The following is a 57,671-nucleotide window of genomic DNA, read 5'->3' on the forward strand; positions in this document are numbered from 1 at the left end:
ATTGCTTGATTCAATTGTTAAAGAGCGGTTGGTCAGCTTTCGCTGTACCGAGGCGCGCATTCTACAGCAGCCTCTGTATCTGTCAAGCGGTTATTTTAAGATGTTTTCAAAGTTTCCTCTGCAACATCAACCACTTGCGCTTTCGATCTCTCGTTAGCGGGATGCGAATTCTACAGCGTTACACGCTGCTGTCAACACCTCATTTCCTGCTTCGATGACTTGAAGCTGACACCGCCGAAAACCATCCAACTCATTGAAACTCAAGGAGTTTTCCGTTTCGACTGCGCCGGAAGTGGGGCGAATTATAGACAGTTACAATTCCGAGTCAAGGGTTAATTGAACAAACCTATCAATTAACCCTAAACCCCAGCATTACTCGGCTTTCAGGGTGATTCGCGCGAAAGCCTTCTTACCTGCCTGACACACATGGGTCGAACCCAATGCATATATATAGGTGCGATCAACCACTTCACCATCTATACGCACACCACCCGACCCCAGCAGGTCGCGCGCCACTGCAGAGTTCTTCACCAGGCCCGCTTTATTAAGGACAGCAGCAATAGGCATATCCTCAGTAGCAGTCAGTTCAACCTCCGGCAGATCATCAGGCAGCTCGCCATCCTTCATCCGGTTACCGGCGCCACGATGCGCATTGGCAGCAGCCTCCTCACCGTGGAAGCGGGCAACAATCTCTTCAGCCAGCTTGATCTTGATGTCTCGAGGATTGGCACCGGCTTCGACTTCAGCCTTGAATGCATTGATTTCGTCCATGGAACGAAAGCTCAGCAATTCAAAGTAACGCCACATCAGAGCATCAGGAATGGAAACCAGCTTGCTGTACATCACGCCTGGCGCTTCCTGGATACCGACATAGTTACCCAGGGACTTGGACATCTTCTTGACGCCATCCAGACCTTCGAGCAAAGGCATGGTCACAATACACTGAGCTTCCTGACCGTAGCCGCGCTGCAACTCACGACCCATCAGCAAGTTGAACTTCTGATCAGTACCGCCCAACTCAACGTCTGCCTTGAGCGCAACCGAGTCATAACCCTGCACAAGCGGATAAAGGAACTCGTGAATCGCGATAGGCTGATTGGTGGTGTAGCGCTTGTCGAAGTCATCGCGCTCAAGCATGCGAGCAACGGTGTATTGAGAGGTAAGCCGAATGAAGTCAGCAGGCCCCATTTGATCCATCCAGGTGGAGTTGAATGCCACCTCGGTTTTTGCCGGATCAAGGATCTTGAACACCTGAGTTTTGTAGGTCTCGGCGTTCTCGAGCACCTGCTCACGCGTCAGCGGTGGACGGGTTGCGCTTTTGCCACTTGGATCACCGATCATCCCGGTGAAATCACCAATCAGGAAGATCACCTGATGACCCAGTTCCTGGAACTGGCGCAGCTTATTAATAAGCACGGTATGACCCAAGTGCAGATCGGGCGCCGTAGGGTCGAAGCCGGCCTTGATTCGCAACGGCTGACCGCGCTTGAGTTTCTCGACCAATTCAGACTCGACCAGTACCTCTTCGGCACCCCGCTTGATTAGCGCTAGCTGCTCTTCTACCGACTTCATATCAGACCCGTAAGGCTCAAATTCAAAGGGAACCAACGATACAAGATCAGGGACTAATTACAAGTTCCGGCAGGCATACGGCCGACTATCCGCGCGCGAATGGTTCGCAGACTTGCTTCAAGGGCGATTTGGTTATATTTTATACAGTTATTTCATATTCATTGTGTCAGTCATCTTTTCCAATTCATCCTTATCTCAAAGTCAAAATCATCTATGACCAGTCAACCGCCTAAAGCGCCACCGCTTTATCCGAAGACCCACCTGCTTGCCGCAAGTGGTATCGCCGCCCTCTTAAGTCTGGCCTTGCTGGTCTTTCCCTCCAGCGAAGTAGAAGCCAAAAGAACGACCCTGAATCTGGAGCTGGAAAGCCCGGCAGAACAACTGACACAAGATCAAGACGCCGCAGATCTCGTTCAAGCCACAAATGAAGCGAATCCATCGCCATTTGCCCAGATTGAACAGCAGGACAGCGCCCCGGTAGCGACCGCCAAAGTCGAGCCAGAAGTTGCCCCTGCCCCAAGCCACCGCGAAGTGATCGTCAGCAAGGGCGATACGCTTTCAACCCTGTTCCAGAAGGTCGGCCTGCCTGCGACCTCCGTGCATGAAGTACTGGCAAGCGACAAGCAAGCCAAGCAGTTCAGCCAGCTCAAGCACGGCCAGAAACTCGAATTTGAAATGAGCCCCGACGGTCAGCAACTGAACAAGCTGCACAGCCAGGTCAGCGACCTGGAGACCATCACCCTCAACAAAACCGCCAAAGGCTATACCTTTCGCCGCGTGACCACCCAGCCGACCATGCGTTCGGCGTATGCACACGGCGTGATCAGCAGCTCCCTGTCTGTTTCGGGTCAGCGCGCAGGCTTGCCACACAGCACCACGATGGATATGGCCAAAGTATTCGGTTACGACATCGACTTCGCCCAGGACATTCGCCCTGGCGACCAGTTTGAAGTGATCTATGAGCAGAAAGTGATCAACGGCAAAACCGTTGGCACCGGCAATATCCTCTCTGCACGCTTTACCAACCGCGGCAAAACCTTCACCGCAGTGCGCTATACCAATAAACAGGGGATCAGCAATTACTACACCGCTGATGGCAGCAGCATGCGCAAGGCATTCATCCGCACACCGGTGGACTTTGCCCGTATCAGCTCGCGCTTTTCCTCAGGCCGCAAGCACCCGATCCTGAACAAGATCCGCGCCCACAAAGGTGTGGATTACGCAGCGCCACGCGGTACTCCAATCAAGGCTACCGGTGACGGCAAAGTGCTTCTGGCCGGCCGTCGGGGAGGCTATGGCAACACCGTGATCATTCAACACGGCAACACCTACCGTACCCTTTACGGGCACATGCAAGGCTTCGCCAAGGGCGTGAAAACCGGCGGTTCGGTCAAGCAGGGCCAGGTGATTGGCTATATCGGTACTACCGGCCTTTCGACCGGCCCGCACTTGCACTACGAATTCCAGGTTAACGGCGTACACGTTGACCCGCTGGGCCAGAAACTGCCGATGGCCGACCCGATCGCCAAGGCCGAACGCACCCGCTTCCTGCAGCAGAGCCAGCCGTTGATGGCGCGCATGAACCAGGAAAAGGCCACTCTTCTGGCCTCGAGCAAGCGCTAAGCCATGGCCCTCTATATAGGCGTGATGTCCGGAACCAGCCTGGACGGTATGGACATTGCCCTTATAGAGCTGGAGGCAGGCATCAGATTGCTCGCCACCCATTACACCCCCATGCCGAAGGCCTTGCGCAGCGAGTTGCTTGGCTTGTGCGCCAGCGGCGCAGATGAAGTGGCCCGCTGTGCAATTGCCGAAAACCACTGGGTCGAGCTGGCGGCTCAGGGCGTCAACACCCTTCTCGCACAGCAACAACTCTCCCCTGCTGATATCCGCGCAATCGGCAGTCATGGTCAGACCATTCGCCACGAGCCCGCCCGGGGCTTTACCGTGCAGATCGGCAATCCGGCACTGCTGGCCGAACTGACTGACATCTGCGTCGTCGGTGATTTCCGTCGTCGCGATGTGGCTGCCGGGGGCCAGGGCGCGCCCTTGGTTCCTGCGTTCCACGAGGCCTTGTTCACAGGTGAAGGCGGCAACCGCGCGGTACTGAACGTAGGCGGCTTCAGTAATCTGAGCCTGATAACCCCCGCCCTTCCCGTTGCAGGATTCGACTGCGGCCCCGGAAACGTCTTGCTGGATGCCTGGATACAGGAAAAACGTGGCGAACTCTATGACCGCAACGGCGACTGGGCAGCCAGCGGCAAGGTTGAACCGCTGCTGCTCAACGCCCTGCTCAGCGACCCGTTCTTCCAGACCCAGGGCCCAAAAAGCACAGGCCGTGAGGTATTCAACCTCGCATGGCTGAAGCAGCACCTGTTCAATCTGCCGACCTTTCCTGCCGAAGACGTTCAAGCAACCTTGCTGGAACTCACCGCACAGACCATCGTGCAGTCGCTGCAAACAGCCCAGCCACACACGGACGAGCTGCTGGTATGCGGTGGTGGCGCCCATAACGCAGCCTTGATGGCCCGCCTTGGCGATTTGCTTGCACCCGCTCGAGTGAGCAGCACCCAGGCCAAGGGGGTTGACCCTGACTGGGTTGAAGCCATGGCCTTTGCCTGGCTTGCCCACTGCTGCCTGGAAGGCATCCCCACCAACCGCCCCAGCGTTACCGGCGCACGCGGCCTTCGCGTGCTGGGCGCCATCTACCCCGCCTGACTCCTCCGCCAAACGCCAGACAGCAAAACGCCGCGAATCGACGCGGCGTTGAGTTTAAAGCCTGTTAATGCAATCAGATCGAGAACGACGAGCCGCAACCACAGGTGGTGGTGGCATTCGGGTTCTTGATTACAAAGCGCGAGCCTTCCAGACCTTCCTGATAATCCACCTCGGCACCCGCCAGGTACTGGAAGCTCATGGGATCGACCACCAGGCTAACGCCTTCGCGCTCAACCAGGGTGTCGTCATCGGCCACTTCTTCATCGAAGGTGAAGCCATACTGAAAACCGGAACAACCGCCGCCCGTAACGAATACGCGCAACTTCAAACGATCATTACCCTCTTCATCGACCAGGCTCTTCACCTTGTGCGCAGCACCTTCGGTGAATTGCAAAGCCATGGGGGTGAAGGATTCGACGCTCATGCTGACTATCTCCCGGCGTTATGCCGCCATAATGCGTGATGACGCGCATTATCCGCTTCTCCTAGAAAAGCGGTCAACTATTCATAAGTAGCAACGGCAAGCGAAGCACTGCCCGCTTGCCGTTTGAAGCCGCAAATCTACGCTGCAGTCAAGGCAACATCCCTGCATGGGACAAGCCCAGACGCTCATCCAGACCGAACATGATGTTCATGTTCTGCACGGCCTGGCCAGACGCGCCCTTGACCAGGTTGTCGATCACCGACAACACCACCACCAGGTCGCCATCCTGCGGACGATGCACCGCAATACGGCATACGTTGGCACCGCGAACGCTACGGGTTTCAGGGTGGCTGCCAGCCGGCATCACATCGACGAAAGGTTCGTTGGCATAGCGCTTCTCGTACAAGGCCTGCAGATCAACGGAGCGATCAACCACGGTTGCGTACAGCGTGGAATGGATACCACGGATCATCGGCGTCAAATGCGGAACGAAGGTCAGCCCCACATCCTTGCCCGCTGCGCGGCGCAGACCCTGACGAATTTCTGGCAAATGACGATGACCTTTAACGGCATACGCCTTCATGCTTTCTGACGTTTCGGCATACAGCGCGCCCACACTGGCACCCCGACCGGCACCGCTCACACCTGACTTGCAGTCAGCAATCAACTGCGACGTCTCTGCAAGACCGGCCTCCAATAGCGGCAGGAAACCCAACTGCGCCGAGGTCGGATAGCAACCTGGCACAGCGATCAAGCGGGCCTTTTTGATTTGCTCGCGGTTCACTTCCGGCAGGCCGTATACGGCTTCGTCCAGTAATTCTGGCGCACCGTGGGGCTGACCGTACCACTTGGCCCACTCTTCGGCATCCTGCAGACGGAAGTCAGCAGAGAGGTCGATAACTTTGGTGCCTGCGGCCAGCAGTTCACCCGCCAGGGCATGGGCTACGCCGTGAGGTGTAGCGAAGAACACCACATCGCACGCGCCCAGGGTTTGCGTGTCCGGCACGCTGAAGGCCAGGCCGTCATAGTGGCCGCGCAGGTTGGGATACATATCGGCAACCGGCAGGCCCGCCTCGGATCGAGAAGTGATGACTACCACTTCTGCCTGCGGATGCTGTGCCAGCAAACGCAGCAATTCGACCCCGGTGTAACCCGTGCCGCCGACAATACCGACCTTGACCATAACCTGCCCTCAACGAAACCACTGGAAAGCCTTTGATAATAGGGTCAGCGCGCCCCTGCGACAACCGCCAAGGTGACTCACAGACGCTCTACTACTACTATTTGATCTACCGTGAACCTGGGAATAACTAAAAATGCTTTATCTATGGCTAAAAGCCTTCCACATCATCAGCATTGTCTGCTGGTTTGCAGGCCTTTTTTACTTGCCCCGCCTCTTTGTTTACCACGCACAAAGCGAAGATTCCGTCAGCAAAGAACGCTTCAGCATCATGGAACGCAAGCTGTATCGCGGCATCATGGGGCCTGCAATGATTGCGACCCTGATCTTCGGCGGCTGGCTATTGTGGCTAAGCCCAGGCTTTCTCAGCCAAGGCTGGATGCACGCCAAGTTGACACTGGTGTTTCTGCTGATTGGTTATCACCATATGTGCGGCGCACAGGTAAAGCGTTTTGCCCGTGGTGAAAACAAACGCACTCACGTGTTCTACCGTTGGTTCAACGAAGTGCCGGTGGTGTTCTTGCTGGCTATCGTAATTCTGGTGGTGGTCAAACCGTTTTAAACTCACATCCTGACTAGCCGAGGTTATCCAATGTCGCTGCCCGCCCTGCTTGAACAACGCTTGCGCCTGCCGGTAGTTGCTGCGCCCATGTTTCTGATTTCCAACCCGCAACTGGTGCTGGCCTGCTGTCGCAACGGGGTAGTGGGCAGCTTCCCTGCACTCAACCAGCGTGAAAGCAGCGGGTTCAAGGCCTGGCTGGAAGAGATCGAAGCCGGGCTCGCCACATTGGATAACCCTGCGCCCTACGCCGTGAACCTGATCGTGCACAACAGCAACCCACGGCTACAGGCCGACCTGGCGATCTGCATCGAGCACAAGGTGCCCATCGTCATTACCAGCCTGGGCGCAGTCAAAGAGGTGGTGGATGCCGTCCACAGTTATGGCGGGCTGGTGTTCCACGATGTCACCACCCGTCGTCATGCCGAAAAAGCCGCAGAAGCCGGGGTCGACGGGCTGATTGCCGTCGCCGCCGGAGCCGGTGGCCATGCGGGCACCTGGAGCCCGTTTGCATTGCTGGCCGAAATTCGCCAGTTCTTCGACAAAACCGTATTGCTCTCGGGTTGCCTGAACCACGGCCACGAGATCCTGGCCGCGCAGATTATGGGCGCAGACCTTGCCTACCTCGGCACGCGCTTTATCGCTACACAAGAGAGCCAAGCGCCTGATGCCTACAAAGAGATGCTGCTGGCATCCCGCGCTGCCGATATCATCCACACCCCGGCAGTGTCAGGGGTACCCGCCAGCTTTATGCGCCAAAGCCTTGAAAATGCAGGTTTCGACCTTGCGGCACTCCAGGGCAAAAGCGAAGCCAGGCTCAAACCGCTGACCGATGAAGCCAAAGCATGGAAAACGGTCTGGTCTGCGGGCCAAGGCGTAGGAGAAATCCACGATCTACCCACCACCGATCAATTGATTGCACGCCTCGATGAGGAATACCGCAAGGCGCATAACCTCACTTCGACGCTGGCCCGACATTGGCCGCATCACTGACAGCACCAAGCCCGCCAATCCCGGCGGGCTTTTGTTAAACACATCCGGACAAGGAAGCCACCATGCCCGAGCTGAGCCTGGACAAAACCCCTCAAGAACACTACGCACCGCTTGACCCTTTGGGATTCAGCGGCCGGATCGGGCGTTTACGGCTACTGGCCTGGAGCATGATCATCAGCATCATCGCCATGATCACGTCACTGCTGGTGCTGCTTGCCGTCAAGGTTTCCCCCACGCTTGGCATTACCTGTGGTGCAACGCTCACATTGGCCTACTTCATCATCAGCCTGAGAATCAGCGCCCAGCGTTTACACGACATAAACTGGTCTGCCTGGATGCTGTTGCTGCATCTGGTGCCAGTGGCCAATCTGGTTCTGTCCCTCATGATGCTGCTGATGCCCGGCACGCCCGGCCCAAATAAATATGGCCCGCCGCCACCGCCCAACAGCCGGGCCGTCAACGTGCTGGCGGCAATCACGATCTTTTTGATTGGATTGGGCATTTGCGCAATGGTTGCCGTGCTGGCTTTGGGCCTGATGACTGCGGTGATCAACGCAGTGAACAGCAACAGCCTGTAGACTGCGTGCCTTAATGAACGCGTTAACGCCAGGGACATCATTGTCACCGGACTGTACCGTTGCAATGGAGAACAGCATGACCCGTTACGCTTTAATCACTGGCGCCACCAGCGGCATTGGCCTGGCCCTGGCTGAAGCCCTTGCCCGACGTGGGCGCAGCCTGATTTTGGTGGCCCGCCAACGGGATGCGCTGGAAACCATTGCCCTTGAGCTGACCCAGCGTTTCGGTATCGAGGTGTTGTTCCGCGCCTGTGATCTTGGCGAGCCCCTGCGCCTGTCCGGTTTTTTGCTCGAACTCGAAGAAGGCGATCGTCAGATCGACCTGCTGGTCAACTGCGCGGGCATAGGCACCTGCGGGCCGTTCCTGGCCCACGACTGGAGTGCCGAACAAGATCTGATCGAGCTCAATGTGCTGGCGCTCACCCGCTTGTGCCACGCCGTCGGCAATATGATGGCCGTCCAGGGCGGCGGGCAAATTCTCAATGTAGCTTCGATCGCCGCCTTCCAGCCCGGGCCCTGGCTCAGCACCTACTTTGCGAGCAAGGCCTATGTGCTGCATTTTTCCGAAGGTTTGCGCGAGGAAGTGAAAAAAACCGGCATCAAGGTTTCAGTCCTTTGCCCCGGCATCACCCGCACCCGTTTTTTTGATGCCGCCAACATTAATACCGACGCCATCAAGCAAAGTACCAGCGCCATGACCCCAGAAGAAGTTGCGCTCTACACTGTGCGCGCACTCGACAAAAACAGGGCGATCATCATTCCCGGGCGGCGCAATCGCTGGATAACTCGCTTGCCACGCCTGCTCTCACGCTGGATGACGCGAAAAATAGCCGCCTCAGTCAACAAATCCTACTGCCCTCGTTAACGAGGCTGGGCGTAACTGACTGCCCTGAGTACACTCAGACCGGACTTCACTCACGGAGACACAGCTTTGGATACTCTGTTCACCAAGATCATCAACCGCGAAATACCCGCCAAGATCATCTATGAAGACGATCAAGTGTTGGCTTTTCACGATATCGCCCCACAAGCACCGGTCCACTTTCTGGTTATCCCGAAAAAACCGATCCGCACGCTCAACGACCTGACCGAAGAAGACAAGCCGCTGGCAGGCCATATCCTGTTCACGGCACAGCGTCTGGCCAAAGAGCTGGGCTGCGAAGACGGCTTTCGCGTGGTGATGAACTGCAATGAAAAGGGCGGTCAGACCGTCTACCACATTCATATGCATGTTCTGGGTCAGCGCCAGATGAACTGGCCGCCGGGTTGATTGATCAATAACTAAGACGCGTGAGCCCGATGGCTCTCGCGTTCACCCGTGATCCAACGCAAACCCCGGCTGCGGGATTGGGGTAAACTGACCGCCGTGATTTTTTCCGGAGGTAAGCATGACTACCCAACGTCACTACTCGCCGATTGACCGTCTTCTGTTACAAGCCGATACCGCCTTGCGAACACTGCTGCCGTTCAGCGGTCAGCCGCATCGGCCGTCGCCTGCCATCGTCAAACCTGAACACCCTTTAGACCCACAGGCCAAGCGTCATGTTGCCGGTCTGATGCGTATCAACCATACCGGCGAAGTCTGTGCTCAAGCCTTGTATCAAGGCCAGGCGCTGACAGCCAAGCTTCCCCATGTGCGTGAGGCGATGGAACATGCCGCGGAAGAAGAAATCGATCATCTGGCCTGGTGTGAACAACGCATCCGTCAACTGGATAGCCACCCCAGCGTGCTGAACCCGTTATTTTACGGCATGTCCTTTGGGATAGGCGCCGCTGCCGGCTTGATTAGTGACAAGGTCAGCCTGGGGTTCGTGGCAGCGACTGAAGATCAGGTGTGCAAGCATCTGAACGAGCATCTTGAGCAACTGCCGCCTGAGGATGAAAAGTCCCGGGCAATTCTTGAGCAAATGCGTATCGACGAAGAACAGCACGCAGAGTCCGCGCTCAATGCCGGCGGTTTTCGCTTCCCTGCCCCGGTGAAGTTCGGCATGAGCCTGATGGCCAAGGTCATGACCAAAAGCACCTACCGGATCTGACAGCACAGTCTTTGTGCAAGCAGGCCAGTTTGCGATTCACGCGCCGCGGCCTTTCTGTCTAACCGTGGTCAGGCCATCGCGAGCAAGCCCGCTCCCACAGGGGTTCTGCGAAGCACAAAAAAAGGCGGCTACCGTGAGGTAGCCGCCTTTTTATGTGCCGAGAATTTACGCCATGTTGCGCGCGTAGAAAATCTCGAGCATTTCGTGTTTCACCCGTTCAGTGACCTGGGCGCGCTGTTCAACCGACAGATTGCTGGTGGCATCGCCGAACAGGTAGTTATCCAGTTCGAACTCCTTGAGCAGCATCTTGGTGTGGAACAGGTTTTCCTGGTACACATTTACGTCGGTCATCTGGTAACCGTCGCGGGTGTCTTCGGAGAGGTAGTTCTGGATCGAATTGATCTCGTGATCGATAAAGTGCTTTTTGCCTTCCACGTCACGGGTGAAACCCCGTACACGGTAATCGACAGTCACGATATCCGAATCAAACTGATGGATCAGATAGTTGAGAGCTTTAAGCGGTGAAATAACGCCGCACGTCGACACGTCAATATCCACACGGAATGTTGCAATCCCATCAACCGGATGAATTTCCGGGTAGGTATGCACCGTGATATGGCTTTTGTCGAGGTGAGCCAGGATGGTCTCGGGCAGCGGGCCTGGGGACTCTTCGATCTGGCTTTCGGTAGGTATTACCGGCTGCTCGGAGATCAGAATAGTCACGCTGGCGCCTTGGGGGTCGTAATCCTGACGGGCAATGTTCAGGATGTTGGCACCAATGATATCAACCACATCTGTAAGGATCTGCGTCAGGCGCTCTGCGTCGTACTCTTGATTGATGTACTCAACATATGCCTGCTGGTCTTGCGGGGTTTCCGCATAACAGATGTCATAGATGTTGAAGCTCAAGGTCTTTGTCAGGTTATTGAACCCGTGGAGCTTGAGTTTGCTTTTCACCGTTATAAAACTCTCTATGTCGATGCGGCTCGGCCGCGTGATCCAGCATGCCCGTCAAGTGCGTGGGACGCACCTGCGTAGGACGGTTAACACCTCTTCGCGATGGCGATTTTGGTTATCTGTTCGGACATGCGGCCGGGAATCAACCCCGCCACTACCCTGAAAAAAGTGGCGCATTATGCAGACGTCAGCGACTGATCGCCAGAGTCTGCATCGCTTTTATGAAAATTGAATGTCCGCTCAGGCCAGTTCAATAATTTCATAGTCATGGCTGATGGCAACACCCGCAGCGCCGAGCATGATCGAAGCCGAACAATACTTCTCGGCCGACAGCTCGATGGCGCGCTTGACCTGGGCTTCTTTCAAACCACGACCCTTGACCACAAAGTGCAGGTGTATTTTGGTGAACACCTTTGGATCTTCGGTGGCGCGCTCAGCCTCCAGAAACGCTTCACAGCTCTCAACCGCCTGACGCGACTTCTTGAGAATGCTGACCACGTCAAAGTTGCTGCAGCCGCCGAGGCCCAACAGCAGCATTTCCATCGGACGCACGCCCAGGTTGCGACCGCCACTCTCAGGCGGGCCATCCATTACAACAACGTGGCCACTACCGGATTCGCCCAAAAACATGGCTTCGCCAGCCCATTGAATGCGTGCCTTCATCGCCCAGACTCCACTGTTTTAAAAGGGGCGCCAGCTTAGCACAGGGCCAGAAACTCATAACTCGCCGCACTGAAGCGTTTCTCCGATAAGCCACTCTGAAAATTCTACTAACCACACAGAACCTGTCTGGTAAGCTGGCGCCAAATAGCCGGCGCCAGCCAGCTAGCACTCTATATAAAAATAGATCTGACCCTTACTGTGCCAGCTTTTCGGGAAACAACCATGGTTGCTCTTACTCCCATACCCAAGATCAAAAACCTCGACAAGTTTTTGACTTTTTGCCAGCGCAAACGCTACCCCGCCAAGAGCAATATCATCTGCGCTGGCGAATCTTCACACACCCTGTTTTTCATCATCAAAGGCTCGGTAACGGTTTTGATTGAAGACGAGGAAGGTCGTGAAATGATCATTGCCTACCTCAATAGCGGCGACTTTATCGGCGAGCTGGGTCTGTTTGAACAGGCAGGCCAGGAGCAGACGCGCAGTGCATGGGTTCGAGCCAAGACCGAGTGCGAAGTTGCTGAAATCAGCTACCCAAAATTCCGAGAGTACACCCAGCAAGAACCAGAAATTCTTTACGCGATGAGTGGCCAAATCGCACAGCGCCTGCGCAACACCACACGCAAGGTCGGTGATCTTGCGTTCTTTGATGTCACCGGAAGAGTGGCTCGCTGCCTGCTGGAACTGTGCAAGCAACCGGACGCCATGACCCATCCCGATGGCATGCAAATCAAGATCACTCGGCAGGAAATCGGCAGGATTGTCGGCTGTTCGCGAGAGATGGTAGGACGCGTACTCAAAAGCTTGGAAGAACAGAACCTGGTAAGCGTCAAAGGCAAGACCATGGTGGTGTTCGGTACGCGCTAAACCTTGAGCAAGGGCGCCAGGAGCTGTTGATAACTGGCACTCAGGCGCTCAAAGAAATCCGGAGCGGCAAAGGCCTCGTGCAGCGCAACATGGCTGTCGGCCATGCAATATTGCTCCAGATCGCATAACCGATTGAATCGATTGACTGCAGCCACCATCGACTCACGTTCGTTATCCACCAGCAAGGCACCGTGCACAAGACCGACAGGGCGCTGCCCGCCTTTGCTCTGGCGCCAGCGCTGGGCGGTGCCTACCAGTTTTCGGGCATTGAGATTGACGTTGAAGCGACCATCACAAAACGCGCCTTCAACCTCCCCCAAAGACGCCTCCCCACCCAATTGCGTCAACAAATCACAGATGGGCTCGCACAAACGGCGATAAGCCGTTTCGATACGCCCATGATCGCCTTCACTGGGTAAAGGTGCGTAAACCAGGGCAATATTGACGGTCGATGCCGATTGCGGAACGGGTTCGCCACCGGTTTCACGCAGCAGGATTGGCCAGCCACTGGCAGCCAGTTCGACACTGGCCTGCTCAAAACCGGGCAGGCGACTCAAGCGCCGTGGCATGACCAGCGCCCGGTCGGTGGGCTGCCAGAACAGCACACCCGCCTCGCACTCACCGGCACACACAGATGCCAGTAAATCCTGTTCGGCCTTGAGGCCGGCTTCGACGGTGAGTTGCTGAATGGGTGTCATGGGATTCCTTATCAGACACTGAGCCCTTGTGGGAGCGGGCTTGCCCGCGATTCAGGCGCCGTGGCCTGACAGGCAAATCGCACTGATGCTATCGCGAGCAAGCCCGCTCCCACAGGGGGGGATTGGGTCAATCCAGGGTCGAGCCCGTCACTGCAGTAGCACGCTCAGGGAAGAACAAGCGCTGCAGTTCATTGCCCGGGTTTTCGGCACGCATAAAGGCTTCGCCCACCAGGAACGAATACACTTCGCTGATTTCCATCAACTCCACATCCGCCCGGTTGAGAATGCCGCTTTCGGTAATCACCAAACGGTCACGGGGAACGCGCGGCAACAGGTCCAGCGTGGTTTCCAGGCTGACTTCAAAGGTGTGCAGGTTGCGGTTGTTGATACCCACCAGCGGTGTGTCGAGGGTTTTAAGCGCACGTTCAAGCTCATCGCCATCATGCACTTCAACCAGCACATCCAGCCCGACGCTTTTGGCAACAGCCGCCAGCTCGGCCATTTTTACGTCGTCCAGGGCAGAGACGATCAACAGCACACAGTCGGCGCCCAACGCCCGGGCTTCGACGACCTGGTAAGGGTCGATCATGAAGTCCTTGCGGATAACCGGCAAAGTACTCGCGGCACGTGCCTGCTGCAGGTACGCATCGGCACCCTGGAAGTAGTCGATATCGGTCAGCACTGACAGGCAGGTAGCGCCACCTGCCTGATAGCTTTTAGCAATCTCGGCAGGCACGAAGTGCTCGCGAATCACACCCTTGCTCGGCGATGCCTTTTTGATTTCAGCAATCACCGCGGGCTGTTTTTTCCTGGCCTGCGCCAGCAAGGCACTGGCAAAACCACGAACAGGATCAGCCTGAGCGGCCAAACGCTCAAGTTCAGCCAGGCTTACCCGCGCACTGCGCTCGGCAACCTCCTGAACTTTACGCGCCAGAATATTTTCCAGAACGGTTGGCACACTCATGCTTCATTCTCCTGCTTGAAAATCGCGGTAAAGGCGCCGAGCTCTTCGAGCTTTTCCCGGGCCAGCCCGGTATGCAGCGCGTCGTGGGCCAATTCCACACCTTCTTTGAGTGTGTAGGCAAGGTCCGCGGCGTACAGAGCAGCACCTGCATTGAGTACAATCATTTCAGCCGCTTTCTGGCCTGCTTCGGTTTTGCGCCGCCCCAAGGCATCACGGATCAGCTCCAGCGATTGCTCCGGGCTGTCGACCACCAGGCCAAACAGGCTTTGGCTCTTGATGCCAAGGTCTTCAGGCTGAACCCAATACTCCTTGATTTCACCTTTATGCAATTCCGCTACAAAGGTCGGTGCTGCCAGGCTGAACTCATCCAGGCCATCCTGCGAGTGCACCACCAGCACGTGCTTGCTGCCCAGACGCTGCAACACTTCAGCCAGGGGCCGGCACAGCGCCTGATTGAACACGCCGACCACTTGATGCAATACACCAGCCGGATTCGTAAGCGGGCCAAGCATATTGAACAGGGTACGCAGGCCAAGATCGCGACGAGGGATGGCCGCATGCTTCATGGCGCCATGATGGCATTGTGCGAACATAAAACCGATGCCCACGCTGTCAATGCAGCGGGCAACTTGAACCGGGGTCAGGTTCAGGTACACACCGGCCGCTTCCAGCAGGTCGGCACTGCCGCTTTTACCGGACACCGCGCGGTTGCCATGCTTGGCCACCGTGCAGCCAGCGGCCGAAATCACCAACGCCGAAGCGGTGGACACGTTGAAAATATTCGCGCCGTCGCCGCCGGTACCAACGATATCGACCACGCCGTCCAGGGTCTTGAGTTCAACCTTGTCTGCCAGCTCGCGCATCACGGTCACGGCACCGACGATTTCGTCGATGCTTTCGCTCTTCATGCGCATGCCCATCATGAACGCGCCAATCTGCGCCTCGGTGCATTGACCGGTCATGATGTCGCGCATCACATCACGCATTTCATCGGTGGTCAGGTCGAGGTGACCGACGATACGGTTCAGGGCTGTCTTGATATCCATTTGAAGTCCTTAGCGCGTGCCGCCGGTTTGTTTAAGAAAGTTGGCAAACAGTTCATGACCCTGTTCGGTCAGGATCGACTCAGGGTGAAACTGCACCCCTTCGATGTTCAGCGTCTTGTGGCGCAGGCCCATGATCTCGTCGACCGAGCCATCTTCAAGCTGGGTCCAGGCCGTCAGCTCCAGGCAATCCGGCAGGGTGTCGCGCTTGACCACCAACGAGTGGTAACGGGTTACGGTCAGCGGATTATTGAGGCCCTGGAACACTCCGGTATCGAGGTGATAAACCGGACTGGTCTTGCCGTGCATCACCTGGCGCGCGCGTACCACATCGCCGCCAAAGGCCTGGCCGATGGACTGATGGCCCAGGCACACGCCCAGGATCGGTAGTTTGCCCGCAAAGTGCTTGATGGCTTCAAGAGAGATGCCCGCCTCATTTGGCGTGCATGGACCGGGCGAGACCACAATGCGCTCGGGCTGGAGCGCTTCGATCTGGGCCACGGTCAACTCATCGTTGCGTACCACCTTGACCTCGGCACCCAACTCGCCGAGGTACTGCACAACGTTGTAAGTAAAAGAGTCGTAATTATCGATCATCAGCAACATGTTGCTAAACCTCTGAATTCACTGACATTCAAAACTGTTTTCAGAATGCATTACCCGCAGTTTCGATTGCTGGATTGAACACACCAACCGAGGGGTAGCCATTCAGGAAAACGCAGGGGGCAGGTCCGGCGAGGCCGGCAGAGAAATATTAGGCGCGCCAACGCCAACGGCCATGGGCCTTGAGAACTCGCATAAAGAGTTTGCTGATGATCAACACAGGAAGGGTCTCATTTCTACGTCATGGCACAGTAACGTAGCCTTGCAACAGGTGCAACACGGGGCAGCACATACGGGGAAAAACACCTGTTAAGTACTTTGTGACTTTGTTTTGCATGAAACATTTAATACAGATTGTCTTGCTAAGGTCTGTAACCCAAATAATAAAAACAGGTCGTCACATGCGCAGGTTTTCCCTACTTATCCCCCTGGCGGGATGTATCTTGTCCGTCGTCAGTGAACGAGCAGTTGCAGCACCCTCCCCGTACTCCACCATGATTGTGTTCGGCGACAGCCTGAGCGACTCGGGGCATTATCCAGGGGTAGGCAGTGGCATGCGTTTCACCAATCTCACCGGACCGACGTACAAGGAATACCGGGGTGAGGAATATGCTGGCGTTGCGCCCACTCGGCTGGGCATAAAACTGGGTATCGCACCCGCAGATCTGCGCCCGTCCACATCGCCGGGTAACTTTCTTACCGGGGAACCCGACGGCAACAACTGGGCGGTGGGCGGCTATCGCACAGACCAGATACTCAATTCCATCAAGACCGAGTCAAAGGTCGCCTTCCCGGATGACTGGGCCTTGGTAGGCGGCTACGTCCTGCGCAGCAAGCCTGGTTACCTTGTGCAGAACAGCTTCACGGCTGACCCCAAGGCGTTGTATTTCATTTCAGGTGGCGGCAATGACTTTCTCCAAGGCAAGGTCACCAACCCCGCCGAAGCAGGCCAAGCCGCACAAAGGCTGGCGGCAAGCGCCCACACCCTGCAACAGGCAGGGGCACGCTACATCATGGTCTGGCTGCTGCCCGATCTGGGCCTCACGCCAGCCGTTTACGGTACACCCACACAGGCTGGCACCAGCGCCCTGAGCGCTCTGTTCAATCATGAGCTAACCCAGCAACTGGCGCAGATTGACGCCGAGGTGATCCCCCTCAATATCCCGCTGCTGCTGCGTGAAGCCATCGCAGACCCCACCCGTTATGGCCTGGCACTGGGGCAGGACCTTGTCGCGACCTGTTTCAACGGCGAAGAGTGTACGGAAAACCCGCAGTACGGCCTCAACAGCGCAACCCCCAACCCGGCCAAACTGCTGTTCAACGACTCGGTACACCCCACCGAGACAGGACAACAGCTGATTGCCGACTATGCCTACTCATTGCTGGCCACCCCATGGGAGCTGACCTTGTTACCCGTCATGGCCCAAGGCTCGCTAAACGCCCATCAAGACCAACTGCGTCACCAATGGGCTGGCGATAACGGCCATTGGCAAGCCGTTGGCCAATGGAGACCCCTGCTCGCCGGTGGCGGGCAACGCCTGGAAATCGACAAGCAGGCCACGTCCGTGAGTGCCGATGGCAAAGGCTACAACCTGAACATCGGCACCAGCTACAGGCTGGATGAAACCTGGCGATTTGGCGTTGCAGGCGGGTTTTACCGGCAACGCCTGGAGACCGGAGCCAATGAATCGGACTACAAGCTCAACAGCTATATGGGCAGCGTGTTTGCCCAATACCAGCACAGTCACTGGTGGGGTGATGCCGCACTGACTTTGGGCAGGTTGGATTACGACAGCCTAAAGCGTAAATTCGCGCTTGGTGTGGGTGAAGGCATGGAGCAAGGCCAGGCCGACGGACATCTGCGGGCATTAAGTACACGCCTGGGGTATGAAATCGCACAGGCTGCAGACCTGTGGCAGCTGTCGCCTTTTATCAGCGCCGACTACTCGCGGGTGGAAGTTAACCGCTATGAAGAAAAGGGCCGACGTTCGACTGCATTGAACTACGAAGAGCAGACACTGGTTTCAAAGCGCCTGGGCGCGGGTTTGCTCGCCAGTTACCAGGCCACCCCACAGACTCTGCTGTTCGGCGAAGCCGCCCATGAGCATGAGTTCCAGAGCGATACCCAGCGCCTGAATACCGCGCTCAACAGCCTGCCCAACAATCGCTTCAAACTCGAAGGCTATACGCCGCCAAGCAACCTCGGGCGTATCAGCCTGGGGGCTAGCCACAGGCTGACCGCCGACCTCAGGCTGCAGGCGACTTATAACGTAAGGAAAAGTGATGGCGTGACGCAACAGGGCGCCAATATCGGGCTAAGTCTGAATTACTAAAGCCTGTGGAAGGGAGCGGGCACGCTCGCTCCCACAAGCCGGTTGCAGGTTTTTAATCCCGCGGGGTGTGCTCGGCCAGGGCCACGGCACGGAACATTGCTCGGCGCTTGTTCAGCGTTTCTTCCCATTCCAGGGCCGGGACCGAATCAGCAACAATGCCGCCACCGGCCTGCACATGCAGCTCTCCGTCCTTGATCACTGCAGTACGGATCGCAATCGCTGTATCCATATTGCCGTTCCAGGCGAAGTAACCCACAGCCCCGCCATACACACCGCGCTTGACCGGCTCCAGTTCGTCGATGATTTCCATCGCACGAATTTTCGGTGCGCCAGACAACGTACCCGCCGGCAGAATCGCCCGCAGTGCATCCATCGCTGTGAGCCCGCTTTTAAGCTGGCCGGTGACGTTGGACACAATGTGCATGACGTTGGAATAACGCTCGATCACCATTTTCTCGGTGAGCTTGACCGAACCGACTTCAGATACACGACCCGTGTCATTACGGCCCAGGTCGATCAGCATCAGGTGCTCGGCGATTTCCTTGTCATCACTGAGCAGGTCTTCTTCAAGCGCCAGATCAGCCTCTTCGGTTGCGCCACGCGGACGCGTGCCGGCAATCGGGCGTACGGTAATCAGATTGTCTTCAACCCGTACCAGCACTTCCGGCGAGCTGCCCACAACATGGAAGTCGCCAAAGTTGAAGAAGTACATATACGGCGTAGGGTTGAAGCAGCGCAGAGCGCGATACAGGTCGATGGGCGCAGCCTTGAAGTCGATGGACATTCGCTGCGAGGGCACTACCTGCATGCAATCGCCCGCAAGGATGTAGTCCTTGATGGTATCGACGGCTTTCTCGTAATCGCCCTGGGTGAAGCTGGAGCGAAACACCGGGTCAGCCGACTGCTGCGCTGTAAAGTCCAGGCCGCGACGCGGGGTAATCGGTTGACGCAGTTGTTCAAGCAGCGCCTCAAGCCGGGCCTGGCCTTCTTCATAAGCCTCAGGCTGAGCCGGGTCGACCAGCACAATCGCGTGCATCTTGCCCGCCAGGTTGTCGAACACCACCACGGCGTCCGATACCATCAGCAAAATATCCGGCACACCCAGAGGATCGGGGTTCGGGCACTTGCCCAGGCGTTTCTCCACATAACGTACGCAGTCATAGCCGAAATAGCCCACCAGGCCACCGTTGAAACGCGGTAAGCCGGCGATGGTCGGCACGTTGTAACGGGCCTTGAACTGCTCGACGAAGGTCAGTGGATCCTCAACCTCACAGGCTTCGATCTCGACACCGTCATGGGTCACGCTGACCTGATGATCATGCACACGCAACACAGTGCGGCATGGCAAGCCAATAATCGAATAACGCCCCCACTTCTCGCCGCCCTGCACCGACTCCAGCAAATAGGAGTTGGGCTGATCGGCCAGCTTCAGGTAGATCGACAACGGCGTGTCGAAGTCAGCCAGGGTTTCGCGTGCAAGGGGGATACGGTTATAGCCGGCAGCGGCCAAACGCAGGAATTCTTCGCGGATCATGAGGTGCCTCGTGGTCTGAGGGTAAAACGGTCAGGTATGCAAACGTGCCGACTGCGCGGCCAGATTCAAGTCAGGCGCGCCAACGCCAGCGGGCCAGGGCCTTGATGACTTTCATCCAGAGTTTGCGGGTGACCACCACGATGGAATCTCTTCGAGAGGGGGAAACAGAATTGCCCAACGTTATCTCAGGCGCAGATTCTAAGCAACCGGCTATCAGCTCTTGCAGGTTACCAATCACCATATCCGGTGACTCTTCTTCAATCGGGCGACCGTGGTTGTAGCCGTAACTCAGCGCTACGCAACGAACACCGGCAGCCTTGGCGGCCAGCACGTCATTTCGCGAATCGCCGACAAATATCGATTGCGCGGGAGTAGCGCCAGCCATTTTCATTACAAACAGTAAGGCAGCAGGGTCGGGTTTTGTCTGTGGCAGGGTGTCGCCACCGATAATCCAGCGGAAAAACCGCCCCAGTTTCAACTCATCCAGTAATGGCGCCACAAAGCGTTCGGGCTTGTTGGTGATCAGGGCCATTTCAACACCCTGCTTTTGCAGCCACTTGAGGCTTTCACGCACACCGGGGTAGACCTTGGTGTGTGCATGGCCACCGTCGTAGGCTTCCATGAAAATTTCCAGTGCCTGTTCGGCCTCTGTGTCATCAACACCACTGCCGTCCATATTCCCGGCCAGGGCACGGCGCACCAGCATGGGCGCGCCGTTACCGATCCACAGCCGTACGTTTTCAATCCCGGCGGGCGGACGACCGAGCTTGAGCAGCATGGCCTCCACGGCAACGGCCAAATCCGGTACCGAATCAATCAGGGTGCCATCCAGATCGAACATCACCAATTTTGGCAGCTGCCCCTGGAGTAGCTGCTCAAAGCGGCTCATGGGCGGGCCAACGCAAGCTCGGCACGCATTTTCTGAATCACTTCTTCATAGTTTGGCGTGTTGAAAATGGCGGAGCCGGCGACAAAGGTATCGGCACCGGCTTCAGCGATTTCACGGATATTGCCAACGTTTACGCCGCCGTCGATTTCCAGACGAATCTCGCGACCGCTGGCATCGATCAGGGCACGGGCTTCGCGCAGTTTGTTGAGCGTGCCGGGAATGAATTTTTGCCCGCCAAAGCCCGGGTTCACGCTCATCAGCAAGATCATGTCGACCTTGTCCATCACGTACTTGAGCACATCCAGCGGGGTGGCCGGGTTGAACACCAGACCAGCCTTGCAGCCGCCTTCGCGGATCAGTTGCAGGGAGCGGTCGATGTGCTGGGTCGCTTCGGGGTGGAAGGTGATATAGGTGGCGCCGGCTTCGATAAAGTCGCCGATGATGCGATCGACCGGGCTGACCATCAGATGCGCATCAATCGGTGCGGTGACGCCGTACTTGCGCAGGGCGGCGCAGACCATCGGGCCGATGGTCAGGTTGGGTACGTAATGGTTGTCCATGACATCGAAGTGAACGATATCAGCACCCGCGGCGAGTACGTTGTCCACTTCTTCGCCGAGACGGGCGAAATCGGCGGAAAGAATCGATGGGGCAATAGCGAAGGGCTGCATGACGCACCTTTTAGTGGGCTAAACACGGTGGCGCGCATTGTATACCGCTGGCTATGTGCCGCACACCGTAGCAGCGATGATTGGCCATTTGTAGCAGCTGCCGAAGGAACGAGGCTGCGTTCGGTTGCGCAGCGACCGTAAACCCTCAACCCCGATTTTAGATGACACACCGTGTTGCCTGTTTTTACGACGGCTTCGCCGCCGAACGCAGCCTCGTTCCTTCGGCAGCTGCTACGCAAAGTGCAATATCCGGTTAAGTGTTCACTTTGATACTTGCCGATGGCTGATCTAGCGTTAGAAAAAAACAGACCGAGGGCAAAGGATTGCCAATTTCAAACAACGCTTGTCACCTGCGCACCGGGCGCTACTCCGAACCCGGCCACATATACCTGCTCACCGCCGTCACCGAGCTACGGCGACCCGTATTTACCGACTTCCATCTAGGCCGCCTTGTGGTGAACCAACTCCGGCATGCTCACGACGACGGCATCGTCAGGTCCATCGCCTGGGTGGTCATGCCTGACCACTGCCACTGGCTCGTAGAGTTACGTACCAAAACCCTGGGCGAGTTGATGTGCCGATTCAAGTCACGCAGCAGCATTACGGTCAATCAAGCATGCCGATCCAGTGAGCGAATCTGGCAAAGGGGCTATCACGACAGGGCTGTCAGACAGGAAGAGGACATTAAAAACATCGCCCGCTACATCATCAAAAACCCGATCCGCTCTCAACTGACCTCGCGGATCGGTGATTACCCCCTGTGGGATGCCTGCTGGATCTAGACCCGAGCCGTACGCATTTTCTCGCTACGCCCACGCAACCACATCAGGAGCCGATAACTCACAGAGAGCAAAAACATTTCATCTCAACCGTCATACCCTGACAAATACTGATCAACCCATTACGCTGCCGGTACTACTTCTGGCCTGGAATAACCGATGCTTTCTTATCGTCTGGCACTACCGGCTTTGTGCCTGTCGCTGATATTGCCGTTCGCCCTGCCAGTGCTTGCAGCCGATACCAAGCCCCAAGTCGAGCCAGAACCCGCAGTTCGCGCGCCCCTGCCCGAGCGCAGTCAGGAAGAAGCGGCGGCCCTTGAGCGGCAATTGCCGCAACATGAGCAACAACAACTGCAAGCACCCAATGACAGTTTTCTCGCCCTGTGGAAGCCCGCAAACAGCAGCGCCCCCGAGGGTGCGGTCATCATCATCCCCGGAGCCGGTGAAACCGCTGACTGGCCACTGACCGTCAGCCCTCTGCGCAACAAGCTGCCGGACGCCAACTGGGCCAGCCTGAGCCTGAGTCTGCCGGACATGCAAAGCGAAGCCAGCCAGCCGCGCGAAGCCGAACCAGAGAAACCTCCTGCTGCAATTGCGACTGACAGTAGCAGCAAGGCAGCCACCACCACGGCCAAACCCATCGAGCAGGCCGCCAGTGACGGCACCGAAAGCACGGAACCCGAAGCGGCTCAAACCGGGCAAGACCTGGACAAGGCCGATGCCGAGCGCATCTTCGCCCGTATTGATGCAGCGATTGCCTTTGCCCAGCACCAGAACATGCGCACTGTCGTTCTGCTCGGCCATGGTTCCGGGGCCTACTGGGCGTCGCGTTATATCAGTACCAAGCATCCTGCCCAGATCCAGAAACTGATCATGGTGTCTGCCCGCAAACCTGTGTTGGCAGAGCCGGACCTGAGCCAGTTGACCCCGGCCCTCAACGTGGCGCTGCTGGATATCTTCTATAAAGACCAACCCCTGGCCCGCGAAGCCGCCCTGCAAAGATTGCAGGCCAGCAAGCGAGCCAACGGGTCGAATTTCAAGCAGGTCGGATTGCTCGCCACCCCGGGCAACCGGGATGGTGAACAGGAGCAGTTGTTTCGCCGTGTACGCGGCTGGCTCAGCCCGCAACCTGTGGATAAGTAAACTGCGCTAAAAACCACGCCGTTCACGGATCGAGGCGTAGGCCTGGTGCAGTTCACGGGTTTTTTCCGTGGCCTCGCGCACCTGCGCCGGGCCCGCACCGCTGCCGGCAACCTTGTCAGGGTGATGACGACTGAGCAGGCGGCGATAGGCTCGCTTGATTTGCTCAGGATCACTGGCCTCGGTCACCCCCAGCAGAAGCAGCGCTTGCCGGTAGGTACCGCCACGGGTCGCCAGCGGTTTGGGCTGAGGCTCATGTTCGCCACCCAACACCAGAACCTGTTGGCGGGTCCAGCCCAGCCAGCCCCCCCAAAGCACTATCAGCTCACGTTCCTGGGGAGCCACCCGGCCATCGGCCAGGATCATTCGCCAGCAGGCACGCAATACACCTTCTGCCGCATGAGGCTGAGCCTTGAGCCGTTTCAGGTAACCGCGCAGCGAATCAGTACCGGATTTGCCACGGTTGAACGCGGTAATGGCACGCTTTTGCGCTGCAGGCTCCATATCGAGCTGACGCATTTCCAGCCGCGCCTGCTCGATATGCTTGCCCACCACCTGTCCGCCGCTTTTGGCCAGACGACCGAGCAACACAAACAACAACTCATCGTTGCGCAGCACCGGCCGGGCACCAAAACGCTCAAGCAGATCGGCCCAACTGTGCAGTTGCAAGCGCCGGTCGAGCGCCTGCCCCAGTAAAGCACCGAGCATGGCCCCCGGAATACTGGCTATGAAAAAGCCTGCTCCGGCTCCGAGCAGAGTCCCTGGCCACAACATTCTAGCGCGCGTCCTTGATCAACGACTCGACCTCGGCCAGGCGCTCGTGCGTCCCTACATCCACCCAATGCCCTTGCAATCGCTCACCTGTCACTAGCCCTGCCGCCATGGCGTTACGTAATAGCGGTGCCAGTTTGAATGCACCCGCCGTACAGCCCCTGAACAGATCGGGGTGAAGCACGGCGATACCGCTGTAGGTCAGCGTATCGGCACCCGACATGCCATCTTGAACCTGTCCGCCGCTCAAGCTGAAATCACCGCTCGTGTGGTGTGCCGGGTTATCCACAAGAACCAGATGAGCCAGCCCGGTCAACGGCTGACGCAAGGCAGCAAACTCGTAATCGGTCCAGATATCACCGTTCACCACGGCAAAGGGTTCATCGCCAAGCAACGCCAGCGCCTGGAAAATTCCGCCACCGGTCTCTAGCGGTTCGCCTTCCGGGGAGTACTGGATGCTGACACCAAACTGCGAACCGTCGCCCAGATGATCTTCAATTTGCTGACCCAGCCAGGCATGGTTGATCACAATGTCGGTAAAACCTGCCGCGGCCAGCGCCCGCAAGTGGTACTCAATCAACGGCACGCCACCCACACGCACCAAGGGCTTTGGTGTATGCAGGGTCAGTGGCCGCAAGCGCTCGCCCTTACCGGCGGCCAGAATCATCGCTTTCATGCATCGACCTCGCTGACCAGCCCCAGGCTGCTGAACAACTCACCCAGCTCTGCCAGCTCGGGACGTCGCGCCAGCACAGCTTCTATATAAGAGAAGAAGCGCGGTACATCGGCCAGATAGCGTGGTTTGCCATCGCGATGACAAATGCGGGCAAAAATGCCGATCACTTTCAAATGCCGCTGCACACCCATCAGGTCGCTGGCGCGCAAGAATTCTTCAAAATCGCGCTGCACCGGGATGCCCAACGGCAGCGCCAGCTTCCAGTAATCCTGCAGCCAGTTGCGCACACGCTCTTCAGGCCAGCTCAAGAAGGCGTCCTTGAACAGGCACGTAATGTCGTACGTCACCGGGCCATACACTGCGTCCTGGAAATCCAGCACCCCAGGATTGGGAATGCTGAGCATCAGGTTGCGTGGCATAAAATCGCGGTGCACCAGCACTTTGGGCTGCGCCAGGGCACTGTCGATCAGCAGCGTACTGACTCGTTGCCAGACGGCCTGTTGCTGCTCATTGAAATCCACCCCCAGGTGAGCTCGCACGTACCACTCGGGGAACAGCTCCAGCTCGCGGCGCAACAAGGCCACGTCATAGCTGGGCAAAGGCTCGTTCATCGGCAATTGCTGAAAGGCCAGCAAGGCTTCAATGGCATCCTTGAACAACTCGTCGGCGTTGCTGTTGTTGATCACGTCCAGGAAGGTCTTGTTACCCAGATCGTTGAGCAATAGAAAGCCGCGATCAAGATCCTGAGCGTAAATTTTCGGTACGTTAATCAGGCAAGTTCGCAAAAAATCAGCAATATCGACGAAAGGTTTGCAGTTTTCATGGGGCGGCGGCGCGTCCATGACAACAAAACTGCGGCCCTCGCCCTCCCAGCGAAAATAGCGTCTGAAGCTCGCATCGCTACTGGCAGCAGTCAACGTGGCCGGGGGCACAGCTCCCCAACCCTCATTCTCGAACACGGTTGCCAGCTGCTCATCCAGCCAAACTTTCAGGTGTTGCAGGCGTACATCTTGGTCAGGCATTACAAGGGTCTCCGACGGCGCTAGCCGTCAAGCGGGTCATGCTTTATTATCCAGAATCTTTTCCAGACCATCGATAGGCGTGCGGTCCCCCACCGCGGGCTGATGGCACGCAGGAAGCCCGGACTAATAAGATGGCATTGAAATCCCCCGCGTTTCGTAAAAAATTTCCGTTGCTGGTAACCGGCAGTTTGCTGGCCATGCAACCTCTCGCCACGCCGTTCGCGTTTGCCGAGGAGCAGTATGACTGTTCCGTGTCGGCTACGGGGGGCTGGGATTGCGCACCAAAAACCAACGTGGCGCAACTGCCACCGCGTCCTGCGCACGGTGACGGGTCTGTGGGTGCCAGCGGTGAAACCAGCGAGCAGGCCAAACAGGCCCCGCTGGTCACCGAGGCCAAAGGCCGTGGGCTCAAGGCGCGCAGTGACGATTACAGTCACCTCGACTGGGTGCCCCGGGACAAGCTGACCGCTGCGCAGTTGGCCGAAACCGGCCCGTACTGCTCCGGTTCGTACGTAGAGCCCATCCGTCCGGGCATGAACGACCCCACCAGCAAAAGCGACGCCCCGACCTTTATCGGCGCCAAAGCCTCCCGCTATGAGCAGGAAGAGCAGGTTGCGACCCTGGCCGGTGACGTAGTCATGCGCCAGGGCAGCATGCAGATCGAAGCCGACGAAGCCAGCCTGTACCAGGCTGAAAGCCGTGGCGAGCTCAACGGCAAGGTGCGCCTGCGTGACAACGGCGCACTGATCGTCGGCGACCACGCCGATGTGCAACTGGACACGGGTGCGGCCAAGGTCGACAACGCCGAATATGTGCTGCACAAGTCGCGCATCCGCGGCAGTGCGCTGTATGCCAAGCGTGCCGAAGACTCGATCATCCGCCTCAAGGATGGTACCTACACCACCTGCGAGCCAAACAGCAACGCCTGGCAGCTCAAGGGCAATAACATCACGTTGAACCCGGCCACCGGTTTCGGTACGGCCACCAACGTGACGCTGCGGGTCAAGGACATTCCGGTGTTCTACACCCCGTACATCTATTTCCCGATCGACGATCGCCGCCAGTCCGGTTTCCTGCCGCCGTCCTTCAGCAGCAGCACCGACACCGGCTTTATGCTCGTGACCCCGTACTACTTCAACCTGGCACCCAACTACGATGCCACGTTGTACCCGCGCTACATGACCAAGCGCGGCCTGTTGATGGAAGGCGAGTTCCGCTACCTGACCGAATCGAGCGAAGGCCAGTTCGGTGCCGCGTACCTCAACGACGACAACGACGACCGCAAGCGCCAGACCGACTACACCGACAAGCGCTACATGCTTAACTGGCAGCACAAGGGTGGTCTCGACTCCCGTGTACTGACCGAAGTCGACTACACCAAAATCAGCGATCCGTATTACTTCCAGGACCTGGAAAGTGACCAGATCGGCGTTGAAAGCCGTGACTTCCTGAACCAGCAAGGCGCCGTCAGCTACCGTGGCGATGACTACACCGCCAAACTGAACGTGCAGGCCTATCAACTGGCCACCGTTACCCAGATCACGCCTTACGACAAGCTGCCGCAACTTACCCTCGATGGCATGCTGCCAAATCATTCGGGTGGCCTGAACTTCGCCTACAACACCGAGCTGGTACGGTTTGACCGCAGCCTGGAAAACGGCCAGTACACCAACGAGGACGGCACCACCGCCAATCGTCTGGATACCAACGTGACCGGCCTGGCCCGTGCCAACGGCACACGCATGAACCTTGCCCCAAGTGTCAGCCTGCCGCTGAACTGGAGCTATGGCTTCCTGACGCCGTCCCTGAAGTACATGTACACCCAGTACGATCTGGATCTGGATGGCACCGGCAAGACTCAGTTGACCAGTGCTGGTGGCAAGTTCGACAGCTCGGTCAACCGCAGCGTGCCAATCGCCAGCGTTGACAGCGGCCTGTACTTCGACCGCAACACCAACTGGTTCGGCACCGACTACCGCCAGACCCTGGAGCCGCGGGCGTTCTACCTGTATGTGCCGGAACGCAATCAGGATGACATCCCGATCTTCGACACCAGCGAAAGCACCTTCAGCTATTCCTCGCTGTGGCGTGACAACCGCTTTACCGGTACTGACCGTGTAGGCGACGAGAACAAGCTGTCGCTGGGTCTGACCAGCCGCCTGATCGAAGACAACGGCTTTGAACGTCAACGCATCAGCGTGGGCCAGGCCTACTACTTCAAGGATCGCAAGGTTCAGTTGCCAGGTATTGATGCTGACCGTGCCGATGCGACTGCCGGCATGTCTCCGTATGCACTGGAATACGCCTATCGCTTCAACCGCGACTGGCGTGCAACCGCTGACTACAACTGGGACCCGGAAAGCCACAGCCCGCGCTCAGGCAGTGCGATGATGCACTACCAGCCTGAAGACAACCCGAACAAGGTGGTCAACGTCGGCTATCGCTACCGCAACGACCAGGTTCGCTACGACCAGTACACCGGTAAATGGGTAGTGGGCGGTGGTGACTACGGCACCCCTGGCCAACCGGGTTACATCAAGGATTACTACAAAATCCAGCAGCACGACTTCTCGGTTATCTGGCCGATCGTGCCGCAATGGAACGCCATCAGCCGCTGGCAGTACGACTACAACCGCAACCGTACCCTGGAAGCCTTCGGTGGCTTCGAGTACGACAACTGCTGCTGGAAGCTTCGTCTGATCAGCCGTTACTGGGTATCCAACGACGAGTACACCCAGGAAGCCCCTCAAAACGAGAAGGGCGACCATGGTCTCTTCCTCCAAGTTGTGCTGAAAGGTCTCGGTGGCGTTGTTGGCACCAAAGTAGAGAGCTTCCTCGACAAAGGCATCCAAGGTTATCGTGAACGTGAAGATCAAGCTTTCTGAGTGTCTGCGCCCGCTAATGCTGGGCGCGTTGTTCCTGGGTACTGCAGCCAGCGCTGCAGTACAGCCCCTGGATAAAGTGGTGGCCATCGTCGACAACGACGTGATCATGCAGAGCCAACTGGACCAGCGTGTCCACGAAGTTCAGCAAACCATCGCCAAGCGTGGCCAGGGCGTACCGCCTGCCAGTGTTCTGGATCAGCAAGTGCTTGAGCGCCTGATCGTCGAAAACCTGCAACTGCAGATCGGCGAGCGTTCAGGCATTCGCATCACGGACGAAGAACTGAACCAGGCTATCGGCACCATTGCCCAGCGCAACAACATGACCATCGAGCAATTCCGTCAGGCCCTGGCCCACGACGGTCTGTCGTATGAAGATGCCCGTGAACAGGTGCGTCGCGAGATGATCATCAGCCGTGTGCGTCAACGCCGCGTGGCTGAGCGCATTCAGGTCACGGATCAGGAAGTGAAAAACTTCCTGGCCTCGGACCTTGGCAAAATGCAGATGTCCGAAGAATTCCACCTGGCCAATATCCTGATCCCGACGCCTGAAAGCGCGAGCTCGGAAGCCATCCAGAACGCGGCAAAGCAAGCTGAAGAGGTCTACAACAAGCTCAAGCAGGGCGCTGACTTTGCCCAAATGGCCATCGCCCGCTCCGGCAGCGACACGGCACTGGAAGGTGGCGACATGGGCTGGCGTAAAGCTGCTCAACTGCCTCCCCCTTTCGACCGCATGCTCAGTGAGATGCCTGTAGGCGACGTTACACCTCCAGTACGCACGCCAGGCGGCTTCATCATCCTCAAGCTGAACGCGAAACGCGGCGGTGGATCAGTGGTGGTGGACGAAGTCCATGTCCGTCATATCCTGATCAAGCCAAGCGAAATTCGTACTGAAGCGCAAACCAAAGAACTGGCAGCCAAAATCTACGACCGCATTACGTCGGGCGAAGACTTTGCCACCCTGGCCAAGACTTACTCGGAAGACCCGGGCTCCGCCCTCAACGGCGGCGACCTGAACTGGGTTGACCCGAATTCGCTGGTGCCCGAGTTCCGCGAAGCCATGGCCGACACTCCGCAAGGTGTGCTGTCCAAGCCGTTCAAGACCCAATACGGCTGGCATGTTCTGGAAGTCCTTGGCCGTCGTGCCACTGACAGCACCACCCAAGCGCGCGAGCAACAGGCTATGAACGCTCTACGTAACCGCAAATACGATGAAGAGCTGCAATCCTGGCTGCGTCAGATCCGCGACGAAGCCTATGTTGAAATCAAGCTGCCAGGCGCAACCGGTACTGACAGCGCAGGCCAGGCCGCGCAGTGAACACACAGCGTTTTGCCCTGACACCCGGCGAACCGGCAGGCATAGGTCCCGACCTGTGCCTGCTACTCGCCTCGCAACACCAGCCACACCCCCTGATCGCCATCACCAGCTGCGACCTGCTCCTTGAGCGGGCCGCGCAGCTCGGTGTGGCTGTCAGCCTGCTACCGGTCGAGCCGGGCAACTGGCCCGATCAGCCGGCTCCGGCAGGCAGCCTGTACGTGTGGGACACCCCGTTGAACGCCACGGTTACCGCCGGCAAGCTGGACAAGGCCAACGCAGCCTTTGTGCTGCAGACCCTCACACGCGCCGCCCAGGGCTGCGTGGATGGCGACTTTGCCGGCATGATCACCGCCCCGGTGCATAAGGGCGTGATCAACGAAGCGGGCATCCCGTTCTCCGGGCATACCGAATTCCTCGCCGACCTGACCCATACACCGCAGGTCGTGATGATGCTTGCCACCCGCGGACTGCGCGTGGCATTGGTCACCACTCACCTGCCCCTGCGTCAGGTCAGCGATGCAATCACCCCCGAGCGACTGATGCGGGTCACCCGCATTCTGCACGCCGACCTAAAACAAAAATTTGGCATCGCCCGGCCGCGCATCCTGGTTTGCGGGCTCAACCCCCATGCAGGTGAAGGCGGCCATTTGGGCCACGAAGAAACAGACATCATCGAACCAACCCTGGAGCGCCTGCGCAGCGAGGGCATGGACCTGCGTGGCCCGCTGCCTGCCGACACTCTGTTTACCCCCAAATATCTGGAACACTGCGACGCAGTGCTGGCGATGTACCACGACCAAGGCCTGCCCGTACTCAAGTACAAAGGGTTTGGTGCCGCAGTCAACATCACCCTGGGCTTGCCGATTATCCGCACCTCTGTCGACCACGGCACCGCCCTGGATCTGGCGGGTAGTGGCAAGATCGATACCGGCAGCCTGCAAGTCGCCCTGGAAACCGCCTACCAGATGGCCGAGACCCGTATATGAACGAGCAATATCAACACAAGGCGCGCAAGCGCTTTGGTCAGAACTTCCTGCACGATGCCGGGGTTATCGACCGCATCCTGCGCGCCATCAACGCCAAGGCTGGCGAACGCCTGCTGGAAATCGGCCCGGGCCAGGGTGCCCTCACCGAAGGCATTCTCAACAGCGGTGGCCAGCTCGACGTTGTGGAGCTCGACAAGGATCTGGTGCCGATCCTCAACCGCCAGTTTGCCGGCATGAGCAACTTCACCCTGCACCAGGGTGATGCCCTGAAGTTCGACTTCAAGAGCCTCAATGCTGCCCCTCGCACCCTGCGCGTGGTTGGTAACCTGCCGTACAACATCTCCACGCCGCTGATTTTTCACCTGCTGAAAAACGCCGAGCTGATCCGCGACATGCACTTCATGCTGCAAAAAGAAGTGGTTGAGCGCATGGCCGCCGGGCCTGGCGGTGGTGATTGGGGTCGTCTGTCGATCATGGTTCAGTACCACTGCCGCGTCGAACACCTGTTCAACGTAGGCCCGGGTGCATTCAACCCGCCGCCGAAAGTTGATTCAGCGATTGTCCGTCTGGTGCCCCACGAAGTGCTGCCGCATCCGGCCAAAGACCACCGCCTGCTTGAGCGCGTGGTTCGCGAAGCCTTCAACCAGCGCCGCAAGACCCTGCGCAACACCCTCAAAGCCTTGCTCAGCAACGCTGAAATCGAAGCCGCAGGCGTCGATGGCAGCAAACGCCCGGAGCAACTCGACCTGGCCGCCTTCGTGCGCCTGGCCGACAAGCTCAGCGAGCAACCGGTCGTGGCGCCCGCCGCCGACTGATCGCCGAGAAAAAACGGGTACCCGGCCAGACGCCACGTCTAGCCGGGTACCCGCTGTTTGGCCTAGACTCAGGCATCAGTTTTATCCCGAACTGTGTCTTCGCTTTCAAGTAAGGCCTCTCGCATGCACGATCCCCGCTATCTGGTCGACGTCAGCGTCGTCACACGTTACCTGCCAGAACAATCACAGCCCGAGCATCAGCGCTTTGCCTTTGCGTACACCATCACGGTACGCAATAACGGTTCAATACCTGCCAAGCTGTTGTCACGGCACTGGGTAATCACCGACGGCGATGGTCATGTAGAAGAAGTCCGTGGCGCCGGTGTTGTAGGACTGCAACCCAAGATTGATCCCGGCAGCGAGCACACCTACAGCAGTGGGTCGGTCATCACGACCAAAGTCGGCACCATGCAGGGCAGCTACCTGATGCATGCCGATGACGGTCATGAGTTCAAAGCCATTATTGCGCCTTTTCGCCTGGCGGTACCCGGAGCCCTGCACTGATGGCGGTGTATGCCGTTGGCGACTTGCAAGGCTGCCTGAAACCGCTCAAGCGCCTGCTCGAACGCGTGGCCTTCGACCCCACCAAAGACAAGCTCTGGCTGGTGGGCGACCTGGTCAACCGCGGTCCCGAATCACTGGAAACCCTGCGCTTTCTGTATCGCATGCGCGAGTCGCTGGTGTGTGTACTGGGCAACCATGACCTGCACCTGCTGGCCGTGGGGCGCAATATCGAACGCCTGAAAAAAGGCGACACTTTGCGCGAAATTCTCCAGGCCCCCGATTGCGATGAGTTGTTGAACTGGCTGCGTCAGCAACCGCTGCTGCATTACGATGCCGAGCGTGAGGTTGCACTGGTGCATGCCGGAATACCGCCCCAGTGGACGCTGAAAAAAGCCCTCAAATGCGCCAGCGAAGTCGAACAGGCGCTGCGCGATGACAACCTTGTCGGCCCCTATCTCGACGGCATGTACGGCAACGACCCGGCCAAATGGGATAACGGACTGACCGGCGTTACCCGGTTGCGGGTTATTACCAACTATTTCACCCGTATGCGGTTCTGCACCCGGGACGGCAAGCTCGACCTGAAAAGCAAAGAAGGCGTAGGTACTGCACCGCCCGGCTTCGCTCCATGGTTCAGCTACAAAGAACGCAAAACCCAAGGCCTCAAGATCATCTTCGGGCATTGGGCAGCACTGGAAGGCAACTGCAAGGAACCCGGCATCTTCGCACTCGATACCGGCTGTGTCTGGGGCGGCGCCATGACCCTGCTCAATGTCGACACCGGCCAACGCCTGCTCTGCGATTGCGACGATCCGACACTTGCCGTACCCGGCATTGCCCCACACTCCGCACCAACTTCCCAACCCTTGGGCGCCAGCCAGCCGCGCCCGCTTTCAGGCCACAGGAATTTCCCATGACCGAATTCAAACGCATCCCGCCAGAACAGGCTCAGGCCCTGCGCGAACAAGGCGCCGTAGTCGTCGACGTGCGTGACCCGCAAGCTTTCGCCGCCAATCACATCAGCGGTTCAAAACATCTGGACAACCACTCGCTGCACGATTTCATCGCCAACGCCGACCTCGACGCCCCTCTGATCGTGGCCTGCTACCACGGCAACTCCAGCCAGAGCGCTGCGGCGTATCTTGTCGGCCAAGGCTTTAGCGAGGTCTACAGCCTGGATGGCGGCTTCGAGTTGTGGCGTACCACTTACCCGGACGAAACCGCCCAAAGCCCGGGCGAATAATATTTTTATCAGCCCCAGCCCCCGTGATCAGAGGGCTTGGGGCCTGCCTGACCAACGGTCTAAGGCAACAATTCACGCATCTGACCTTGACCTCCCGTATTACCAACTATCCTTTACCTCAGGCCATCCAAATCTGGGGAGAGCCGGTACACCGGCGAATGGATCATCGGTAGTAACTTCAAGGGGTTAGCCACCTTGATGGTGTCCTGGGGGGTACACAGCAGCTGAAATGCTGCTGCATGCCAGCACTCGAACTGACCGATCTATCGCCGACTCCACGTATCGAGCGAGGTGACGTCATGAGTATTTTTAGCCACTTCCAACAACGCTTCGAGTCCACACGCCAGGAAGAGCTTACGCTCCAGGAATATCTTGAGCTGTGCAAACAGGACAAAAGCACTTACGCCTCAGCCGCAGAACGGCTACTGCTGGCCATTGGCGAGCCGGAACTGCTGGACACCTCAACCGACTCCCGGCTGTCGAGGATTTTCTCCAACAAGGTGATTCGCCGCTACCCGGCCTTTGAAGACTTCCACGGAATGGAAGAATGCATCGACCAGATAGTTTCCTACTTCCGCCATGCCGCACAGGGCCTGGAAGAGAAAAAACAAATCCTTTACCTGCTGGGCCCGGTAGGGGGCGGCAAGTCATCCCTTGCCGAAAAGCTCAAACAGTTGATTGAAAAAGTCCCCTTCTATGCAATCAAGGGCTCACCGGTTTTCGAGTCGCCTTTGGGCCTGTTCAACGCCACCGAAGATGGCGCGATCCTCGAAGAAGACTTCGGCATTCCCAAACGCTACCTGAGCACCATCATGTCGCCGTGGGCCACCAAGCGCCTTGCCGAGTTTGGCGGTGATATCAGCCAGTTCCGCGTAGTAAAACTGTACCCGTCGATCCTCAACCAGATCGGTGTAGCCAAAACCGAACCCGGTGACGAAAACAACCAGGACATTTCGGCCCTTGTAGGTAAGGTCGATATCCGCAAACTGGAAGAATTCCCGCAGAACGATGCCGACGCCTACAGCTACTCGGGCGCTCTGTGCCGGTCCAACCAGGGCCTGATGGAGTTCGTCGAGATGTTCAAGGCACCCATCAAGGTGCTGCACCCACTGCTGACGGCTACCCAGGAAGGTAACTACAACAGTACCGAAGGCTTGGGCGCGATTCCGTTTACCGGCATCCTGCTTGCCCACTCCAACGAATCGGAATGGCATACCTTCCGCAACAACAAGAACAACGAAGCGTTTATCGACCGGATCTACATCGTCAAAGTACCGTACTGCCTGCGTGTCAGTGACGAAGTGAAAATCTACGACAAACTGCTGTTCAACAGCTCACTGGCCAAAGCCCATTGCGCACCCGACACCCTGAAGATGCTGGCCCAGTTCACCGTACTGTCGCGCCTCAAAGAACCGGAAAACTCCAACATCTACTCCAAGATGCGGGTTTATGACGGCGAGAACCTCAAGGACACCGACCCGAAAGCCAAGTCCATCCAGGAGTACCGTGACAACGCGGGTGTGGACGAAGGCATGAATGGCCTGTCGACCCGTTTTGCGTTCAAGATCCTGTCCAAGGTATTCAACTTCGACCCCCACGAAATTGCCGCCAACCCCGTGCACCTGCTTTATGTGCTCGAACAGCAGATCGAACAGGAACAATTCCAGGCCGAAACCCGCGAGCGCTACCTGCGTTTCCTCAAAGAATACCTGGCGCCGCGCTACATCGAATTTATCGGCAAGGAAATCCAGACCGCTTACCTGGAGTCCTACAGCGAATACGGGCAAAACATCTTCGACCGTTATGTGCTCTACGCCGACTTCTGGATTCAGGACCAGGAATACCGGGATCCGGAAACCGGCGAAATCCTCAACCGCGTGGCCCTCAACGAAGAGTTGGAAAAAATCGAGAAACCGGCTGGCATCAGCAATCCGAAAGATTTCCGCAACGAAATCGTCAACTTCGTACTGCGTGCCCGGGCCAACAACAACGGTAAGAATCCAACCTGGCTCAGTTACGAGAAACTGCGGGTGGTGATCGAGAAAAAAATGTTCTCCAACACCGAAGACCTGCTGCCGGTTATCAGTTTCAACGCCAAGGCAAGCAAAGAGGACCAGCAAAAACACAACGACTTTGTTACTCGAATGGTCGAACGTGGCTATACCGACAAACAAGTGCGGCTGCTCTCCGAGTGGTACCTGCGGGTCCGCAAGTCGCAGTGAAGCAGTTGTAAGCCTCAAGCCTCAAGCTGCAGGAAAAGGCATGGGTAAATGCCTGGACTTGCAGCTTGCAGCTCACAACTTGAAGCTGCCCGGAGGGCCTAATGAGCTATGTGATCGACCGACGCCTCAATGGCAAGAACAAGAGCACGGTTAACCGTCAGCGTTTTCTGCGTCGCTACCGTGACCACATTAAAAAGGCCGTAGAAGAGGCCGTGGGCCGCCGCTCCATTACGGATATGGAACATGGCGAGCAAATCAGCATCCCTGGCCGCGATATCGATGAACCGGTGATGCATCACGGGCGTGGTGGCAAGCAAACCGTGGTTCACCCCGGCAACAAGGAGTTTACCAGCGGCGAACATATCCCCCGGCCCCAAGGTGGATCGGGAGGTGGCGGCGGCCCTGGCAAAGCGGGGAACTCCGGCGAAGGCATGGACGAATTCGTGTTCCAGATCACTCAGGAAGAGTTCCTCGAATTCATGTTCGAAGACCTCGAACTGCCCAATCTGGTCAAACGCAACCTGACCGGCACCGACACGTTCAAAACCGTACGTGCCGGTATCAGCAACGAGGGCAACCCGTCTCGTATCAACATCATTCGTACCTTGCGCTCAGCTCACGCTCGACGCATCGCGCTGTCCGGCAGCAGCCGGGCGAAACTGCGGGAAGCCAAGGCCGAACTGGAGCGATTAAAACGCGAGGAGCCCGATAACTTCGGCGATATCAAGACCATCGAGGCCGAAATCGAGAAACTCAGCGCCCGCATTCATCGCGTGCCATTTCTCGACACCTTTGACCTCAAGTACAACCTGTTGATCAAACAGCCCAACCCCAGCTCCAAAGCCGTCATGTTCTGCCTCATGGACGTTTCAGGCTCCATGACCCAAGCCACCAAAGACATTGCCAAACGCTTTTTCATCCTTCTGTACCTGTTCCTGAAGCGTAACTACGACAAGATTGACGTAGTGTTTATTCGCCATCACACCAGCGCACGAGAGGTGGACGAAGAGGAGTTTTTCTATTCCCGGGAAACCGGCGGCACTATCGTCTCCAGCGCACTCAAACTGATGCAGGAGATCATGGCCGAACGCTACCCCACCAACGAATGGAACATCTACGCAGCCCAAGCCTCTGACGGAGACAACTGGAACGACGACTCACCCATCTGCCGCGACATTCTGATCAACCAGATCATGCCATTTGTGCAGTACTACACTTATGTAGAGATCACCCCGCGCGAACACCAGGCGCTCTGGTATGAGTACGAACGCATCAGCGAGGCGTTTTCCGACACCTTCGCTCAACAGCAACTGGTCTCGGCCGGCGATATTTATCCGGTCTTCCGTGAACTCTTCCAGCGCAGGTTATTGACATGACCGCCAAAGAGAATAAGCGCCAACCCATCTCCACCGGCTCAGAGTGGACCTTTGACCTGATCCAGGCGTATGACCGCGAAATCGGCCGCCTGGCTGGCCGCTATGCGCTGGACACTTACCCTAACCAGATCGAAGTCATCACCGCCGAACAAATGATGGATGCCTACGCATCAGTGGGCATGCCGCTGGGTTATCACCACTGGTCCTATGGCAAACACTTCCTTAGTACTGAAAAATCCTACACTCGGGGCCAGATGGGTCTGGCCTACGAAATCGTTATCAACTCAGACCCCTGCATTGCCTATCTGATGGAAGAAAACACCATCTGCATGCAGGCACTGGTAGTAGCCCACGCCTGCTATGGCCACAACAGCTTCTTCAAGGGCAACTACCTGTTCCGCACCTGGACTGACGCCAGTTCGATCATCGATTACCTGGTATTCGCCAAGCAATACATCATGCAATGTGAGGAACGCCACGGCATCGATGCGGTGGAAGACCTGCTCGATTCCTGCCATGCCTTGATGAACTACGGTGTGGACCGCTACAAAAGGCCTGACCCGATCTCTGCCGAGGAGGAGCGCCGTCGACAAAAGGAACGCGAAGAGCACCTGCAAAAACAGATCAACGACCTGTGGCGCACCATCCCCAAAAGCGCAGACAAGCTCAGCGAGAAGGACAACGCCCGTTTCCCCGAAGAGCCTCAGGAAAACATCCTCTACTTCCTGGAAAAACACGCCCCGCTTCTGGAACCCTGGCAGCGCGAAGTTGTACGTATCGTGCGCAAAATAGCCCAGTACTTTTATCCGCAGCGGCAAACACAAGTGATGAACGAGGGGTGGGCGACTTTCTGGCATTACACCTTGATGAACGACCTGTACGACGAAGGCCTGGTGACCGAGGGCTTTATGATGGAGTTCCTCATTTCCCACACCAGCGTGGTGTTCCAGCCCGGCTTTGACAGCCCTTACTACAGCGGTATCAACCCCTACGCGCTTGGGTTTGCGATGTATTGCGATATCCGGCGCATATGCGAACACCCGACCGAGGAGGATCGTTACTGGTTCCCGGACCTTGCGGGCAGCGACTGGCTGTCGAGCATCAAATTCGCCATGAGCAGCTTCAAGGACGAGAGTTTTATCCTGCAATACCTCTCACCCAAAGTGATCCGCGACCTGAAGCTGTTCAGCATCATGGACGACGATCAAAAAGACGACCTGCTGGTGCCAGCCATCCACGACGAAAATGGCTACCGCATCATTCGCGAAACCCTGGCCGCGCAATACAACCTGGGCAATCGCGAACCCAATATCCAGATCTGGAGCATCGACCGCCGGGGCGACCGTTCACTGACCCTGCGTCACCAGCAACATGACCGCAAACCCCTGGGCGACTCCACCGAAGAAGTTCTCAAGCACTTGCACCGCTTGTGGGGCTTCGACATCCATCTGGAAACACTGCAAGGCGACCAGGTCATGAAGGTCCACCATGTCCCGCCAAAAGGCGACCACGGTGAGATTGACCGCGGTCGCCTGGATATGGGAGCCATTCACCTGTAAAGCAGGCCTCCGTTAGCACGGCACACGCGCTATCCTGTCGCGCTAACGGAGGTTTTTTATGAAGATCTATAAAGTTGGCGGCGCAGTGCGCGATCGCCTGCTGGGCAAGCCTGTCACCGATATTGACTGGGTGGTGGTGGGCGCAACGGCCGAACAAATGCAGGCCTTGGGCTATCGCCCTGTTGGCTCTGACTTCCCGGTATTTCTTCACCCCAAGACGGGTGACGAATATGCACTGGCCCGCACCGAACGCAAAAGCGGGCATGGTTATGGGGGCTTTGTTTTTCACGCCAGCCCCGACGTCACCCTCGAAGAAGACCTGATCCGTCGCGACCTGACCATCAATGCGATGGCAGAGGACGAGGCTGGCAACGTAACCGACCCTTACCATGGCCAGCGCGACCTTGAAGCCCGCATTTTGCGCCACGTTTCCCCCGCATTCGCCGAAGATCCCCTAAGAGTACTGCGCGTAGCCCGATTCGCTGCGCGCTACGCCAGCCTGGGCTTCAGCATCGCTCCCGAGACTCTGGAGCTGATGCGCCAACTGTCCCGGTCCGGCGAATTGCAAGCCTTGACCCCGGAACGCTGCTGGAAGGAAATTTCCCGCGCCCTGATGGAAGATCAGCCTCAGGTTTTTATCGAAGTGCTGCGCAGCTGCGACGCTCTTGAAGTACTGCTACCCGAAGTGAACGCCCTGTTCGGCGTCCCGCAGCCCCCCGCCCATCACCCGGAAATCGACAGTGGTGTACATACCCTCAGCGTGCTGGAGCAATCGGCGCTGCACAAGCAACCGCTGACGGTTCGCTGGGCTTGTTTACTGCACGATCTGGGCAAGGGGCTTACGCCAGAGAAAGACTGGCCAAGGCATATTGCCCACGAACACAAGGGACTGCGCCTGATCAAGGCGGTCAATGAACGCTATAAGGTGCCGAGAGACTGTCAGGAGCTGGCATTGCTGGTAGGCGAATACCACACCCACGGCCATCGCGCCCTTGAGCTCAAGGCTTCGACGCTACTGGAATTGCTGCAGCGCTTCGACGTATACCGTCGGCCACAACGATTCGAGGAGTTTATCGTAGCGTGCGAGATGGACGCCAAAGGCCGTCTGGGCCTGGAAGACCGACCCTACCCGCAGGCCGACTACCTGCGCGGCGCGGCGCGGGCCGCCCTTTCGGTAGCGGTGCAGCCGTTACTGGAGCAGGGTTACAAGGGCCCCGAACTGGGCGAAGCACTCAAGCGCGAACGGCTCAAGGCACTACAAGCTTACAAGGATGCGGCGTAGTGCAAACCTTGTGGGAGCGGGCTTGCTCGTGATTAGGGCACCACGGTCTTTCACTCAGACCGCATAGACGCCATCGCGAGCAAGGCCGCTCCCACAAAAAAGCAGCAACCTGCAGCCCATTCAATCGACTCTCAGCCCGCCAGCATCTCCAGCGGCGTCAAGGACTCCCCCCGCCACTCGAAGGCTGCAGGCGCAAGCACCTGCTCGATCTGCGCCTCGGCCCAAATCTGCGCAAGCGTCTTGCCCACACCGGGATGAACTTTGTCTGGGGCAATCAAAGACAGCGGCCACAACACAAAAGCGTTCTTGAGGATTTCGGCACGGGGCAAGGTCAAACCGTCAAAGTTGCCCACCAGATCGCCAAAGAACAACACGTCGATATCCAGCGGCAAACCTTTGCGATCTTGAGCGTAACGCCCGTTATCAGCTTCGATCAGCTTCAAACGACGACTTAACTCAACCAGTGGCAAATCGGTTTTTGCCGACACCACGAGGTTGAAAAACGGCCCGCTCTTGATACCCACCGGCTGGCTTTCAAACACCGCCGAACAGCGCATCTCCTGCAAGAATCCGCTCAGCGCTTCCAGCCCTGCCAGCAAGTGCTTTTCACGCTCGACATTACTGCCCAGCCCGAGATAAACCTGAGTTAGCGACATCCGCGCTCAATCTCCACGCCCACCCCAGTGGCCGCCGCAACTGCGCCGGGCTTGGTCAGCTTGAGGTGCAGCCAGGGGATAGTGAACTCACTCATCAACACTTCGGCCAGTCGCTCTGCAAAGGTCTCCACCAGCTGGAATTGAGCCTGCTCGGCGAACGCCTGAATTCGCGACGAAACGCTCGCATAATCCAGCGCCAACGTCAGATCATCGCCAGCCGCAGCTGGACGGTTATCCCACGCAAAACTCAGATCAAGGCGCAGACACTGACGGATGCCACGTTCCCAGTCATAAGCACCGATTACGGTGTCAACTTCCAGGCCTTCGATAAACACTCTGTCCAAGCACTCTTCTCCGCAGCACGACAAGGGCGCAAAGCGCCGTTAGAATCAGGGCGTCCTCGCCCGGAATAGTTAGCATGTTTTGGTTACTGGCGATCCTCGCCTACCTGCTCGGCTCTCTGTCCTTTGCCATTTTGCTCAGCCGCCTGACGGGAACCCCCGACCCGCGAATGAGTGGCTCCGGCAATGCCGGCGCAACCAACATGTTGCGTCTGGCCGGCAAAAAACTTGCCGTCCTGACCTTGCTCGGCGACCTGTGCAAGGGGCTTTTGCCCGTCCTGCTGGCCAACCAACTGGATCTCTCGCTCCAGGACCAGGCCTGGATCGGCGGCTGCGCCGTTGTAGGTCACATGTACCCTGCCTACTTCCGCTTTCGCGGCGGCAAGGGTGTCGCCACGGCGGCCGGCATGCTGCTGGGACTGTATCCCCCTGCTGCACTGTTGGCAGTCGCCGCATGGCTGCTGACCTTCCAGCTGACCCGTACCAGCTCACTGGCGGCGTTGATCGCCACTCCCCTGACCCTGCCATTGCTGGCCTGGCAAGAGCCTGCCGCGCTACTGCCAATGAGCGCCTTGACGGCGCTGATTGTATGGCGCCATCGCGGCAATTTACGCGACCTGATGGCCGGGCGCGAACGGCATTTCTGAATCTTGCCCGTGAAAAATCTTCACGCCGGCTCCAGCCCCCACTCTCACAGGGGCTGCAATTGCTCCATCGGCCAGCGTGCCTGCACGCTGATCGCCAATGATTCGTGCTGACCGGCCTGCAAGCGCTGACAACCCGCAAACGCAATCATCGCGCCATTATCCGTACAAAATTCCGGACGGGCGTAATACACATTGCCCTTCATCTCACCGAGCATTTTCTCAAGGGAAACGCGCAGCGCCTTGTTGGCACTCACCCCGCCTGCAATCACCAGGCGCTTCATGCCTGCATGCTTCAAGGCACGCTTGCACTTGATGGTCAGCGTTTCAACCACGGCCTGCTGGAACGCCAGGGAGATATCGCAACGGGTCTGCTCAGTGTCGTCGCCCTCTGCCACACAACGCTGCCAGGTGTTCAGGGCAAACGTCTTGAGGCCGCTGAAGCTGAATTGCAGGCCCGGACGGTCTGTCATGGGCCTGGGGAAGACAAAGCGTCCTGCAACGCCCTGGGCGGCCAACCGCGCGATCTCAGGGCCACCCGGGTAGTTAAGCCCCATCATCTTCGCGGTCTTGTCGAACGCTTCACCCGCGGCGTCATCCAGTGTCTCGCCCAGCAACTCGTATTGGCCGATGCCATCAACGCGAACCAGCTGCGTATGACCGCCCGAGACCAACAAAGCGACGAACGGAAATTCCGGAGGTTGCTCTTCCAGCATAGGGGCCAGTAAATGGCCTTCCATGTGATGCACGCCAAGGGCCGGAATGCCCCAGGCAAACGCCAGCGCCTGGGCGCAAGAAGCCCCAACCAGCAGGGCTCCAACCAATCCCGGGCCCGCCGTATAGGCAATTGCGTCGATCTCGGTAGGCACACAGTCGGCCTCGGCCAGCACCTGACGAATCAACGGCAGCATTCGCTTGACGTGATCTCTGGAAGCCAGCTCCGGCACCACACCGCCATAGGCGCGGTGAAGGTCGATCTGGCTGAACAGTGCATCGGCCAAAAGCCCGCGTTCACTGTCGTATAGCGCGACGCCGGTTTCGTCGCAGGAGGTTTCTAATCCCAGTACTAGCATGGGTTTACGCCTTGTAGAGGCTAAATTCGAAGGCGCGCATAATAGTCGCCACTCCCGCCCCCGGCCAGCGGTTTTCGATCAGAGGCTTTGCATTCCGGGCGATGAGAGGTTAACATCCGCAACCCTTAAAAACCGACGTCTTCCAACGCGATTTTGCCTTGAGACGTTGACCCCGGTAATGAATGAAGGTAGCTCTGGATGCCAGCCGTCAAAGTAAAAGAGAACGAACCCTTCGACGTAGCTCTGCGTCGTTTCAAGCGCTCCTGCGAAAAAGCCGGTGTTCTGGCTGAAGTTCGCAGCCGCGAATTTTACGAGAAGCCGACTTCTGAGCGTAAGCGTAAAGCAGCAGCTGCTGTTAAGCGTCACGCGAAGAAAGTTCAGCGCGAGCAGCGCCGCGCCGTTCGTCTGTACTAATACACAGACGTTCGCTGCACGCTTCTGCCAAGCCCGGCCTAAAGCCGGGCCGTAGGCAGTTGTTGCAAGTTACATGCTTTATCGTCAAGGCCGCAGATGCGACCGCGACAAGCGTTACAACACGTCAGACCTGGCCTAATAGCCAGCGGTGCACGTCTTTACTGACGAGCCTTCCAAGGCTACCGACGAGCACACCTCTCTGATTATCCTTAAAGACGATCAGCCCAAGGCACCTCTCCAGTGCCTGCTTATGAGCTATCCGAGACCAGCCATTGGTCAGTGCCGGACTCAGAGCGTGACATTTATCGATCCCGTCGACTCTGATTAATATGAGTAGAGCGGATTTCGACAGATACACTTCCCCGAGATAATTGAGCAGACGCCCCACGATCGAGCAGAGCTTTTGCCTGCACGCACGATGACCAAGCTCTTTATTCGGACCCAATTCTGCGCAGTGATGACGAGAACGCCATGGCCGGGTTAATCCCCCAGAGCTTTATTGACGACCTTCTGAACCGTACCGATATCGTCGATGTCGTCAGCTCGCGCGTGCAAATGAAGAAAGCTGGCAAGAACTACACCGCCTGCTGCCCCTTCCACAAAGAAAAAACCCCGTCGTTCAGCGTCAGCCCGGACAAGCAGTTCTATTACTGCTTTGGCTGCGGCGCTGGCGGTAACGCCCTCGGCTTCATCATGGACCATGACAACCTGGACTTCCCCCAGGCTGTCGAAGAACTGGCCAAAGCTGCCGGGATGGAAATCCCACGGGAAGAAAGCGGCCGGGCGCACAAACCTCGGCAACCGACTGACTCCCCGCTATACCCGCTTCTTACTGCAGCTGCTGACTTTTATCGCCAGGCCTTGAAAAGCCATCCGGCACGGAAAGCAGCGGTGGACTACCTGAAAGGCCGAGGCCTGACCGGCGAAATCGCTCGCGACTTCGGCTTGGGCTTTGCGCCACCAGGCTGGGACAACCTCTATAAACACCTGAGCAGTGACACGCTGCAACAAAAAGCCATGATCGACGCTGGCCTGCTGGTCGAAAACGCCGAGACCGGCAAGCGTTACGACCGCTTTCGCGACCGGGTAATGTTTCCGATCCGCGACAGCCGTGGCCGCATCATCGCTTTTGGTGGCCGGGTGCTCGGCGACGACAAGCCCAAATACCTGAACTCCCCGGAAACCCCGGTCTTTCACAAAGGCCAGGAACTGTACGGGCTGTTCGAAGCACGCAAGTTCAATCGCAGCCTCGACGAAATCATCGTGGTTGAAGGCTATATGGACGTCATTGCCCTGGCCCAGCAAGGCCTGCGCAATGCTGTCGCGACACTGGGCACCGCTACCAGCGAAGAGCACATGAAGCGCCTGTTTCGCGTGGTGCCCAGCGTGCTGTTCTGTTTTGACGGCGACCAGGCCGGCCGCAATGCGGCATGGCGCGCACTTGAAGCCACGCTGCCCTGCCTGCAGGACGGGCGCCGCGCACGCTTCCTGTTTTTGCCCGAAGGTGAAGACCCGGACACCCTGGTGCGCTCTGAAGGCACCGATGCCTTCAAGGCCCGTATCAACCAGCATGCCCAGCCGCTGGCAGACTACTTCTTCCAGCAATTGACCGAAGAAGCCGACCCTCGCTCGCTCGAAGGCAAGGCCCATATGGCCACGCTGGCAGCACCGCTGATCGACAAAGTCCCGGGCGCCAACCTGCGGACCCTGATGCGTCAGCGCCTGAGCGAAATAACCGGCCTTACCAGCGAAACCGTCAGCCAGCTGGCACAAAATACGCCCGCAAAAATCCAGGCACAGCCAACCTATGACCCGGGCATTGATTACGATGCAATGCCCGACTACAGCGACTTCCAGCAACCGGACATGTACATCCCCCAACAGGAATGGACCCCGAAAAAGACCGGCGCTGGCGGCAAAAAGTGGGAAAACAAACCCTGGGACAAAAAAGGCAAGCGCGGCGCCGAACGCGAGCAGGCCTGGATCCCGGTAGGTGTTGAACCCCCGACCCTGACAGCCCTGCGCACCCTGCTGCATCACCCGCAACTGGCCAAAAAAGTTGAGGACGCCGGGCACTTTGCTGCAGAAGACCAGACTAATAATCAACTACTGATTGCTCTGGTCGAGGCTGTACAGAAAAATCCTAAGCTAAGCTCTATTCAGCTACTGTCCCGCTGGCACGGCACTGAACAGGGCCGTTTGCTGCAAAGACTGCTGGAAAAGGAATGGCTAATTGATGCCGATAACCTTGAACAACAGTTTTTCGACACCATAACTAGCCTGTCAGCTCGCCAACGCGAGCGAAATCTAGAGCAACTTCTTCGAAAAGCACGTCAAGGCGAGCTAAGTAGCGAGGAAAAAAATCAGTTACGCGACCTTTTAAGTCGCAATAATCCTGCATCAAACCCGACCTCAACTGGCGCGTGAGGTCATAGCTAAGGTATAATCCTCGGCTTGTTTTTTGCCCGCCAAGACCTTCAGTGGATAGGGTGTTATGTCCGGAAAAGCGCAACAGCAGTCTCGTATCAAAGAGTTGATCACCCTCGGCCGTGAGCAGAAGTATCTGACTTACGCAGAGGTCAACGACCACCTGCCCGAAGATATTTCAGATCCGGAGCAAGTGGAAGACATCATCCGCATGATTAATGACATGGGGATCCCCGTACACGAGAGTGCTCCGGATGCGGACGCCCTTATGTTGGCCGATGCCGACACCGACGAAGCAGCAGCTGAAGAAGCGGCTGCAGCGTTGGCGGCAGTAGAGACCGACATTGGTCGTACTACCGACCCTGTGCGCATGTATATGCGTGAAATGGGCACGGTAGAACTGCTGACACGTGAAGGCGAAATCGAAATCGCCAAGCGTATCGAAGAAGGCATCCGTGAAGTGATGGGCGCAATCGCGCACTTCCCTGGCACGGTTGACCATATTCTCTCCGAGTACACTCGCGTCACCACCGAAGGTGGCCGCCTGTCCGACGTTCTGAGCGGTTATATCGACCCGGACGACGGTATTGCGCCGCCCGCAGCCGAAGTACCTCCTCCTGTCGACACCAAGGTGAAAGCCGAAGGTGATGACGAAGAGGACGACAAGGAAGATTCCGGCGAAGACGAGGAAGAGGTCGAAAGCGGCCCTGATCCGATCATCGCGGCCCAGCGCTTTGGCGCTGTTTCCGATCAGATGGAAATCGCTCGCAAGGCCCTGAAAAAGCACGGTCGCGGCAGCAAGCAGGCAATTGCCGAGCTGGTTGCACTGGCTGAGCTGTTCATGCCGATCAAACTGGTTCCGAAGCAATTCGAAGGCCTGGTTGAGCGTGTTCGCAGCGCCCTGGAGCGTCTGCGTGCACAAGAGCGCGCAATCATGCAGCTGTGTGTACGTGATGCACGCATGCCGCGCACCGATTTCCTGCGTCTGTTCCCGGGCAACGAAGTCGACGAAAGCTGGAGCGATGCGCTGGCCAAAGGCAAAAGCAAATATGCTGAAGCCATTGGTCGCCTGCAACCGGACATCATCCGTTGCCAGCAAAAGCTCTCTGCTCTGGAAGCAGAAACCGGCTTGAAGATTGCCGAGATCAAGGACATCAACCGTCGCATGTCGATCGGCGAGGCCAAGGCCCGCCGCGCGAAGAAAGAAATGGTTGAAGCCAACTTGCGTCTGGTGATCTCCATCGCCAAGAAGTACACCAACCGTGGCCTGCAGTTCCTCGATCTGATCCAGGAAGGCAACATCGGCTTGATGAAAGCGGTAGACAAGTTTGAATACCGCCGCGGCTACAAATTCTCGACTTATGCCACCTGGTGGATCCGTCAGGCGATCACTCGCTCGATCGCCGACCAGGCCCGCACCATCCGTATTCCGGTGCACATGATCGAGACGATCAACAAGCTCAACCGTATTTCCCGTCAGATGTTGCAGGAAATGGGCCGTGAACCGACCCCGGAAGAGCTGGGCGAACGCATGGAAATGCCTGAGGATAAAATCCGCAAGGTATTGAAGATCGCTAAAGAGCCGATCTCCATGGAAACCCCGATCGGTGATGACGAAGACTCCCATCTGGGTGACTTCATCGAAGACTCGACCATGCAGTCGCCAATCGATGTTGCTACCGTTGAGAGCCTTAAAGAAGCGACACGCGACGTACTCGGCGGCCTCACAGCCCGTGAAGCCAAGGTACTGCGCATGCGTTTCGGTATCGACATGAATACCGACCACACCCTTGAGGAGGTTGGTAAACAGTTCGACGTTACCCGTGAGCGGATTCGTCAGATCGAAGCCAAGGCGCTGCGCAAGCTGCGCCACCCGACGAGAAGCGAGCATTTGCGCTCCTTCCTCGACGAGTGACAACAAAACCCCCGGCCCTGCCGGGGGTTTTGCTTTACAGCTAAAAACCTCCTGCTCCCTCCCCTCCGCCACAGCCCGACTACACTGGATGCATCCAGGTGTATTGAAGGGATGCGTATGTCACGCTTGCTGGCTACCCTGCTTCTGTCACTTCTCGTTTGGACCTCTGGCGCCCAAGCCCTGACGTTCACCGATGAAGAACAGCAATGGCTCAAGGAGCACCCCGAACTGCTCCTCGGCATCGATACCACATGGCCGCCTTTTGAGTTCCTCAACGCACAGGGCACCTATACAGGCCTCGCTGCCGACTATGTAAACCTGATCACCAACCAGTTGGGCGTAAGCGTCAAGCAAGTCGCTGCGTCAAGCTGGAGCGAAGTCCTGGAGCAAACCAAGGAAGGCAAACTTGACTGGCTACCCGGCGTCATGTCGACCCCCGAGCGGCAAAAACGCCTGGCATTTACCCGGCCCTATCTGGACTTCCCCATTGTCATCCTCGCCCACAAGGGCGGCGCGGCGCCTAAAAATATCCAGGAACTCTACGGCCTCAGAGTGGGTGTAATTGAAAACTACGCCCCCCACGAATTGCTGCGCGCTCAACACCCTGACCTCAACATCGTCGCCCTGCCCAACGTCAGCTCGGCGTTGCAGGCTCTGGCCACGGACCAGGTAGATGCCATGGTGGGTGATCTGGCTTCCAGCGTATGGAGCTTGCGCCAGCTCAAGCTCGATGGCCTGTACGTCAGCGGGGAAACCCCGTATCGCTTTCAATTGGCCATGGCCGTTCCTAAAAACCAGACCGTTCTGCTAGGACTGCTGGACAAGGTGCTGGCCAATATAAGCCCGAGTGAAACCCAGCGCATTCAGCAGCACTGGGTAGGCGATATCAACGATTACCGACCCCTGTGGCGCACCCTGCTGCTCTATGTCCTGCCTGGCATACTGCTGCTGATCATCATTTTGTTCATAGTCATCCGCATCAACCGACGCCTGAGCTCCGAGATTTCCCGGCGAACCACCCTCGAACAGGAACTGCGCAGCAGCGAGGATCACTACAAGGGGTTGATTGAAAGCCTTTCGGCTATTGCCTGGGAAGCACAGCTGGACAACGACACCTATACCTATGTATCCCCCCAGGCCGAAGCCTTGCTCGGCTATCCAGTCTCTGACTGGCTAAGCCCGGGGTTCTGGAAACGGGTCGTTCACCCCGATGACCTGCCCAGAATCCAGGCCTGGCGTAAAAAAGAGATCAGCGCAGGCCACGATCACAGTTTGGACTATCGTGTGATCACCGCAGAGGGCAACATCCTCTGGCTACGGGACATTGCCAGTATCACGACCCACAATCAGCAAGCCGTGGTTCGCGGCTTGCTGATCAATATCAGCGAAACCAAGCAGACTGAAGAAGCCTTGCTTCTTTCCGAAGAAAAGTTTGCCAAAGCTTTTCATGCATCGCTGGACGGCCTTTTACTGAGCCGTCAAAGCGATGGCCTGATACTCGAGATCAACGAAGGTTTCAGCCGGGTCATCGGCTATGACAGTGCCAGTGCCTTGTACCACTCAACCCTGGAACTGCAATTGTGGGTCGACCCCCATGAGCGCCGTGAATTGCTTGCGGTCCTGGAAAAAAACGGCTTTGTGCGCGACTTCACCTGCCATATCCGACATAAGGACGGGCAAGTGCGCCTCTGTGAAATCTCCAGCTACCCGTTGCTGATCGGCGCCGACGACTGCATTTTGACCATCGTCCACGACATTACCGAACGGCATCAGATGCAGGAAAAACTTCTGCAAACAGCCACCGTGTTCGAGAGCACGGCCGAAGGCATCATCTTTACCGATCCCGAGCAAAAAATTACCTCGGTCAACCGGGCCTTCGGCGAAATCACCGGTTACTCCGAAAGTGAAGTCCTGGGCCAGACGCCGCGCATGCTGGGGTCTGGCCGACACGACAAGCTGTTCTTTGCAACCATGTGGTACCAGCTATCGACCGCTGACAACTGGCAGGGCGAAATCTTCAACAGACGCAAAAACGGTGAAATCTACCCCAGCTGGATGACCATCAGCGCCGTGCGCAACAACAATGATGTGGTGACACATTTCGTAGCCGTATTTTCTGATATTTCCACCCTCAAACTGGCCCAGGAACGCCTTGATCACCAGGCCCACCACGACCCGCTGACCAACCTTCCCAACCGTTTGCTGTTTGAAAGCCGGGGGCGCCAGGTACTCTCCGATCAGCGGCGCAATGATCAACATAGCGCGGTGCTGTTTCTGGACCTTGATCGCTTCAAGAACATCAATGACAGCCTCGGGCATCCTGTGGGCGATCAGTTGCTGAGGGGCATCGCAGCCCGCCTCACCGAACAATTGCGCGACATCGACACGGTTGCCCGTCTTGGCGGCGATGAATTTATCGTCCTGCTGCCTGGGCTCAAACACCCGGAAGATGCACAGAAGATTGCCGAAAAGCTGCTGAACAGCTTCAACGAACCCTTTCTGACCGACGAAAGCGAACTGTTTATCAGCGCCAGCGTCGGTATCAGCATCTACCCGGATGATGGCGACGACGTGGCCACACTGATCAAAAATGCCGATATCGCGATGTACCACTCCAAACTCAAAGGGCGCAATCGCGTCGAACGTTACAGCCACGACCTTAACTCCCAGACCAGTGCCCGCATCCTTCTGGGCCAGGAACTGCGCCGCGCCCTGGAGCGAGGCCAGGTCTCACTGCTGTATCAGCCCAAAGTCCGTCTGCGCGACCATACGCTGGCTGGCGCCGAAGCACTGTTGCATTGGAACCACCCTCTACTCGGAGGAATCTCACATGAGCGCTTGATTCATCTGGCAGAAGAAAACGGCATGATCATTCAAATTGGTGACTGGATGCTCGAGCGTGCGTGCCAGCAACTGTGCTCATGGAATCAACTGTACAAGCCCTTTGGCCCCATCTCGGTCAACCTTGCCAGCGCCCAATTACACCAGCCGGGGCTGATGGCGCACATTCAGCAACTGCTCGAAACCTGCAAGCTCAAACCCGAGAGCCTGAAACTGAAAATCACCGAAACTTTTCTCACCGGCCAGACCGAAGCGGCATTTGATGCCCTGCATCGGCTCAAACAACTGGGAGTAAAACTGTCCATCGACAATTTTGGTACTGGCAACTCGTCCCTCAGTTACCTGAAGCGCTTGCCGTTGGACACGTTGAAAATCGACCCGTCATTTGTACATGGCTTGCCCGACGACCCCCATGATGCTGCCATCGTGCATGCCATCATCGCGCTGGGGCACAGCATGCACTTCACCATCATTGCCGACGGTGTTCAAAACCGGGAACAACAGATTTTCCTGGCGCAGGCAGGTTGCGAACTGATCCAGGGCGAGATCGTCAGCCCGCCGTTACTTCCCGAAAAATTTGCAGCAACTTTCCTTCACCTGGCAATTTCAGATCTTTCGGATAGCACTACTTAGAAACCATCGTTATAATCCGCGACCTACTGAGGGCCTATAGCTCAGTTGGTTAGAGCAGGGGACTCATAATCCCTTGGTCGTAGGTTCGAGTCCTACTGGGCCCACCAAACTCAAAGCCGCGCACTGCGCGGCTTTTGTGTTTCCGGGGTTTGGGATTTTGCTTTTCAAAACGCCCAGAAAACCGGTTTGCGTCCACAAAACGTCCACAGGCCAGCTCTATAGTCCTTTCGTCGGCTTACCCTGCATCCCAGGTTAGACAGTGAGCCGATTAGCCGGCATTATCGGCTCACTATATGAGCCGAATATATTCGTTAATCGGCTCACAGACGAGTAAAGCCCATGAACGATTCCCCCTGGATCTGGCAACAGCCCGGCTGGCCAAACTTTAGCTGGCAAGCTGAGATGCTTAACCCGCTATTGCGTGCCTGTACCCAGGCTCAGGGCCGTTTGCTGGGGATGATTGGCGCTGTCGGAAGTGATAGTGAAGCGCTCAACAGCCTGGACACCATGCTGCAAAACATCGTTACCTCATCAGCCATTGAGGGCGAACAGCTGAATGCAGGCTCTGTACGTTCATCCCTGGCTCGCCGCATGGGGCTGACCGGAACAGGTCGCACAACTGCACGCTCCGAAGGCTTGGCACAATTGTTGTTCGATGCCACAAGTGCGCATCAACGCTTGCTGGATCTTGAACGCCTCTATAAGTGGCACTGCTGGCTGTTCCCCGGCGAGGACAAGCTGTTGGCCCGCCCACTGCACACTGGCACGCTGCGCGGCGAAGAACCCATGCAGGTAGTATCCGGCCCCCTCCACCACCCCACCGTGCATTTTGAAGCACCACCACGTGCCGGGCTGGAAGAACAACTGGGCGATTTCCTCACTTGGTTCGAGAGCAGCAGAATCGATGTCAGCCTTGATCCTTTACTACGTGCTGGCATTGCCCACTTTTGGTTCGTTACCTTGCATCCGTTCGATGACGGCAACGGCCGCCTCACTCGCACGCTCACCGATTTGGCATTGGCCCAGAGTGAGCAGCAATCCATCCGCTTCTATGCCATGTCAGCCAGCATTCTTGATGACCGCACCGGTTATTACCGAATTCTGGAGTCCAGCCAGAAAGGCACACTGGATATCACTCCATGGTTGCAGTGGTTTCTAGCCACGCTGCTTAAAAGCCTGGAGCAGGCCCTTGCCCGGATTGAACGAGTATTGAGCAAGGCCCGTTTCTGGCAACTACACCGCAACCAGGCCCTGCTAGCCGAACAGCTCAAGGTGCTGAACCGCCTGCTCGACGGTGGCGAACGCGGCTTCGAGAACGGTATAAACGCCGCTCAATACCAAGCCGTGACCAAAGTCTCCAAGGCTACCGCGACCCGCCACCTGGGTGACCTGCTTGCGAAAGGCTGCATCACTCGCCTGCCTGGCAGTGGGCGCAGCACACGCTACCAAATTCAGTACGGCGTCAGCCTCCAAGGTGAGCAGACACTGAGTAGCAAACTCGACTAAGACCAACAATCACGCAGCCCCTGGAGCCACCCTTGCCTGACACCCGCCCCCCTGCACTGGATGAAATCGACCGTCAATTGATCGCGGCCTTGCAGCTCAATGCCCGGGAAAGCGTGGCAATGCTGGCACGCCAATTGGGGATTGCCCGCACCACCGTGACATCACGCCTGGCGCGGCTGGAGAAAACCGGGGTGATTACCGGCTACGGGGTTCGCTTGGGCCAGCGCCTGATTGATGGCGGCCTGCAGGCCTATGTCGGGATTACCGTGCAGCCACGCTCCGGCAAGGACGTGGTGCGACGCTTGAGTGCGATGGCCCAGGTGCAGCAACTGTGCGCAGTCAGTGGCGAATTCGATTACGTGGCTTGGCTGCGCAGCGATTCACCCGAGCAGCTGGACCAGTTGCTCGATCAGATCGGCAGTGTCGAAGGCGTCGAGAAAACCACCACCTCAATCATCCTCAGCAGCAAAGTTGATCGCGGATAAGTCATATCGACTAGCCGCTTCGTCATATTGACTAAATAAAAGTCATAACGACGACAGTTTGCGTCTTATTTACGTGTTCTGCGCTGCCTATCATGGTGCCTGTCTTTTTCTATACTCAAGGTAAAGCTTGGGTCGCCAGCAAGGTCAGCCATGAACAAGAATAATCGTCACCCTGTCGACGGTAAAAAACCCGTCACCATCTTCGGCCCGGACTTCCCGTTTGCCTTCGATGACTGGATCGAACACCCCGCTGGCCTGGGCAGTATTCCCACACATAAACTTGGCGCTGAGGTAGCGATTGTCGGTGCTGGCATGGCCGGGATGGTGGCGGCCTACGAGTTGATGAAGCTGGGCCTCAAACCCGTGGTATATGAAGCCTCGAAAATGGGTGGGCGCCTGCGCTCGCAAGCCTTTGAGGGCAGTGAAGGGGTGATTGCCGAGCTCGGCGGCATGCGCTTTCCGGTGTCTTCAACAGCGTTTTACCACTATGTCGACAAGCTGGGGCTGGAGACCAAACCCTTCCCCAACCCGCTGACCCCAGCTTCCGGCAGTACGGTTATCGACCTCGAAGGCCAAACCTTCTACGCACAAAAACTGGCGGATCTGCCTGCCCTGTTTCAGGAAGTGGCCGACGCCTGGGCCGATGCGCTGGAGGAAGGTTCGCGCTTTGGCGATATTCAGCAAGCCATCCGTGACCGCGACGTCCCTCGCCTCAAAGAGCTGTGGAACACGCTGGTTCCTCTGTGGGACGACCGCACGTTCTACGACTTCGTCGCGACCTCCAAGGCCTTTGCCAAACTGTCATTCCAGCACCGCGAAGTGTTTGGCCAGGTGGGTTTCGGTACTGGCGGATGGGATTCGGACTTCCCCAACTCGATGCTGGAAATCTTCCGGGTGGTGATGACCAACTGCGACGACCATCAGCATCTGGTCGTTGGCGGTGTCGAGCAAGTGCCACTGGGAATCTGGCGCCACGCCCCCGAACGCTGTGCCCATTGGCCTACAGGCACCAGCCTGAGTTCGCTGCACAACGGCGCACCTCGCACCGGGGTCAAGGCGATCTCTCGCACACAAGATGGGATGTTTTCCGTCACTGACATTCTCGGAGTCACACGCCCCTACGAAGCCGTGCTGGTCACATGTCAAAGCTGGCTACTGACCACCCAGATCGAATGCGAAGAGTCGCTGTTCTCACAGAAGCTGTGGATGGCCCTTGACCGTACGCGCTACATGCAATCATCGAAAACCTTTGTCATGGTCGACCGCCCGTTCTGGAAGGACAAAGACCCGGAAACCGGCCGCGACCTGATGAGCATGACCCTCACCGACCGCCTGACCCGTGGCACCTACCTGTTCGACAACGGCGACGACAAGCCGGGGGTGATATGCCTGTCGTACTCGTGGATGAGCGATGCGCTGAAAATGCTCCCGCACCCAGTGGAAAAGCGCGTGAAGCTGGCCCTCGACTCGCTGAAAAAGATTTATCCGAAGGTGGATATCGCCAGCCGCATCATCGGCGACCCGATCACCATTTCATGGGAGGCAGACCCGCATTTCCTGGGCGCCTTCAAGGGTGCACTGCCGGGGCATTACCGCTACAACCAGCGGATGTATGCGCACTTCATGCAAAAGGACATGCCCGCAGAACAACGCGGGATCTTTATTGCCGGCGATGACGTGTCGTGGACCCCGGCCTGGGTTGAGGGTGCGGTGCAGACTTCATTGAACGCGGTCTGGGGCATCATGCATCACTTTGGCGGCAGCACCCATGCGGCCAACCCGGGGCCGGGAGATGTGTTCCACGACATTGGCCCGATTGCGCTGCCGGATTGACCCCGCAGGGTGAATTGATTCCAGTGGGAGCGGGCTTGCTCGCGATTCAGGCAACGCGGTGCATCAGGCATATCGGGTGGATGCCATCGCGAGCACGCCCGCTCCCACACCAACAGTCAACACCAGGAGAACCCCATGCGCATTGCCCTTTACCAATGCCCGCCTCTGCCCTTGGATGTTGCGGGCAATCTGCAGCGTTTGCGTGAAACAGCCCAGCAAGCCGATAACATTGACCTGCTGGTGTTGCCCGAAATGTTCCTCACCGGCTACAACATCGGCGCGCAAGCCGTAGCCGAACTCGCACAAGCCCACGACGGCGACGCCGCACAGCAAATTGCCAAACTGGCCAAAGCCACGGGCATGGCCATTGTGTACGGCTACCCCGAGCGCGGGGCAGACGGACATATCTACAACAGTGCACAGTTGATCGACGCACACGGCAAAAGTCTGTGCAACTACCGCAAGACTCACCTGTTCGGCGAACTCGATCACTCGATGTTCAGCCAGGGCCCCGACTCATTCCCGGTCATTGAACTCAACGGCTGGAAGCTCGGCCTGCTGATCTGCTACGACCTCGAGTTTCCGGAAAACACCCGCAGGCTGGCCTTGGCCGGAGCTGAAGTGATTGTGGTACCCACCGCGAATATGGTGCCCTTCGAGTTCATCGCCGATGTCACCGTGCGTTGCCGCGCTTTCGAAAACCACTGCTATGTAGCCTACGCCAACTACTGTGGCCATGAAGGCGAGATCCATTACTGCGGCCAAAGCAGCATCGCCGCACCCAACGGCAAGCAGATTGCCCTGGCCGAACAGGATGAGACCCTGCTGGTGGCAACGTTGCAACGCCAACAGCTGACTGATGCAAAAACCGGCAACTTTTACCTCGCAGACCGTCGGCCCGAGCTATATGGCGAGCTGAGCAAGGGCTAAATCCGCTAGCATGAGCGCTTCTCTGTTCCGGAAGTGCCCATGCCTGCGCTGAACCACCCTCACACCCAACGTCTGACCCTTGAAAACGGCCTGACCCTCTGCGTGCGCCACGAGCCGCGCCTCAAGCGCTGCGCGGCCGTTTTAAGGGTCGCCGCAGGCAGCCATGATGTGCCTGCGGCCTGGCCGGGCCTGGCGCACTTCCTTGAACACTTGCTGTTTCTGGGCACCGCACGCTTCCCAGCGGCAGACAACCTGATGGCCTGGGTACAGCGCCACGGCGGTCAGGTCAATGCCAGAACCTGCGAGCGACATACCGACTTCTTTTTCGAACTGCCAATGGGTGCTTTCGAAGGGGGTCTTGAACGCTTGTGCGACATGCTCGCCCATCCGCGCATGACTCTGCCTGACCAACTGCGCGAACGTGAAGTGCTACATGCCGAATTTATTGCCTGGGCCCGTGAGCCTTCGGCACAGCGTGAGATCAAACTGTTCCAGCCATTGAACCCGGCCCATCCACTGCGCGCATTCCATGCCGGTAACCGTTATAGCCTGCCAGTACCTCGCGCGGGTTTTCAGCAAGCCCTGAAAGGTTTCTACCAGACCTTTTATCAGGCCGGACAAATGACCTTGAGCCTGAGCGGCCCGTCGGCAATCCGTGAACTGAGCACCCTGGCCGAGCGCTGCAGCGCTGTGTTGCGCCCCGGCAAAGCCGTGCAACAGGCCGATGCACCCGCCTTGATGACCGGTCAGCAGCGACATTATCAACACATTGACGGCTCGCGCCTGAGCCTGATGTTTGCCCTGGAACAGCTGCCGCCGGAGTCTGACAAGGCGCTGGAGTTCCTGTGCAACTGGATCAATGCCGACAAAGCCGGCGGTCTGTTCGCACAGTTACGCCAGCAGCAACTGATCGACACCCTTAAGGCCACGTCGCTCTACTGCTTCAAAGACCAGGCACTGCTACAGATTGAGTTCACTGCAACCAACGCCATTGCCCAACATGCCACGCTAATCAGCGACACCTTCCATGACTGGCTGGGGTTCTTCCGCGCACAACAGGACTGGCCTGCTTTACGTGAAGAGTTCTGTCTGCTGCAACAACGCCAGCAAGACATCAGTGGCGCACTGGAGCTTGCTCGAAGTGACTGCAAGCAACATGTGCCCGGCTTATCGGATCAAGGCGTAACAACCCTCAAGGTCGTGCTGGGGCAGCTGCAGCCAGGGGCAATGCAGTTATCGCACCATGCCTGGCAACTGCCAGCGCCCAATCCATTTCTGCAAGCAGCGAAGGAGCCGGTGAGTGCCGGCCTGATTCGCGGGCAAACCAGCGCTCACCGTGGTTTGCGCACCTTTGCCCAGGATCGTTTGCGCAGTCGCCGCGACGTGTCTGCCATGAGTTTCAGCACAGCAATACCCAACCTCAGCGGCGAAGCAGCGATTTACCTGCGCTGGCGTTTGCCCGCTACACCTGCCGACAACCCGATGCCTGCGCTGCAGAACAGCCTGCGCCCGTTGATCCAGGATGCTCGTGACGCTGGTGTCGAACTTTCGCTCAACGCTTTGGGCAATGACTGGCTGCTGAAGATGTACGGTTACCACGAGCCGATGCCCGCCATTCTGGAAAGCGCCCTGCGTACGCTCGCCAGCCCGTGCACCGGGCTATCAGCCGGCACGCCCCCTGAGGCGACGTTGATGCCCATTCGCCAACTGCTCAAGCGCCTGCCCGAACTGTGCCCGCCCGCTGGCGCAAGTGACGGGGCCCACAATTGGTCAGAAACACGCTGGGACGGGCTGGCAGTCGGCCTGCCATCTGCCACACAGGCCTTGATTGGCCCCGTGCTGAACAAGGTGCCTGGTACCCCGGATGCGCAACTGACGCTTCAGTCCGGGCATCCTGTCGAGCGCCATTGGCACACAGTACCCTGTGATTCCAGCGAACACGCACTGCTGCTGTTTTGCCCGGCCGCCGAGGCCACAGTGGCGGGCGAAGCTGCCTGGCGTCTGCTTGCCCAAGTGGCGCAAACCCCTTTCTATCAACGCCTGCGGGTTGAACTGCAATTGGGATACGCGGTGTTCAGTGGCTTGCGCCAAATCAATGGCCAAACCGGCCTGCTGT

General features: G+C 57.6%; 51 protein-coding genes and 1 tRNA gene (1 of these 52 running past the window's edge). 34 read left to right on the plus strand and 18 right to left on the minus strand.

Annotated features, from left to right (window positions below):
- Window positions 1-372: 372 nt before the first annotated feature.
- The gene (tyrS, locus tag GHN92_RS10845; RefSeq protein WP_094999963.1) at window positions 373-1,572 is read right to left on the minus strand and encodes a tyrosine--tRNA ligase; all 1,200 of its coding nucleotides are present in this window, start codon (window positions 1,570-1,572) and stop codon (window positions 373-375) included.
- Window positions 1,573-1,785: 213 nt separating this feature from the next.
- On the opposite strand from tyrS, the gene GHN92_RS10850 reads away from it, so the two are divergent.
- Window positions 1,786-3,195, plus strand: coding sequence for a peptidoglycan DD-metalloendopeptidase family protein (locus GHN92_RS10850; RefSeq protein ID WP_094999962.1), 1,410 nt, complete (start codon window positions 1,786-1,788; stop codon window positions 3,193-3,195).
- A 3-nt stretch (window positions 3,196-3,198) separates the two neighbouring features.
- Window positions 3,199-4,290, plus strand: a complete 1,092-nt coding sequence (locus GHN92_RS10855; protein ID WP_095019510.1) for an anhydro-N-acetylmuramic acid kinase — start codon at window positions 3,199-3,201, stop codon at window positions 4,288-4,290.
- A 73-nt stretch (window positions 4,291-4,363) separates the two neighbouring features.
- Here the strand turns inward: GHN92_RS10855 and erpA are convergent, their stop codons facing one another.
- Together erpA and argC are read right to left on the minus strand one after the other, a co-directional pair.
- Entirely contained in the window at window positions 4,364-4,714 is a 351-nt protein-coding gene (gene erpA / locus GHN92_RS10860) for an iron-sulfur cluster insertion protein ErpA (protein ID WP_016782396.1), read from the minus strand.
- 148 nt (window positions 4,715-4,862) lie between these two features.
- Entirely contained in the window at window positions 4,863-5,897 is a 1,035-nt protein-coding gene (gene argC, locus GHN92_RS10865) for an N-acetyl-gamma-glutamyl-phosphate reductase (RefSeq protein ID WP_095019509.1), read from the minus strand.
- A gap of 133 nt (window positions 5,898-6,030) precedes the next feature.
- Between argC and hemJ the strand changes: the two genes are divergently transcribed.
- From hemJ to coq7, 6 genes are all read left to right on the plus strand, one after another.
- On the plus strand, window positions 6,031-6,456 hold the full coding sequence (hemJ, locus tag GHN92_RS10870; RefSeq protein ID WP_088378834.1) for a protoporphyrinogen oxidase HemJ: 426 nt from the start codon (window positions 6,031-6,033) through the stop codon (window positions 6,454-6,456).
- A gap of 30 nt (window positions 6,457-6,486) precedes the next feature.
- Complete coding sequence (locus tag GHN92_RS10875; RefSeq protein ID WP_094999958.1) at window positions 6,487-7,446, plus strand: nitronate monooxygenase family protein; 960 nt, start codon at window positions 6,487-6,489, stop codon at window positions 7,444-7,446.
- 62 nt (window positions 7,447-7,508) lie between these two features.
- A complete protein-coding gene (locus GHN92_RS10880; protein WP_094999957.1) occupies window positions 7,509-8,024 on the plus strand; it encodes a DUF805 domain-containing protein in 516 nt (171 codons plus the stop codon).
- Window positions 8,025-8,100: 76 nt separating this feature from the next.
- On the plus strand, window positions 8,101-8,889 hold the full coding sequence (locus GHN92_RS10885; RefSeq protein ID WP_153380139.1) for an SDR family oxidoreductase: 789 nt from the start codon (window positions 8,101-8,103) through the stop codon (window positions 8,887-8,889).
- Between the two features lie 66 nt (window positions 8,890-8,955).
- A complete protein-coding gene (locus GHN92_RS10890; protein WP_094999955.1) occupies window positions 8,956-9,294 on the plus strand; it encodes a histidine triad nucleotide-binding protein in 339 nt (112 codons plus the stop codon).
- A 118-nt stretch (window positions 9,295-9,412) separates the two neighbouring features.
- The gene (gene coq7 / locus GHN92_RS10895; protein ID WP_094999954.1) at window positions 9,413-10,060 is read left to right on the plus strand and encodes a 2-polyprenyl-3-methyl-6-methoxy-1,4-benzoquinone monooxygenase; all 648 of its coding nucleotides are present in this window, start codon (window positions 9,413-9,415) and stop codon (window positions 10,058-10,060) included.
- A gap of 165 nt (window positions 10,061-10,225) precedes the next feature.
- Here the strand turns inward: coq7 and speD are convergent, their stop codons facing one another.
- Both speD and GHN92_RS10905 read right to left on the minus strand, forming a co-directional pair.
- Window positions 10,226-11,017: an adenosylmethionine decarboxylase gene (gene speD, locus GHN92_RS10900; RefSeq protein WP_016782404.1), complete on the minus strand. Its 792-nt coding sequence runs from the start codon at window positions 11,015-11,017 to the stop codon at window positions 10,226-10,228.
- Between the two features lie 240 nt (window positions 11,018-11,257).
- Window positions 11,258-11,680, minus strand: a complete 423-nt coding sequence (locus GHN92_RS10905) for an OsmC family protein (protein ID WP_016782405.1) — start codon at window positions 11,678-11,680, stop codon at window positions 11,258-11,260.
- Between the two features lie 222 nt (window positions 11,681-11,902).
- On the opposite strand from GHN92_RS10905, the gene crp reads away from it, so the two are divergent.
- Entirely contained in the window at window positions 11,903-12,547 is a 645-nt protein-coding gene (gene crp, locus GHN92_RS10910) for a cAMP-activated global transcriptional regulator CRP (protein ID WP_094999953.1), read from the plus strand.
- Here crp and GHN92_RS10915 read toward each other — a convergent pair.
- From GHN92_RS10915 to GHN92_RS10930, 4 genes are all read right to left on the minus strand, one after another.
- Window positions 12,544-13,245: a lipoate--protein ligase family protein gene (locus GHN92_RS10915; protein WP_153380141.1), complete on the minus strand. Its 702-nt coding sequence runs from the start codon at window positions 13,243-13,245 to the stop codon at window positions 12,544-12,546. The genes crp and GHN92_RS10915 overlap by 4 nt on opposite strands.
- Window positions 13,246-13,372: 127 nt before the next feature.
- Window positions 13,373-14,209: an indole-3-glycerol phosphate synthase TrpC gene (gene trpC, locus GHN92_RS10920; protein ID WP_095019506.1), complete on the minus strand. Its 837-nt coding sequence runs from the start codon at window positions 14,207-14,209 to the stop codon at window positions 13,373-13,375.
- Window positions 14,206-15,255, minus strand: coding sequence for an anthranilate phosphoribosyltransferase (trpD, locus tag GHN92_RS10925; protein ID WP_094999950.1), 1,050 nt, complete (start codon window positions 15,253-15,255; stop codon window positions 14,206-14,208). Before trpD ends, trpC begins: the two co-directional genes overlap by 4 nt.
- Window positions 15,256-15,264: 9 nt before the next feature.
- Window positions 15,265-15,858, minus strand: a complete 594-nt coding sequence (locus tag GHN92_RS10930; RefSeq protein ID WP_094999949.1) for an aminodeoxychorismate/anthranilate synthase component II — start codon at window positions 15,856-15,858, stop codon at window positions 15,265-15,267.
- Window positions 15,859-16,256: 398 nt separating this feature from the next.
- Between GHN92_RS10930 and estP the strand changes: the two genes are divergently transcribed.
- Window positions 16,257-18,188: an esterase EstP gene (gene estP, locus GHN92_RS10935; RefSeq protein WP_153380143.1), complete on the plus strand. Its 1,932-nt coding sequence runs from the start codon at window positions 16,257-16,259 to the stop codon at window positions 18,186-18,188.
- Window positions 18,189-18,240: 52 nt separating this feature from the next.
- Here the strand turns inward: estP and trpE are convergent, their stop codons facing one another.
- From trpE to rpe, 3 genes are all read right to left on the minus strand, one after another.
- Window positions 18,241-19,722 (minus strand): anthranilate synthase component I, encoded by a 1,482-nt coding sequence (trpE, locus tag GHN92_RS10940; RefSeq protein ID WP_095019503.1) that lies wholly within the window; start codon window positions 19,720-19,722, stop codon window positions 18,241-18,243.
- 70 nt (window positions 19,723-19,792) lie between these two features.
- Window positions 19,793-20,611 carry a phosphoglycolate phosphatase gene (locus GHN92_RS10945; RefSeq protein ID WP_094999946.1) on the minus strand — a complete coding sequence of 273 codons (819 nt, stop codon included), beginning with the start codon at window positions 20,609-20,611 and terminating at the stop codon, window positions 19,793-19,795.
- Window positions 20,608-21,282, minus strand: coding sequence for a ribulose-phosphate 3-epimerase (rpe, locus tag GHN92_RS10950; protein WP_016782414.1), 675 nt, complete (start codon window positions 21,280-21,282; stop codon window positions 20,608-20,610). The genes GHN92_RS10945 and rpe overlap by 4 nt, the downstream gene beginning before the upstream one ends.
- 323 nt (window positions 21,283-21,605) lie before the next feature.
- On the opposite strand from rpe, the gene GHN92_RS10955 reads away from it, so the two are divergent.
- Window positions 21,606-22,064 carry a transposase gene (locus GHN92_RS10955; protein WP_094999944.1) on the plus strand — a complete coding sequence of 153 codons (459 nt, stop codon included), beginning with the start codon at window positions 21,606-21,608 and terminating at the stop codon, window positions 22,062-22,064.
- 156 nt (window positions 22,065-22,220) lie between these two features.
- Window positions 22,221-23,204 carry an alpha/beta hydrolase family protein gene (locus tag GHN92_RS10960; RefSeq protein ID WP_095026671.1) on the plus strand — a complete coding sequence of 328 codons (984 nt, stop codon included), beginning with the start codon at window positions 22,221-22,223 and terminating at the stop codon, window positions 23,202-23,204.
- 6 nt (window positions 23,205-23,210) lie between these two features.
- On the opposite strand, the gene GHN92_RS10965 is transcribed toward GHN92_RS10960, so the two are convergent.
- The 3 genes from GHN92_RS10965 to GHN92_RS10975 are packed head-to-tail and all read right to left on the minus strand — an operon-like array spanning window position 23,211 to window position 25,670.
- Entirely contained in the window at window positions 23,211-23,975 is a 765-nt protein-coding gene (locus GHN92_RS10965; protein WP_095026670.1) for a DnaJ domain-containing protein, read from the minus strand.
- Window position 23,976: 1 nt separating this feature from the next.
- Window positions 23,977-24,648, minus strand: coding sequence for an N-acetylmuramate alpha-1-phosphate uridylyltransferase MurU (gene murU / locus GHN92_RS10970; RefSeq protein WP_095019501.1), 672 nt, complete (start codon window positions 24,646-24,648; stop codon window positions 23,977-23,979).
- On the minus strand, window positions 24,645-25,670 hold the full coding sequence (locus tag GHN92_RS10975; protein WP_095026669.1) for an aminoglycoside phosphotransferase family protein: 1,026 nt from the start codon (window positions 25,668-25,670) through the stop codon (window positions 24,645-24,647). The genes murU and GHN92_RS10975 overlap by 4 nt, the downstream gene beginning before the upstream one ends.
- Before the next feature lie 131 nt (window positions 25,671-25,801).
- Between GHN92_RS10975 and GHN92_RS10980 the strand changes: the two genes are divergently transcribed.
- The 11 genes from GHN92_RS10980 (at window position 25,802) to GHN92_RS11030 (ending at window position 39,857) form a co-directional block, all read left to right on the plus strand.
- Entirely contained in the window at window positions 25,802-28,555 is a 2,754-nt protein-coding gene (locus GHN92_RS10980; RefSeq protein ID WP_153380145.1) for an LPS-assembly protein LptD, read from the plus strand.
- On the plus strand, window positions 28,530-29,870 hold the full coding sequence (gene surA / locus GHN92_RS10985) for a peptidylprolyl isomerase SurA (protein WP_178084404.1): 1,341 nt from the start codon (window positions 28,530-28,532) through the stop codon (window positions 29,868-29,870). The genes GHN92_RS10980 and surA overlap by 26 nt, the downstream gene beginning before the upstream one ends.
- Entirely contained in the window at window positions 29,867-30,856 is a 990-nt protein-coding gene (gene pdxA, locus GHN92_RS10990) for a 4-hydroxythreonine-4-phosphate dehydrogenase PdxA (protein WP_094999937.1), read from the plus strand. The genes surA and pdxA overlap by 4 nt, the downstream gene beginning before the upstream one ends.
- Window positions 30,853-31,671 (plus strand): 16S rRNA (adenine(1518)-N(6)/adenine(1519)-N(6))-dimethyltransferase RsmA, encoded by an 819-nt coding sequence (gene rsmA, locus GHN92_RS10995; RefSeq protein WP_094999936.1) that lies wholly within the window; start codon window positions 30,853-30,855, stop codon window positions 31,669-31,671. Before pdxA ends, rsmA begins: the two co-directional genes overlap by 4 nt.
- 123 nt (window positions 31,672-31,794) lie before the next feature.
- Window positions 31,795-32,175, plus strand: coding sequence for a Co2+/Mg2+ efflux protein ApaG (gene apaG, locus GHN92_RS11000; protein WP_094999935.1), 381 nt, complete (start codon window positions 31,795-31,797; stop codon window positions 32,173-32,175).
- Window positions 32,175-33,092, plus strand: a complete 918-nt coding sequence (locus tag GHN92_RS11005; protein WP_094999934.1) for a symmetrical bis(5'-nucleosyl)-tetraphosphatase — start codon at window positions 32,175-32,177, stop codon at window positions 33,090-33,092. The genes apaG and GHN92_RS11005 overlap by 1 nt, the downstream gene beginning before the upstream one ends.
- On the plus strand, window positions 33,089-33,418 hold the full coding sequence (glpE, locus tag GHN92_RS11010; protein WP_094999933.1) for a thiosulfate sulfurtransferase GlpE: 330 nt from the start codon (window positions 33,089-33,091) through the stop codon (window positions 33,416-33,418). Before GHN92_RS11005 ends, glpE begins: the two co-directional genes overlap by 4 nt.
- A 299-nt stretch (window positions 33,419-33,717) precedes the next feature.
- The gene (locus tag GHN92_RS11015) at window positions 33,718-35,640 is read left to right on the plus strand and encodes a PrkA family serine protein kinase (RefSeq protein ID WP_016782433.1); all 1,923 of its coding nucleotides are present in this window, start codon (window positions 33,718-33,720) and stop codon (window positions 35,638-35,640) included.
- 101 nt (window positions 35,641-35,741) lie between these two features.
- A complete protein-coding gene (locus tag GHN92_RS11020) occupies window positions 35,742-37,016 on the plus strand; it encodes a YeaH/YhbH family protein (protein WP_153380147.1) in 1,275 nt (424 codons plus the stop codon).
- Window positions 37,013-38,575, plus strand: coding sequence for a SpoVR family protein (locus tag GHN92_RS11025; RefSeq protein WP_094999931.1), 1,563 nt, complete (start codon window positions 37,013-37,015; stop codon window positions 38,573-38,575). Before GHN92_RS11020 ends, GHN92_RS11025 begins: the two co-directional genes overlap by 4 nt.
- A gap of 58 nt (window positions 38,576-38,633) precedes the next feature.
- The gene (locus tag GHN92_RS11030) at window positions 38,634-39,857 is read left to right on the plus strand and encodes a multifunctional CCA addition/repair protein (RefSeq protein WP_094999930.1); all 1,224 of its coding nucleotides are present in this window, start codon (window positions 38,634-38,636) and stop codon (window positions 39,855-39,857) included.
- Window positions 39,858-39,988: 131 nt separating this feature from the next.
- On the opposite strand, the gene folK is transcribed toward GHN92_RS11030, so the two are convergent.
- A complete protein-coding gene (folK, locus tag GHN92_RS11035; protein ID WP_095020439.1) occupies window positions 39,989-40,513 on the minus strand; it encodes a 2-amino-4-hydroxy-6-hydroxymethyldihydropteridine diphosphokinase in 525 nt (174 codons plus the stop codon).
- On the minus strand, window positions 40,504-40,857 hold the full coding sequence (gene folB / locus GHN92_RS11040) for a dihydroneopterin aldolase (protein ID WP_094999928.1): 354 nt from the start codon (window positions 40,855-40,857) through the stop codon (window positions 40,504-40,506). The genes folK and folB overlap by 10 nt, the downstream gene beginning before the upstream one ends.
- A 74-nt stretch (window positions 40,858-40,931) precedes the next feature.
- Between folB and plsY the strand changes: the two genes are divergently transcribed.
- Window positions 40,932-41,501 carry a glycerol-3-phosphate 1-O-acyltransferase PlsY gene (gene plsY, locus GHN92_RS11045; protein ID WP_094999927.1) on the plus strand — a complete coding sequence of 190 codons (570 nt, stop codon included), beginning with the start codon at window positions 40,932-40,934 and terminating at the stop codon, window positions 41,499-41,501.
- Window positions 41,502-41,545: 44 nt separating this feature from the next.
- Here plsY and tsaD read toward each other — a convergent pair whose 3' ends face one another.
- Window positions 41,546-42,571, minus strand: a complete 1,026-nt coding sequence (gene tsaD / locus GHN92_RS11050; protein ID WP_094999926.1) for a tRNA (adenosine(37)-N6)-threonylcarbamoyltransferase complex transferase subunit TsaD — start codon at window positions 42,569-42,571, stop codon at window positions 41,546-41,548.
- Between the two features lie 198 nt (window positions 42,572-42,769).
- On the opposite strand from tsaD, the gene rpsU reads away from it, so the two are divergent.
- The 10 genes from rpsU to pqqF form a co-directional block, all read left to right on the plus strand.
- Window positions 42,770-42,985: a 30S ribosomal protein S21 gene (rpsU, locus tag GHN92_RS11055; protein ID WP_002551877.1), complete on the plus strand. Its 216-nt coding sequence runs from the start codon at window positions 42,770-42,772 to the stop codon at window positions 42,983-42,985.
- Window positions 42,986-43,456: 471 nt separating this feature from the next.
- The gene (gene dnaG, locus GHN92_RS11060; RefSeq protein WP_094999925.1) at window positions 43,457-45,412 is read left to right on the plus strand and encodes a DNA primase; all 1,956 of its coding nucleotides are present in this window, start codon (window positions 43,457-43,459) and stop codon (window positions 45,410-45,412) included.
- A gap of 67 nt (window positions 45,413-45,479) precedes the next feature.
- Window positions 45,480-47,327 carry an RNA polymerase sigma factor RpoD gene (rpoD, locus tag GHN92_RS11065; protein ID WP_094999924.1) on the plus strand — a complete coding sequence of 616 codons (1,848 nt, stop codon included), beginning with the start codon at window positions 45,480-45,482 and terminating at the stop codon, window positions 47,325-47,327.
- A gap of 117 nt (window positions 47,328-47,444) precedes the next feature.
- Window positions 47,445-50,801, plus strand: a complete 3,357-nt coding sequence (locus GHN92_RS11070) for a bifunctional diguanylate cyclase/phosphodiesterase (protein WP_153380181.1) — start codon at window positions 47,445-47,447, stop codon at window positions 50,799-50,801.
- A gap of 30 nt (window positions 50,802-50,831) precedes the next feature.
- Window positions 50,832-50,908 (plus strand) — tRNA-Ile (locus GHN92_RS11075).
- Window positions 50,909-51,140: 232 nt separating this feature from the next.
- Entirely contained in the window at window positions 51,141-52,307 is a 1,167-nt protein-coding gene (locus GHN92_RS11080) for a Fic family protein (RefSeq protein WP_153380149.1), read from the plus strand.
- Window positions 52,308-52,339: 32 nt separating this feature from the next.
- On the plus strand, window positions 52,340-52,792 hold the full coding sequence (locus GHN92_RS11085; protein WP_016782458.1) for an Lrp/AsnC family transcriptional regulator: 453 nt from the start codon (window positions 52,340-52,342) through the stop codon (window positions 52,790-52,792).
- Between the two features lie 150 nt (window positions 52,793-52,942).
- A complete protein-coding gene (locus GHN92_RS11090; RefSeq protein ID WP_153380151.1) occupies window positions 52,943-54,625 on the plus strand; it encodes an NAD(P)/FAD-dependent oxidoreductase in 1,683 nt (560 codons plus the stop codon).
- A 135-nt stretch (window positions 54,626-54,760) separates the two neighbouring features.
- Window positions 54,761-55,555 (plus strand): carbon-nitrogen hydrolase family protein, encoded by a 795-nt coding sequence (locus tag GHN92_RS11095; protein WP_095025312.1) that lies wholly within the window; start codon window positions 54,761-54,763, stop codon window positions 55,553-55,555.
- 39 nt (window positions 55,556-55,594) lie between these two features.
- Window positions 55,595-57,671, plus strand: partial view of a pyrroloquinoline quinone biosynthesis protein PqqF gene (pqqF, locus tag GHN92_RS11100; protein ID WP_153380153.1) — the 5' portion only. It continues 362 nt past the right edge of the window; only the first 2,077 of its 2,439 coding nucleotides appear in the window; it begins with the start codon at window positions 55,595-55,597; its stop codon lies off the right edge, out of view.

The organism is Pseudomonas sp. FSL R10-2964 (genome assembly GCF_009600035.1).
GTDB lineage: Bacteria > Pseudomonadota > Gammaproteobacteria > Pseudomonadales > Pseudomonadaceae > Aquipseudomonas > Aquipseudomonas bubulae.

What these genes read in the sequence shown, in the direction of transcription:
- tyrS (WP_094999963.1), bottom strand. Translation starts at nt 1,572, where the DNA reads ATGAAGTCGGTAGAAGAGCAGCTAGCGCTAATCAAGCGGGGTGCCGAA.
- GHN92_RS10850 (WP_094999962.1), top strand. Translation starts at nt 1,786, where the DNA reads ATGACCAGTCAACCGCCTAAAGCGCCACCGCTTTATCCGAAGACCCAC.
- GHN92_RS10855 (WP_095019510.1), top strand. Translation starts at nt 3,199, where the DNA reads ATGGCCCTCTATATAGGCGTGATGTCCGGAACCAGCCTGGACGGTATG.
- erpA (WP_016782396.1), bottom strand. Translation starts at nt 4,714, where the DNA reads ATGAGCGTCGAATCCTTCACCCCCATGGCTTTGCAATTCACCGAAGGT.
- argC (WP_095019509.1), bottom strand. Translation starts at nt 5,897, where the DNA reads ATGGTCAAGGTCGGTATTGTCGGCGGCACGGGTTACACCGGGGTCGAA.
- hemJ (WP_088378834.1), top strand. Translation starts at nt 6,031, where the DNA reads ATGCTTTATCTATGGCTAAAAGCCTTCCACATCATCAGCATTGTCTGC.
- GHN92_RS10875 (WP_094999958.1), top strand. Translation starts at nt 6,487, where the DNA reads ATGTCGCTGCCCGCCCTGCTTGAACAACGCTTGCGCCTGCCGGTAGTT.
- GHN92_RS10880 (WP_094999957.1), top strand. Translation starts at nt 7,509, where the DNA reads ATGCCCGAGCTGAGCCTGGACAAAACCCCTCAAGAACACTACGCACCG.
- GHN92_RS10885 (WP_153380139.1), top strand. Translation starts at nt 8,101, where the DNA reads ATGACCCGTTACGCTTTAATCACTGGCGCCACCAGCGGCATTGGCCTG.
- coq7 (WP_094999954.1), top strand. Translation starts at nt 9,413, where the DNA reads ATGACTACCCAACGTCACTACTCGCCGATTGACCGTCTTCTGTTACAA.
- GHN92_RS10905 (WP_016782405.1), bottom strand. Translation starts at nt 11,680, where the DNA reads ATGAAGGCACGCATTCAATGGGCTGGCGAAGCCATGTTTTTGGGCGAA.
- crp (WP_094999953.1), top strand. Translation starts at nt 11,903, where the DNA reads ATGGTTGCTCTTACTCCCATACCCAAGATCAAAAACCTCGACAAGTTT.
- GHN92_RS10915 (WP_153380141.1), bottom strand. Translation starts at nt 13,245, where the DNA reads ATGACACCCATTCAGCAACTCACCGTCGAAGCCGGCCTCAAGGCCGAA.
- trpC (WP_095019506.1), bottom strand. Translation starts at nt 14,209, where the DNA reads ATGAGTGTGCCAACCGTTCTGGAAAATATTCTGGCGCGTAAAGTTCAG.
- trpD (WP_094999950.1), bottom strand. Translation starts at nt 15,255, where the DNA reads ATGGATATCAAGACAGCCCTGAACCGTATCGTCGGTCACCTCGACCTG.
- GHN92_RS10930 (WP_094999949.1), bottom strand. Translation starts at nt 15,858, where the DNA reads ATGTTGCTGATGATCGATAATTACGACTCTTTTACTTACAACGTTGTG.
- estP (WP_153380143.1), top strand. Translation starts at nt 16,257, where the DNA reads ATGCGCAGGTTTTCCCTACTTATCCCCCTGGCGGGATGTATCTTGTCC.
- trpE (WP_095019503.1), bottom strand. Translation starts at nt 19,722, where the DNA reads ATGATCCGCGAAGAATTCCTGCGTTTGGCCGCTGCCGGCTATAACCGT.
- GHN92_RS10945 (WP_094999946.1), bottom strand. Translation starts at nt 20,611, where the DNA reads ATGAGCCGCTTTGAGCAGCTACTCCAGGGGCAGCTGCCAAAATTGGTG.
- rpe (WP_016782414.1), bottom strand. Translation starts at nt 21,282, where the DNA reads ATGCAGCCCTTCGCTATTGCCCCATCGATTCTTTCCGCCGATTTCGCC.
- GHN92_RS10960 (WP_095026671.1), top strand. Translation starts at nt 22,221, where the DNA reads ATGCTTTCTTATCGTCTGGCACTACCGGCTTTGTGCCTGTCGCTGATA.
- GHN92_RS10965 (WP_095026670.1), bottom strand. Translation starts at nt 23,975, where the DNA reads ATGTTGTGGCCAGGGACTCTGCTCGGAGCCGGAGCAGGCTTTTTCATA.
- murU (WP_095019501.1), bottom strand. Translation starts at nt 24,648, where the DNA reads ATGAAAGCGATGATTCTGGCCGCCGGTAAGGGCGAGCGCTTGCGGCCA.
- GHN92_RS10975 (WP_095026669.1), bottom strand. Translation starts at nt 25,670, where the DNA reads ATGCCTGACCAAGATGTACGCCTGCAACACCTGAAAGTTTGGCTGGAT.
- GHN92_RS10980 (WP_153380145.1), top strand. Translation starts at nt 25,802, where the DNA reads ATGGCATTGAAATCCCCCGCGTTTCGTAAAAAATTTCCGTTGCTGGTA.
- rsmA (WP_094999936.1), top strand. Translation starts at nt 30,853, where the DNA reads ATGAACGAGCAATATCAACACAAGGCGCGCAAGCGCTTTGGTCAGAAC.
- apaG (WP_094999935.1), top strand. Translation starts at nt 31,795, where the DNA reads ATGCACGATCCCCGCTATCTGGTCGACGTCAGCGTCGTCACACGTTAC.
- GHN92_RS11005 (WP_094999934.1), top strand. Translation starts at nt 32,175, where the DNA reads ATGGCGGTGTATGCCGTTGGCGACTTGCAAGGCTGCCTGAAACCGCTC.
- glpE (WP_094999933.1), top strand. Translation starts at nt 33,089, where the DNA reads ATGACCGAATTCAAACGCATCCCGCCAGAACAGGCTCAGGCCCTGCGC.
- GHN92_RS11015 (WP_016782433.1), top strand. Translation starts at nt 33,718, where the DNA reads ATGAGTATTTTTAGCCACTTCCAACAACGCTTCGAGTCCACACGCCAG.
- GHN92_RS11020 (WP_153380147.1), top strand. Translation starts at nt 35,742, where the DNA reads ATGAGCTATGTGATCGACCGACGCCTCAATGGCAAGAACAAGAGCACG.
- GHN92_RS11025 (WP_094999931.1), top strand. Translation starts at nt 37,013, where the DNA reads ATGACCGCCAAAGAGAATAAGCGCCAACCCATCTCCACCGGCTCAGAG.
- GHN92_RS11030 (WP_094999930.1), top strand. Translation starts at nt 38,634, where the DNA reads ATGAAGATCTATAAAGTTGGCGGCGCAGTGCGCGATCGCCTGCTGGGC.
- folK (WP_095020439.1), bottom strand. Translation starts at nt 40,513, where the DNA reads ATGTCGCTAACTCAGGTTTATCTCGGGCTGGGCAGTAATGTCGAGCGT.
- plsY (WP_094999927.1), top strand. Translation starts at nt 40,932, where the DNA reads ATGTTTTGGTTACTGGCGATCCTCGCCTACCTGCTCGGCTCTCTGTCC.
- tsaD (WP_094999926.1), bottom strand. Translation starts at nt 42,571, where the DNA reads ATGCTAGTACTGGGATTAGAAACCTCCTGCGACGAAACCGGCGTCGCG.
- rpsU (WP_002551877.1), top strand. Translation starts at nt 42,770, where the DNA reads ATGCCAGCCGTCAAAGTAAAAGAGAACGAACCCTTCGACGTAGCTCTG.
- dnaG (WP_094999925.1), top strand. Translation starts at nt 43,457, where the DNA reads ATGGCCGGGTTAATCCCCCAGAGCTTTATTGACGACCTTCTGAACCGT.
- rpoD (WP_094999924.1), top strand. Translation starts at nt 45,480, where the DNA reads ATGTCCGGAAAAGCGCAACAGCAGTCTCGTATCAAAGAGTTGATCACC.
- GHN92_RS11070 (WP_153380181.1), top strand. Translation starts at nt 47,445, where the DNA reads ATGTCACGCTTGCTGGCTACCCTGCTTCTGTCACTTCTCGTTTGGACC.
- GHN92_RS11080 (WP_153380149.1), top strand. Translation starts at nt 51,141, where the DNA reads ATGAACGATTCCCCCTGGATCTGGCAACAGCCCGGCTGGCCAAACTTT.
- GHN92_RS11090 (WP_153380151.1), top strand. Translation starts at nt 52,943, where the DNA reads ATGAACAAGAATAATCGTCACCCTGTCGACGGTAAAAAACCCGTCACC.
- GHN92_RS11095 (WP_095025312.1), top strand. Translation starts at nt 54,761, where the DNA reads ATGCGCATTGCCCTTTACCAATGCCCGCCTCTGCCCTTGGATGTTGCG.